Annotated in this window: 51 protein-coding genes; 22 read left to right on the top strand and 29 right to left on the bottom strand. The window is 62.8% G+C overall.

Going from position 1 to position 50042, the window contains the following annotated elements:
- Positions 1-384: 384 nt before the first annotated feature.
- Positions 385-825 carry a hypothetical protein gene (locus OZ411_RS34465; RefSeq protein WP_282531495.1) on the bottom strand — a complete coding sequence of 147 codons (441 nt, stop codon included), beginning with the start codon at positions 823-825 and terminating at the stop codon, positions 385-387.
- Positions 826-1109: 284 nt separating this feature from the next.
- Between OZ411_RS34465 and OZ411_RS34460 the strand changes: the two genes are divergently transcribed.
- Together OZ411_RS34460 and OZ411_RS34455 are read left to right on the top strand one after the other, a co-directional pair.
- Positions 1110-1877 carry an SDR family oxidoreductase gene (locus tag OZ411_RS34460; RefSeq protein ID WP_282531494.1) on the top strand — a complete coding sequence of 256 codons (768 nt, stop codon included), beginning with the start codon at positions 1110-1112 and terminating at the stop codon, positions 1875-1877.
- A gap of 161 nt (positions 1878-2038) precedes the next feature.
- Positions 2039-2290 (top strand): helix-turn-helix domain-containing protein, encoded by a 252-nt coding sequence (locus tag OZ411_RS34455; RefSeq protein ID WP_130584245.1) that lies wholly within the window; start codon positions 2039-2041, stop codon positions 2288-2290.
- A 4-nt stretch (positions 2291-2294) separates the two neighbouring features.
- Here the strand turns inward: OZ411_RS34455 and OZ411_RS34450 are convergent, their stop codons facing one another.
- On the bottom strand, positions 2295-2543 hold the full coding sequence (locus tag OZ411_RS34450) for a hypothetical protein (RefSeq protein ID WP_282531493.1): 249 nt from the start codon (positions 2541-2543) through the stop codon (positions 2295-2297).
- Between the two features lie 146 nt (positions 2544-2689).
- Here OZ411_RS34450 and OZ411_RS34445 point away from each other — a divergent pair, with 146 nt between their 5' ends.
- Positions 2690-3178 (top strand): collagen-like protein, encoded by a 489-nt coding sequence (locus tag OZ411_RS34445; protein ID WP_282531492.1) that lies wholly within the window; start codon positions 2690-2692, stop codon positions 3176-3178.
- An 18-nt stretch (positions 3179-3196) separates the two neighbouring features.
- Here the strand turns inward: OZ411_RS34445 and OZ411_RS34440 are convergent, their stop codons facing one another.
- Positions 3197-3463, bottom strand: coding sequence for a DUF2277 domain-containing protein (locus tag OZ411_RS34440; RefSeq protein WP_130582519.1), 267 nt, complete (start codon positions 3461-3463; stop codon positions 3197-3199).
- Positions 3464-3608: 145 nt separating this feature from the next.
- On the opposite strand from OZ411_RS34440, the gene OZ411_RS34435 reads away from it, so the two are divergent.
- The gene (locus OZ411_RS34435) at positions 3609-3854 is read left to right on the top strand and encodes a DUF2188 domain-containing protein (RefSeq protein ID WP_130582521.1); all 246 of its coding nucleotides are present in this window, start codon (positions 3609-3611) and stop codon (positions 3852-3854) included.
- A gap of 86 nt (positions 3855-3940) precedes the next feature.
- Positions 3941-4546, top strand: coding sequence for an MSMEG_1061 family FMN-dependent PPOX-type flavoprotein (locus OZ411_RS34430; protein WP_282531491.1), 606 nt, complete (start codon positions 3941-3943; stop codon positions 4544-4546).
- A gap of 53 nt (positions 4547-4599) precedes the next feature.
- Here OZ411_RS34430 and bfr read toward each other — a convergent pair whose 3' ends face one another.
- Both bfr and OZ411_RS34420 read right to left on the bottom strand, forming a co-directional pair.
- Positions 4600-5085 carry a bacterioferritin gene (gene bfr / locus OZ411_RS34425; protein WP_282531490.1) on the bottom strand — a complete coding sequence of 162 codons (486 nt, stop codon included), beginning with the start codon at positions 5083-5085 and terminating at the stop codon, positions 4600-4602.
- Between the two features lie 133 nt (positions 5086-5218).
- Positions 5219-5482 carry a (2Fe-2S)-binding protein gene (locus OZ411_RS34420; protein ID WP_282531489.1) on the bottom strand — a complete coding sequence of 88 codons (264 nt, stop codon included), beginning with the start codon at positions 5480-5482 and terminating at the stop codon, positions 5219-5221.
- 270 nt (positions 5483-5752) lie between these two features.
- Between OZ411_RS34420 and OZ411_RS34415 the strand changes: the two genes are divergently transcribed.
- Positions 5753-6073 (top strand): hypothetical protein, encoded by a 321-nt coding sequence (locus OZ411_RS34415; protein WP_282531488.1) that lies wholly within the window; start codon positions 5753-5755, stop codon positions 6071-6073.
- A 239-nt stretch (positions 6074-6312) separates the two neighbouring features.
- Positions 6313-6594, top strand: a complete 282-nt coding sequence (locus OZ411_RS34410; protein ID WP_130229897.1) for a hypothetical protein — start codon at positions 6313-6315, stop codon at positions 6592-6594.
- 81 nt (positions 6595-6675) lie between these two features.
- Here the strand turns inward: OZ411_RS34410 and OZ411_RS34405 are convergent, their stop codons facing one another.
- The 3 genes from OZ411_RS34405 to ettA all read right to left on the bottom strand — a co-directional run bounded on the left by OZ411_RS34405 (position 6676) and on the right by ettA (position 10354).
- On the bottom strand, positions 6676-7875 hold the full coding sequence (locus OZ411_RS34405; protein ID WP_282531498.1) for a lytic murein transglycosylase: 1200 nt from the start codon (positions 7873-7875) through the stop codon (positions 6676-6678).
- Positions 7876-8011: 136 nt separating this feature from the next.
- The gene (locus tag OZ411_RS34400; protein ID WP_130582514.1) at positions 8012-8596 is read right to left on the bottom strand and encodes a TIGR00645 family protein; all 585 of its coding nucleotides are present in this window, start codon (positions 8594-8596) and stop codon (positions 8012-8014) included.
- 108 nt (positions 8597-8704) lie between these two features.
- A complete protein-coding gene (gene ettA, locus OZ411_RS34395) occupies positions 8705-10354 on the bottom strand; it encodes an energy-dependent translational throttle protein EttA (RefSeq protein ID WP_282531487.1) in 1650 nt (549 codons plus the stop codon).
- A 254-nt stretch (positions 10355-10608) separates the two neighbouring features.
- On the opposite strand from ettA, the gene OZ411_RS34390 reads away from it, so the two are divergent.
- Together OZ411_RS34390 and OZ411_RS34385 are read left to right on the top strand one after the other, a co-directional pair.
- Complete coding sequence (locus OZ411_RS34390; RefSeq protein WP_282531486.1) at positions 10609-10797, top strand: hypothetical protein; 189 nt, start codon at positions 10609-10611, stop codon at positions 10795-10797.
- A 125-nt stretch (positions 10798-10922) separates the two neighbouring features.
- A complete protein-coding gene (locus OZ411_RS34385) occupies positions 10923-11885 on the top strand; it encodes a D-2-hydroxyacid dehydrogenase family protein (protein WP_282531485.1) in 963 nt (320 codons plus the stop codon).
- On the opposite strand, the gene OZ411_RS34380 is transcribed toward OZ411_RS34385, so the two are convergent.
- On the bottom strand, positions 11886-12863 hold the full coding sequence (locus OZ411_RS34380; RefSeq protein ID WP_282531484.1) for a sugar-binding transcriptional regulator: 978 nt from the start codon (positions 12861-12863) through the stop codon (positions 11886-11888).
- 113 nt (positions 12864-12976) lie between these two features.
- Between OZ411_RS34380 and OZ411_RS34375 the strand changes: the two genes are divergently transcribed.
- Positions 12977-14182, top strand: a complete 1206-nt coding sequence (locus OZ411_RS34375) for an ABC transporter substrate-binding protein (protein ID WP_282531483.1) — start codon at positions 12977-12979, stop codon at positions 14180-14182.
- An 11-nt stretch (positions 14183-14193) separates the two neighbouring features.
- Positions 14194-15492: an amidase gene (locus tag OZ411_RS34370; RefSeq protein WP_282531482.1), complete on the top strand. Its 1299-nt coding sequence runs from the start codon at positions 14194-14196 to the stop codon at positions 15490-15492.
- Between the two features lie 16 nt (positions 15493-15508).
- On the opposite strand, the gene OZ411_RS34365 is transcribed toward OZ411_RS34370, so the two are convergent.
- Both OZ411_RS34365 and OZ411_RS34360 read right to left on the bottom strand, forming a co-directional pair.
- Positions 15509-16477 carry an NAD-dependent epimerase/dehydratase family protein gene (locus OZ411_RS34365; protein ID WP_130584338.1) on the bottom strand — a complete coding sequence of 323 codons (969 nt, stop codon included), beginning with the start codon at positions 16475-16477 and terminating at the stop codon, positions 15509-15511.
- Between the two features lie 162 nt (positions 16478-16639).
- Positions 16640-17851, bottom strand: coding sequence for a L,D-transpeptidase (locus OZ411_RS34360; protein ID WP_282531497.1), 1212 nt, complete (start codon positions 17849-17851; stop codon positions 16640-16642).
- Positions 17852-18158: 307 nt separating this feature from the next.
- Here OZ411_RS34360 and OZ411_RS34355 point away from each other — a divergent pair, with 307 nt between their 5' ends.
- A complete protein-coding gene (locus OZ411_RS34355) occupies positions 18159-18923 on the top strand; it encodes a hypothetical protein (RefSeq protein WP_282531481.1) in 765 nt (254 codons plus the stop codon).
- 10 nt (positions 18924-18933) lie between these two features.
- On the opposite strand, the gene sseA is transcribed toward OZ411_RS34355, so the two are convergent.
- From sseA to OZ411_RS34340, 3 genes are all read right to left on the bottom strand, one after another.
- On the bottom strand, positions 18934-19791 hold the full coding sequence (sseA, locus tag OZ411_RS34350) for a 3-mercaptopyruvate sulfurtransferase (RefSeq protein ID WP_282531480.1): 858 nt from the start codon (positions 19789-19791) through the stop codon (positions 18934-18936).
- A gap of 121 nt (positions 19792-19912) precedes the next feature.
- Positions 19913-20323, bottom strand: coding sequence for a rhodanese-like domain-containing protein (locus tag OZ411_RS34345; RefSeq protein ID WP_130580355.1), 411 nt, complete (start codon positions 20321-20323; stop codon positions 19913-19915).
- 139 nt (positions 20324-20462) lie between these two features.
- On the bottom strand, positions 20463-21638 hold the full coding sequence (locus OZ411_RS34340; protein ID WP_130580356.1) for a VWA domain-containing protein: 1176 nt from the start codon (positions 21636-21638) through the stop codon (positions 20463-20465).
- Between the two features lie 228 nt (positions 21639-21866).
- Here OZ411_RS34340 and OZ411_RS34335 point away from each other — a divergent pair, with 228 nt between their 5' ends.
- Positions 21867-22709 carry a MoxR family ATPase gene (locus tag OZ411_RS34335; RefSeq protein WP_130580357.1) on the top strand — a complete coding sequence of 281 codons (843 nt, stop codon included), beginning with the start codon at positions 21867-21869 and terminating at the stop codon, positions 22707-22709.
- A 78-nt stretch (positions 22710-22787) separates the two neighbouring features.
- The gene (locus tag OZ411_RS34330) at positions 22788-24290 is read left to right on the top strand and encodes an NAD(P)/FAD-dependent oxidoreductase (protein WP_282531479.1); all 1503 of its coding nucleotides are present in this window, start codon (positions 22788-22790) and stop codon (positions 24288-24290) included.
- 148 nt (positions 24291-24438) lie between these two features.
- Here the strand turns inward: OZ411_RS34330 and OZ411_RS34325 are convergent, their stop codons facing one another.
- The 4 genes from OZ411_RS34325 to OZ411_RS34310 form a co-directional block, all read right to left on the bottom strand.
- A complete protein-coding gene (locus OZ411_RS34325; RefSeq protein ID WP_282531478.1) occupies positions 24439-26082 on the bottom strand; it encodes a GMC family oxidoreductase N-terminal domain-containing protein in 1644 nt (547 codons plus the stop codon).
- Between the two features lie 27 nt (positions 26083-26109).
- The gene (locus OZ411_RS34320; RefSeq protein ID WP_282531477.1) at positions 26110-26703 is read right to left on the bottom strand and encodes a GNAT family protein; all 594 of its coding nucleotides are present in this window, start codon (positions 26701-26703) and stop codon (positions 26110-26112) included.
- 105 nt (positions 26704-26808) lie between these two features.
- Entirely contained in the window at positions 26809-27735 is a 927-nt protein-coding gene (locus tag OZ411_RS34315) for an SMP-30/gluconolactonase/LRE family protein (protein WP_282531476.1), read from the bottom strand.
- A gap of 232 nt (positions 27736-27967) precedes the next feature.
- Positions 27968-28807: an AraC family transcriptional regulator gene (locus tag OZ411_RS34310; RefSeq protein WP_282531475.1), complete on the bottom strand. Its 840-nt coding sequence runs from the start codon at positions 28805-28807 to the stop codon at positions 27968-27970.
- Between the two features lie 240 nt (positions 28808-29047).
- On the opposite strand from OZ411_RS34310, the gene OZ411_RS34305 reads away from it, so the two are divergent.
- Entirely contained in the window at positions 29048-30280 is a 1233-nt protein-coding gene (locus OZ411_RS34305) for an ABC transporter substrate-binding protein (RefSeq protein WP_282531474.1), read from the top strand.
- Positions 30281-30350: 70 nt separating this feature from the next.
- Complete coding sequence (locus OZ411_RS34300; RefSeq protein ID WP_282531473.1) at positions 30351-31454, top strand: mandelate racemase/muconate lactonizing enzyme family protein; 1104 nt, start codon at positions 30351-30353, stop codon at positions 31452-31454.
- A gap of 113 nt (positions 31455-31567) precedes the next feature.
- Here OZ411_RS34300 and OZ411_RS34295 read toward each other — a convergent pair whose 3' ends face one another.
- On the bottom strand, positions 31568-31930 hold the full coding sequence (locus OZ411_RS34295; RefSeq protein ID WP_130580370.1) for a hypothetical protein: 363 nt from the start codon (positions 31928-31930) through the stop codon (positions 31568-31570).
- Positions 31931-32107: 177 nt separating this feature from the next.
- Here OZ411_RS34295 and OZ411_RS34290 point away from each other — a divergent pair, with 177 nt between their 5' ends.
- Entirely contained in the window at positions 32108-32332 is a 225-nt protein-coding gene (locus tag OZ411_RS34290) for a hypothetical protein (protein ID WP_130580365.1), read from the top strand.
- A gap of 323 nt (positions 32333-32655) precedes the next feature.
- On the opposite strand, the gene OZ411_RS34285 is transcribed toward OZ411_RS34290, so the two are convergent.
- Complete coding sequence (locus OZ411_RS34285) at positions 32656-33090, bottom strand: cupin domain-containing protein (protein ID WP_282531472.1); 435 nt, start codon at positions 33088-33090, stop codon at positions 32656-32658.
- 326 nt (positions 33091-33416) lie between these two features.
- Positions 33417-34070 carry a glutathione S-transferase gene (locus tag OZ411_RS34280; protein ID WP_130580367.1) on the bottom strand — a complete coding sequence of 218 codons (654 nt, stop codon included), beginning with the start codon at positions 34068-34070 and terminating at the stop codon, positions 33417-33419.
- A gap of 200 nt (positions 34071-34270) precedes the next feature.
- Between OZ411_RS34280 and phaZ the strand changes: the two genes are divergently transcribed.
- Positions 34271-35491, top strand: coding sequence for a polyhydroxyalkanoate depolymerase (gene phaZ, locus OZ411_RS34275; protein WP_130580371.1), 1221 nt, complete (start codon positions 34271-34273; stop codon positions 35489-35491).
- 211 nt (positions 35492-35702) lie between these two features.
- Complete coding sequence (locus tag OZ411_RS34270) at positions 35703-36497, top strand: substrate-binding domain-containing protein (RefSeq protein WP_282531471.1); 795 nt, start codon at positions 35703-35705, stop codon at positions 36495-36497.
- A gap of 69 nt (positions 36498-36566) precedes the next feature.
- Here OZ411_RS34270 and pstS read toward each other — a convergent pair whose 3' ends face one another.
- Together pstS and phnA are read right to left on the bottom strand one after the other, a co-directional pair.
- Complete coding sequence (gene pstS, locus OZ411_RS34265; protein WP_282531470.1) at positions 36567-37571, bottom strand: phosphate ABC transporter substrate-binding protein PstS; 1005 nt, start codon at positions 37569-37571, stop codon at positions 36567-36569.
- 44 nt (positions 37572-37615) lie between these two features.
- Positions 37616-38881, bottom strand: coding sequence for a phosphonoacetate hydrolase (gene phnA / locus OZ411_RS34260; protein WP_282531469.1), 1266 nt, complete (start codon positions 38879-38881; stop codon positions 37616-37618).
- Positions 38882-39050: 169 nt separating this feature from the next.
- Between phnA and OZ411_RS34255 the strand changes: the two genes are divergently transcribed.
- On the top strand, positions 39051-39938 hold the full coding sequence (locus OZ411_RS34255; protein WP_282531468.1) for a LysR substrate-binding domain-containing protein: 888 nt from the start codon (positions 39051-39053) through the stop codon (positions 39936-39938).
- A 14-nt stretch (positions 39939-39952) separates the two neighbouring features.
- On the opposite strand, the gene OZ411_RS34250 is transcribed toward OZ411_RS34255, so the two are convergent.
- The 6 genes from OZ411_RS34250 to OZ411_RS34225 form a co-directional block, all read right to left on the bottom strand.
- Positions 39953-41710: a bifunctional protein-serine/threonine kinase/phosphatase gene (locus OZ411_RS34250; RefSeq protein WP_282531496.1), complete on the bottom strand. Its 1758-nt coding sequence runs from the start codon at positions 41708-41710 to the stop codon at positions 39953-39955.
- Positions 41711-41768: 58 nt separating this feature from the next.
- Complete coding sequence (locus OZ411_RS34245) at positions 41769-42587, bottom strand: formate/nitrite transporter family protein (RefSeq protein ID WP_028166094.1); 819 nt, start codon at positions 42585-42587, stop codon at positions 41769-41771.
- A 434-nt stretch (positions 42588-43021) separates the two neighbouring features.
- The gene (locus OZ411_RS34240) at positions 43022-43819 is read right to left on the bottom strand and encodes an ABC transporter substrate-binding protein (RefSeq protein ID WP_282531467.1); all 798 of its coding nucleotides are present in this window, start codon (positions 43817-43819) and stop codon (positions 43022-43024) included.
- 47 nt (positions 43820-43866) lie between these two features.
- A complete protein-coding gene (locus OZ411_RS34235; RefSeq protein ID WP_130580369.1) occupies positions 43867-44292 on the bottom strand; it encodes a DUF4399 domain-containing protein in 426 nt (141 codons plus the stop codon).
- Between the two features lie 24 nt (positions 44293-44316).
- A complete protein-coding gene (locus tag OZ411_RS34230; RefSeq protein WP_282531466.1) occupies positions 44317-45876 on the bottom strand; it encodes an SUMF1/EgtB/PvdO family nonheme iron enzyme in 1560 nt (519 codons plus the stop codon).
- Between the two features lie 199 nt (positions 45877-46075).
- Positions 46076-47254 (bottom strand): MFS transporter, encoded by a 1179-nt coding sequence (locus tag OZ411_RS34225; RefSeq protein WP_282531465.1) that lies wholly within the window; start codon positions 47252-47254, stop codon positions 46076-46078.
- Positions 47255-47364: 110 nt separating this feature from the next.
- Between OZ411_RS34225 and OZ411_RS34220 the strand changes: the two genes are divergently transcribed.
- Together OZ411_RS34220 and OZ411_RS34215 are read left to right on the top strand one after the other, a co-directional pair.
- Positions 47365-48165: a helix-turn-helix transcriptional regulator gene (locus tag OZ411_RS34220; protein WP_282531464.1), complete on the top strand. Its 801-nt coding sequence runs from the start codon at positions 47365-47367 to the stop codon at positions 48163-48165.
- A 106-nt stretch (positions 48166-48271) separates the two neighbouring features.
- Complete coding sequence (locus OZ411_RS34215; protein WP_282531463.1) at positions 48272-49624, top strand: malonyl-CoA decarboxylase; 1353 nt, start codon at positions 48272-48274, stop codon at positions 49622-49624.
- Positions 49625-50042: the final 418 nt, after the last annotated feature.

Here is a 50042-nt window from a genome sequence, read left to right as displayed (position 1 = left end):
TTTGTTGCACGGGACCCATGGGTGCAACCGGCACCCGGCTTTCCCTGCGCCCTCTGATATCGAGGAGGGTGAAAAGTGAAGCAAAGCTCGGGCATCTCATGCCGCGAGAACGCAGACTCACATCCACTCCGCTGTTTGACAGTTGAATCAGAACTCTCCCCACGTCGTCCCGGGCTTGCCGCGCCGCGGCGAAGCCTCTTGGCGTAGCCGGGACCCGGGACCCATAACCACAGGCCGTTGTTGTATGCTCCGCTGCAACCGCTTGCTGCCGCCACAACTCCTCCCTGTGGTTATGGGTCCCCGCCCCCCGGGCGCAATTGCGCCCTAGGCGGGGACGACAACGGTGTGAGCGCGAGAGAAGCGCAGATGGAGCAGGTAGACGCGCTACTTCATCGTGATCGCGAGCCCGCTCAAATCGGCGTTCGCCATCAATCCGACATGGTGGCCGGCGAGTTCGAGCACGGCGCCCTTCTGGTTGGTGAGCACGATGGCGCGGGCGCCGCCGCCGATTGCAAGGCCCGCGCCGGCTGCGCCGTAGACGCCAGCGACATCAGAGGGGCGGTTGATGTTGCTGACGCGGCCGCGCAGCACCGTCTTCGAGCCGCCGAACACCAGGCCGTAGTCGAGGCCGCCGACCGAGAGCGGATATCTGCGTCCATGAAAATTCAGCACGCCGCCACCGCCGGAGCCGCCGATGATCCAGCCCGCCTTGTAGATCGTGAGCGAGACAGTGCCGCTGTCGGCATGGGCGATCGAGGAGAGAGTGGCGCCGGCGATAGCGGTGAGCGCGACCAGCACGGCACGAAGGGCGGATGGCATTTTCATATGAAAGTCTCCAGGATTTTCTTGAGTCATCAATGGCGGCGCGGATCGATTCGCACATTGCGAAGTGTAGCCCGGAAGCTGGATGGGCGAGAATGCGTAGCCAGGATGCGTAGATGCGTAGGGTGGGCGAAGCGCAGCGTGCCCACCATTCCGAGTCGAGTGCTTGACGGTGGGCACGCTGCGCTTTGCCCACCCTACAAATTCCCAGCAAGGGCTTTCCGTTTGCTCGCGTTTTGAATTAGCCTTCGCGGCGGCGTTCAAGAACCAGGAAAGAGGAAACATCCATGGCCCTTCTCGAAAATCATATCGCCGTCATCACCGGCGCGGGGTCCGGCATCGGCCGCGCGATCGCAGCCGGCTACGCACGCGAAGGCGCACGCGTGGTGCTGCTCGATGTCATCAAGAGCGCGGCGGCGGAAGCGGCGAAGGAGATCCGCGACGCCGGCGGCCAAGCCGACAGCTTTGCGCTCGACGTCACCAGGCGCGAGGATTGCGTCGCGCTTGCAAAGGAGATCGCCGGCAAGATCGGGCAAGTCTCGATCCTCGTCAACAATGCCGGGATTGCGCGACGTAACGGCATGCTCGGCGCAGACGAGGCCGTGATCAAGGATTGGGAAGACGTCATCGCGATCAACCTCACCGGCGTCTTCAACGTGACGCATGCCTTCCTGCCGCAGATCCGCGCCACGAAGGGACGCATCGTCAATATCGGATCGATCCAGTCCTTCGTGCATGTGCGCACGCCGAGCTCGCCCGCCTACACAGCCTCAAAGCACGGCGTGCTCGGCTTCACCCGCGCGCTCGCCGCCGAGCTCGGCAAGGAAGGCGTGCGCGTCAACGCAATCGGCCCCGGCTTCATCGAGACGCCGCTGAACGCGCAGACGCGCGCGAGCAATCCGGAACTCGCGAACACCTTCGTCGCGCACACTCCGCTCGGCCGCGCCGGCAAGGCGGAGGATATCGTGGGGCCTGCGATCTTCCTCGCCTCCGACCTGTCGGCCTATGTCACGGGATCGATCGTGATGGTGGATGGCGGCTACCGGGCGGTGTGAGCATGGCGCACGCGGGAACCCATGCGGAAATGTGGATGGCAGCGATCGCGTTAATCGTTTGTTAACCATCTGCGGCCACCGTCTCGCGCGGGCCAGGGGTTTGTTCGTTCTCGATGTTTCCGATTCGCGATGTTGCGAACGGGCGTTGCTCGGGAGGTGTCATGTCCTATGTGTCCACGCAGCCCCTGCCGGAGATTCCGGCGTCCTCACTGGCCCCAAACGAAATCGTGCCGCTCCTGATCGGAGCCACCGTCGGCGAGGTCGAGCGCGAATTGGTGCTGCAAACCCTGATCCGCTGCAATGGCAACCGCACGCGCGCCGCGCGCGTGCTCGGCGTTTCCGTACGCACATTGCGCAACAAGATCAGGAGCTATTCGGCTGACGGAATCGAAGTGCCCGCGCCGAGCGATTAGGCGCCTACGCGTGCGATCGCGTGCTGCGCGTCCTCACCCAGGCGCCGAGGGTGATGACGAGCGAGATCGCAGCGACGCTTCCGGCGATCAGTTCGATGGCGCGCAGCACGAACGCGGTCTGGACCGACAACAGCAATTGCGGCTCCTCGGCAAAGCCGATCGGCACGATGTCGGGGACAAGGAGCCGCTCGGCACCGAAGGCAATCGCGAACAGGGCCAGCGACAGCAAGAAGATCTTCCAGCCTGCGTTCATGGCTTCGCTCCCGTTCCACCATCACATCGTGACGATGCCATGGAGCGCGATTGCATCATTGATGTTGATCAATCCGCTCGCGGAATTGAAGCGGTCGCCAAACGCCGCTAAGAACGCGCGGGCGCAATTTCATTCGGAGTGCAGCAGTGGCCGATGATGCTTCCAGCCGGCGCGGAGCAGCGGGCGCACAGGGCCCACGCGGCCGGCCCGGCGAACAGGGACGGCCGGGACCGCAGGGACATCCCGGCCGGCGCGGCCCCGACGGGGCGCGCGGCAAGCCCGGCCCGCAAGGCAAGCCGGGAGCGCAGGGCAAGCCTGGTGCGCAAGGTAAGCGGGGCGAACCGGGCCCGCAGGGTGCGCCCGGTTCGCATGGTCCCGCCGGGCCGCAGGGTCCGGCCGGTCCGCGCGGCGAGCCGGGCCCGCCCGGGCAACTGCCTTCGATCGAACAGGTGATGCCGTGGCTGCACATGATCTTCGACGCCTGGGAAGACTATCGCCGCCAGCGCGAGCAGGAGGCGGCCGAGCGCGAAGCATTGGCTGCGGCCGTGGCCGAGCAACCCGCTGACCTCGACGATCCCGATGAAGACGAGGATCACAAGGACAAGAAAAAGAAGAAGCACAAGGACAAGAAATAGGCCGCCAGCCGGCGCGGCTCACCCGAACCGCAGCCGCGAGCGCTCCTTTGCCTTCTCCGCCTCCACTTCGCGGTCGCGCGCCGGTGCCGTGGTGTGTAGCGAAACGAGAAGCCGGTGCGCGGCGTCCGAGACCTCGGCGACCGCGCGATCGAAGGCAGCTTCATTGGCCTGCGACGGCTTGTTGAAACCGGACAGTTTGCGCACGAATTGCAGTGCGGAAGCGTGGATCTCGTCCTCGGTCGCGGGCGGCTCGAAATTGAACAGCGTCTTGATGTTGCGGCACATGCTTTACTCCTGTCACCGGCGGCCCGGGTCCGTTGCCTTAGCCCAAGGACGATTGGTCCATGGAAATTCCGACATCATCGCCTATTCTGTCATGAAAGCGCCGGTGGCTTCACCCCTCCCGGCCGCAACGCAAAGCGAGTTCCCGATGAGCCATGTGATCTACAAGATCGTCGAACATGACGGCGGATGGGCCTACACCGTGGACGGCGTGTTCTCCGAACCGTTCGCGACCCATGCCGCTGCGCTGGCCGCCGCCCGACGTGTGGCGGCCGAGCAGCGCGTGCCCGGCCGCACCGAGGCGATCGAGTATGAAACCCCTGACGGACAATGGCACACCGAGACCGCCGCCGGCAGCGACCGCCCCGAGACGGATGTCGAGGATCGCGGCTGAGGCTGAGCATGCCTCTTTCAGCGCGGGATGACGGCGGAATTTCGCGATGATACGCTTGTCGCAAATACGACATCCGGAGATCGCCCGTGACCGACCTTGCCGCTGCCGACCTCGCCTCGATCTATCAAAAGCCGACTGCGCGCGTAATCGCGAAGGCGCGGCCAGAGATCGATGTGCATGCGAGGAAGTTCATCGGCATGTCGCCGTTCTGCGTGCTGGCGACCTCCGGCTCCGACGGCAGCGTCGATGCCTCCCCGCGCGGCGGCAATCCGGGCTTCGTCAGCGTCGCCTCGCCGAACCTGTTGTTGATGCCGGACCGCTCCGGCAACAACCGCATCGACAGCTTCCGGAACATCGTCGAGGGTTCGGGCTTTCTGCAGCTCATCTTCTTCGTGCCGGGGATCGACGAGACATTGCGCGTCGGCGGCAAGGGACGTCTCTCGTCCGATCCGGAGCTCCTGGCTTCGATGGTGGAATTCGGCAAGCCGCCGCGCGCGGTGCTGCGCGTCGACGTGACGGAAGCCTATTTCCACTGCGGCAAGGCCTTGATGCGCTCGAAACTGTGGTCGGCGGACACGCGCGTCGAGCGCAAGGTATTCCCGAGCATCAGCGAAGTGATCCACGACCAGACCACGCTCGGCGAGCCGGAGAGCCAGGCGGTGGTGGAAGAGCGCTACAAGACGCAGCTCTGACGGCTGGCGCCCATGTCACCCTCTCTTGAAGGGAGGGTGAAAACGCCCAGCGCTCAGTGCTCGCTCTCGAGGTGGCCGACGTGCTTCTGGGTGTAGAGCTCAAGGCCGATGCGCTGGATCAGGTCGAGCTGGGTCTCGAGGAAATCGATGTGGTGCTCCTCGTCCTTCATCAGGTCCTCGAACAGATCGCGGCTCACATAGTCCTTCACGCCGTGGCAGTAGGTGGCGGCTTCCTGGTAGAGTGCGCGGGCGCCGATCTCGGCGGCGAGATCACACTCGATGATCTCCTGGACGTTCTGGCCGATCCGCAAGGGATCGAGCACCTGCATGTTGGGGAAGCCGTCGAGGAACAAAATGCGGTCGGTGAAGCGGTCGGCGTGGTGCATCTCCTCGATCGATTCCTTGCGCCAGACCTTCGCCATCTCCAGGAGGCCCCAGTTATTCAGGATGCGATAGTGCAGCCAGTACTGGTTGATCGCCGTGAGTTCGCTGCGCAGGCCCTTGTTGAGATATTCGATGACCTTAGGGTCGCCCTGCATAGTCCACTCCAAATGCTTAAAGGCCCAAAGCGGGCCCGATTCCAACTTTAGAACGCTTCTAAATCAGATTATGGACAAGAGCAACCCTCCTCTGGGAGGGCACCTGGGAAGAGATCTGGGGAAATCCGGCGGATCAGCAGGCCGCGAGCGCGAACTCAGTGTTCGCGGCTTCGTCGACTGTCTCGTGGCTGTGCGGGCAGCCGCTGCAGCAGGCCTTGGCGCACGGTCCGAGCGCCTCGTCAATGATCGTCTTGATGGTGCGGGCACAGCGGCCGCATTCTGCACTGCAGCCAAGGCAGCCATAGAGCTGCTTGGCATTTCGCGGCAAGGACCCGCCGACGCTCACGGCACTGCGGACGTCGTGGTCGCTGAGGACATTACAGGAACAAACGATCATCGAAGAGGCGGGTCCGGTCGGTGATGCTGACATAAGAAATATTGAAGGCGAGCAAGCGACGCAAAGGGAAAAACCGGAATTTGAAGCAATTCCAAACTGATGATGGAGGTAAATTGGAATGGCTCTAAGTGTGATCCGCGTCATCGCACGGCACGCCGGCTATCACTTGGCGGGCGATCCGCCGCGGCGTTGATTGATCGTCAAGGGGAAATGTGGAACTCTGGTCAGGACCAGTGCCCCAAAAGGGATGACTTGAAGAAAGGTGAGGCCATGAGGAAGACATTGCTCGGATTTGCCGCCATTGCATTGGCAGGCGCGCTCGTGGCAGCACCTCCGGCGCATGCGCAGCGCGGCGTTGCCGCGGGCGTCGCGGCCGGACTGATCGGTGGCGCCCTGATCGGCGGGGCGATCGCTTCGCAGAACGGGTACTACGGTCCCGGTTACTCCTACGGTCCCGGGTATTCCTACGGTCCTGGCCCCGGCTACTACGTCGCCGGCCCCTACGAGTACGGGCCGCCCTGCGCCTGGCAGCGCCAGCGCTTCTGGGACGGCTATGGCTGGCGGGTGCGCAACGTGCGCGTCTGCTATTAACGCGCATTCACCTTCATTAAATCTCGCACAGGATGCCGGAAAACCCCGCTTTTCCGGAAGCTGAACGGCTTATGGCCAGAAAAAACCGTTTTTTTCAGGCCATTAGCGCGCTGACGTTTACTTTCGATTGACTGTTGTGCGCTCTTTTTGCGACACGGGATTTCGAAACCAGCGTGCGAGTCATCGTTAAGCGTTAAACCCGGCGTCGGCTGAAGGCGCCATCCAGGAGAGCCCAAGACATGAAGAAGACATTAGCTGCCTTCGTCGCGGTCGCAACGATTGCCGGTTCGCTGGCTGTCGCGCCGGCTGCCAAGGCCGGAGACGGCCAGATCGCAGCCGGCGTGGCCGGCGGCCTGATTGGCGGCGCCCTGCTCGGTGGCGCGATTGCTGCGAGCCGTCCGGCTCCGGTCTATGTCGCACCGGCGCCGGTCTACGTTGAAGAAGCTCCGTGCCGCATGATTCGCGAGCGCTTCTGGGACGGCTACGGCTGGCGTTTCCGTCGCGTTCAGGTTTGCGACTAAGCTGACCCGGCTCATCGAGCCACTGAATCAAAACCCGGCCGACATCCAGGCCGGGTTTTTCTTTGCCCTTATCGCCGACGGCTACCTCGCCGCCGTCATCGCGCGCAGCACCGCTTCACTCGGCCAGCAATCAACCTTCAGGCCTGCCGATTTCTGGTAGGCGCCGAGCGCGGCGCGGGTCTGCATCCCGGCCTTGCCGTCGAGCTTGTCCTTGTAGAGACCGATCCGCGTGAGATGGCGCTGCATCGCCTCGACGTCGGCGGTGCGCAATTGCGTGGTCGCCGACCAGGGCGTCGCGAACGGCACCGGGCTCGTCATGCGGTCGGCGAGATGGCCGACAAACAGCACGTAGAGATCGGAAAAATTGTATTCCTTGATGACGAAGTAGTTCTTCGTGGTCAGGAATGCGGGGCCATAGATGCCCTCGGGCTGCAACAGCGAGGCCGGCTGCGCCTGTTCCGTCGCGCTGAGCTTCTGTCCGCGCACCGGCACAAAGCCTGCGCCCAGCCATTCGCCGACCGGCCTCGTCACCTCGGGTACGCCCATGGTGCAATCGACATTGGCCGGCGCCTTCACCTCGTAGGCCCAGCGCACGCCCTTCTGCCAACCCTTGTTGACGAGCTGCTGGGCGGCGGAGGCGAGCGCATCCGGCACCGAGTGCCAGATATCGATGCGGCCGTCGCCGTCGAGATCGACGCCATGCTTGTAGTATTCGGATGGCAGAAACTGCGTAAACCCGGTGGCGCCGGCCCAGGACGAGCGCATTTCCTGGCGCGTCACCGCGCCCTCGCCGAGGATCTTCAGCGCGAGGATGAACTCGGTGCGGTACTGGTCCTTGCGGCGGCCGACATAGGCCTGTGTCGCCACCACGCGCAGCGTGTCGTAGGGTAGCTTGTAGCGGCCGTAATCGGTCTCGCGGCCCCAGATCGCGAGCACCACGGTTGCCGGCACGCCGAAGCGATTTTCGATCTCGTTGAGATCAGCGCGGTGCTTCTGCATCAGCCGCTGCCCCTCGACGGCAAGCCGCGCGATCGATGCTTCCTTGACGTAATCCGCCGGCACCTGGACGAATTCAGCCTGGGACGGTGCGCCGGTCGCCGGGCGGCCCGGCAGGATCAGATCAGGCAGCTTGTAGTCAGGCTCGAGCCCACGCGTCTCACGATCAAACGTCGCGCGCGACACACCGGCGGCCTGCGCCTCCGGCCACAGTGAGGCGATGAATTGGGTGAAGGCGGCATCGGCGGCGTGGGCTGACGGCACCAAGGGCGACGTCGAGAACAGGAGGCCGAAGGCAAGCGCACGGAGGAATGACAAGACGGGCGGCCTGTTCACACAGCGGTCCAATCCAAGTGCTATCCTGTTCTTGAGGCAGACATTAATCACGCGATGCTAGCACGACACGACAGCCGCCGCACCCTCAATGTCCGGCCGACTGCTTGGCTCCTTCGATCGACGCATTCGAGAGCTTGTCGACGAGGGCAATGCCGATCGCGGAGAGGATGAAGACGGTGTGGATGATCGTCTGCCACATCACGCCGGTCTCAGTGTAGTTGGTCTTGCCCGACGTCAGTGCGCCGGCCTCGATGAAGGTCCGCAGCAGGTGGATCGAGGAGATGCCGATGATCGCCATCGCCAGCTTGATCTTGAGCACGCTGGCGTTGACGTGGCTCAGCCATTCCGGCTCGTCTGGATGTCCCCGCAGGTTGAGGCGCGAGACGAAGGTCTCGTAGCCGCCGACGATCACCATCACCAAAAGATTCGAGATCATGACGACGTCGATCAGGCCGAGCACCGCCAGCATGATCTGCTGCTCGCTGAAATCAAAGGCATGGGCGAACAGGTGCCACAGTTCCTTGATGAACAGCACGACATAGACGCCCTGAGCGATAATCAGCCCGACATAAAGCGGCAATTGCAGCCAGCGCGATCCGAAGATCAGCATAGGGACCGGGCGCAGCGGTATGTTCTTCGGCGGCACGGGTGCGTCGGAGGTGGCAGACATTATGAATTTGCTCGTGGCAGGATTTGGGATTGCGGAATGCTATATCTACGCAATCTCGTCGTGGTGGGAAGCGACAACTGGCCGCAGCAAATTGTCGCTAGACTGCCGTCACCTCGTCAGCTTCTTGTATTTCACCCGATGCGGGATGATCGAATCCTGGCCGAGACGCCGCATCTTGTCCTTTTCGTAATCCTGGAAGTTGCCTTCGAACCATTCGACATGGCTATCGCCTTCGAAGGCGAGGATGTGAGTGGCGATGCGGTCGAGGAACCAGCGGTCGTGGCTGATGATCACGGCGCAGCCGGCGAAATCCTCCAGCGCCTCTTCGAGCGCGCGCAGCGTGTCGACGTCGAGGTCGTTGGTGGGCTCGTCGAGCAGCAGCACGTTGGCGCCCGACTTCAGCATCTTGGCAAGATGCACGCGGTTGCGTTCGCCGCCTGAGAGCGCGCCAACCTTCTTCTGCTGGTCGGCGCCCTTGAAATTGAAGGCCGAGCAATAACCGCGCGAATTCACTTCGCGCTTGCCGAGCAGGATCAGCTCGTTGTTGCCGGAAATCTCCTCCCAAACGGTCTTGCTGCCGTCGAGCGCGTCGCGCGACTGATCGACATAGCCGAGATGGACGGACTCGCCGGTCGTGATCGTGCCCTGGTCGGGCTTCTCCTGCCCGGTGATCATGCGGAACAGCGTGGTCTTGCCGGCGCCGTTCGGACCGATCACGCCGACGATGCCGCCGGGCGGCAGCTTGAAGGTGAGATTGTCGATCAGCATGCGGTCGCCGAACGACTTGGTCAGGCCTTCGAAATCGACGACGTTCTGGCCGAGCCGCTCGGCGACGGGGATGATGATCTGCGCGGCCTGAGTCTGCTTCTCGCTCGCCTTCTTGAGCAGATCCTCGTAGCGCTGGTAACGCGCCTTGGACTTGGCTTGGCGAGCCTTGGGCGAGGATGCGATCCACTCCTGCTCGCGCGCCAGCGTCTTCTGATGCGCCGCGTCCTCGCGGCCCTCCTGCTCGAGCCGCTTCTGCTTCTGCACCAGCCAGGAGGAATAGTTGCCCTCATAGGGAATGCCGCGGCCGCGATCGAGCTCGAGAATCCAGCCCGTGACATTGTCGAGGAAGTAGCGGTCGTGGGTGACGATCAGGATCGCGCCGGGATACTGCCGCAGATGGCCTTCGAGCCAGGACACAGATTCGGCGTCGAGATGGTTGGTCGGTTCGTCCAGCAGCAGCAGTTCGGGCTGGTCGAGCAAGAGCCGACACAGCGCGACTCGGCGGCGCTCGCCGCCGGAGAGCTTTGTGACGTCGGCGTCGTCGGGCGGACAGCGCAACGCGTCCATCGCCTGGTCGACCTTGCTGTCGAGATCCCAGAGGCCCTGGGCCTCGATCTCGTCCTGCAGCTTGGTCATCTCATCGGCGGTCTCATCCGAGTAGTTCACCGCCAGCTCGTTATAGCGATCGAGGATCGCCTTCTGCTTGGCGACGCCCAGCATCACGTTCTCACGGACGGTCAGCTTGGGATCGAGGTGCGGTTCCTGCTCGAGATAGCCGACGCGGGCGCCCTCGGCGACCCAGGCTTCGCCGGTATAGTCCTTGTCGATGCCTGCCATGATCTTGAGCAGCGTCGATTTACCGGCGCCGTTGACGCCGAGCACGCCGATCTTGGCGTCCGGGTAGAAGCTCAGGTGGACGTTATCGAGCACCTTGCGGGTCGGGTAGCTCTTGGTCAGACCTTGCATGAAATAGACGAACTGGCGGGCCATTGAGTCCCCTGGAATCGGCAGGATTTGTGGAAATTTTGCTGCCGCCGATGTAGCCGCCGGGCCCTCAAAGCGCAACCGCACGCCGCGCGTTTTCCATCCGTTCACCCCGATGAATACGGGATTGAAACCATGTGTACGGAGGATGACGACAATTGAAACCATCTTTTAATAAATCGGGCGAAATCTCGTTTTCAGCGTCGAAAACGGCATTTTGCGCAGGCTAAGCCGCGCATGACCAACAGGAGGGCTGTGTCATGGCAACAAGCACGTCCCTGCCCGCCCCGGGGGCCAGCCGCACTGGCCTTGCGAAGATCATCGCCGAACTCCGCGTCTTCTGGCGCCAGTTCTTCACCAGGGCATTCAACCCCTACCGGCCGGAACTGCACTATATGCGCGGACCCGGGCCGGCCTGGCGCGCCAAGCACAGAAGCCGGTTGAGTTGAGCCTGTCGGATATTTGAAGCCGGCGTTTCCCGAACTCCGCTTGCGCGACCCGACGATTGCGCGCAACCATGACGATCTCCCCTGACGGTATTTTCGCCGTCCTTTCGCCACGAACGGGTTCATCGATGACGCGGCTGCGCTGTGCAATCCTCGACGACTATTTCAACCTGTCACTTTCGATCGCGGACTGGTCAGAGATCACGGACCGCGTCGACATCACCGTATTCAGGGAGCCGTTTGCGAGCGAGGCGGCGGCCGCGAGCGCGCTTGCCGATTTCGAGATCATCTGCGCGATGCGCGAACGCACCGCATTCCCGCGCACGCTGTTCGCGGCGCTGCCCGAGCTGAAACTCCTGCTGACCTCAGGCATGCGCAATGCCGCGATCGATGTGGACGCCGCCAAGGAGCGCAAGGTGGTGCTGTGCGGCACGCAATACAGCCGCGACCCGACCGCGGCGCTGACGCTCGGCCTGATCCTGGAACTCACCCGCGGCATCGGCCGGGAAAACGCGCGGATGCATGCAGGTGAGCCCTGGCAGACATTTGCCGGAGTCGAGATCGAGGGCCGCACGCTTGGCGTGGTCGGGCTCGGCAAGCTCGGCAGCCGGATGGCAAAGCTCGCACAGGCGTTCGGCATGAACGTGATCGCCTGGAGCCCCAACCTGACGGCCGAGAAATGCAAGGAGGCCGGCGTCGGCTATGCCAGCAAGGAGGAATTGTTTGCGACCGCCGACATCGTCACCATCCATGTGGTGCTGAGCGAGCGCTCGCGCGGCCTGGTGGGTGCCGCCGATCTCGCGCGGATGAAGCCGACGGCCTATCTCGTCAACACCGCGCGCGGGCCGATCGTCGACGAGAACGCGCTGCTGGAAGTCCTGACCGAGAAGAAGATCGCGGGCGCCGGCATCGACGTGTTCTCGGTGGAGCCGCTGCCGGCCGACCATCCCTTCCGCAGGCTCGACAACCTCGTGCTCACCCCGCATCTCGGCTACGCGACCCAGGAGAGCCTCGGGATCCACTACGGCCAGATGGTCGAGTGCATCGATGCCTGGACCAAGGGCAGCGAACCGCCGCGGCGACTGGCGTAGTCACCGATCTTCGCACAGGGCGGTCGCGACCCGTTCGTCCGTGATCAGGACGTCGGCGAGCCCCGCACGGATCGCCGCGCCGATGATCGGGAGCTTCTGAAGGCCACCGGCCGCAAGGATACGCTCGCGCGCCGCCTTCAGATCGCGCATGGGCGGATGGATCACGCGCTGGGTCAGGGGATGCGTCACCGCGTTGCCGTCCTTGTCGAGATAGTGGCCGCAGATATCGCCGACGGCGCCGGCGTCGCGCAGCGATTGCCACGTCTCGCGCGAAATCACGCCATATTCCAGCGCTTTCGATTGTTCGGACAGATCGATGGCGCTGAACAGGGCGATATCCAGCTCCGCGGCCATTGCGAGAACCGAGCGCACCGGCTCGCTGGAAACCAGCGCATCGCGAAGTTGCGCCGTTGCCGCGAACATCGGCGCGGTCACGTAGTAGCATGTCGCACCCAGCGCGCGTGCCATCATCGCCGCGTTGTCGTAAGGGTTGATCGCCGTGCTTTCGGCAAGCCCGCCGCACAACAGAACGACACGGCAGCCGTCGCCGGAACGGCGCCGCAGATTTTGCGCGGCCATGTTGATGGTGCCGCCCCAGGTGATGCCGAGAGTCCCGGCGGGCGGCAGGTGCTCGGAGATGTAGTGGCCGGCGGCGGCCCCGACGAGGTTGCGGACATCGGTGTCGCCAATGGGCGCAGGCACGACGATGGCGTTGCGCAGCTTGAAGCGTGCAGCGAGGCGGGCCTCAAGTTCGCTGCAAGGACCGAAGGGACTGGCAATAGAAATCTGGACGACGCCGCGCTCCCGCGCCTCTCCCAGGATCTGGTTGACCCGCTTCCGCGTGATTTTCAGGTGCTGTGCGATGACGTCCTGGGTCTGCCCCTCCTTGTAGTAGTGCCAGCAGATGCGGGCGACCAACGCGTCCCCGTTCTCCACTTCCGGCCCGAACGTTTCGATTTCCGTCGCCTGTCTGGTCACGCTGTTCCCCATCGAATCTTCGTCGCTTAGCCAAGTCACATATGTACCAATATTGTCACATATGTGTAGCAGCCGATTGTTAGGCTCCGCCGCACCTCACGCGGAGCAGCGAAATGTACCGAAAACTCCTGATTTCAATTGCACTTAGCTCGATACTCACGTCGCCAGCCTTCTCTCAATTCTCAGACAATAAGATCGTCATCGGGGTTATGGGCGATCAAAGCGGCGTGGTCTCCGATGTCGGCGGGCCGGGCTCGATCAAGGCCGCGCGAATGGCGGTTGCCGATTTTGGCGGCTCGATCGACGGGGTCCCGATCGAGATCATCACCGCAGATCATCAGAACAAGCCGGACGTCGCCTCAGCCATCGCACGCGAATGGTTCGACCGGCAAGGCGTCGACGCCATTGTCGACCTGCCGCATTCGGGCGCGGTGTTCGCGCTGATGACGATCGCGACCGAGAAGAAGCGGTCGCTCCTGGTATCGGGTGCCGCCAGCGTCGAGATCACCGGCGGACGTTGCTCGCCCTACGTGACCCATTGGACCGACGATACTTACGCGCTGGCGCGCGGCACGGCTGCGGCGCTGACCGAACAGGGGCAGAAGTCCTGGTTCTTCCTCACTGCCGACTATGCGTTCGGCCACGACCTGGAGAAAGACGCCAGTGCCGTGGTGCAGGAGCGCGGCGGCAAAGTGCTCGGCAGCGCGCGCCATCCGCTCAACACCGCCGATTTCGCCTCGCTGTTGCTGCGCGCCCAGAGCTCGAACGCGCAGGTCGTGGCGCTCGCGAGCGCCGGTGCCGACACCGTCAATGCGATCAAGCAGGCCGGCCAGTTCGACATCATGCGCACGCAGAAGATCGCAGCGCTCCACGCTTTCGTCACCGACGTCCACAGCCTCGGCCTCGAAGCGGCGCAGGGGCTTATCATCACCACGGGGTTCTATTGGGATGACAGCGACGGCACGCGCGACTTCGCGCTGCGTTTCCTGAAGGAACACGGCCGAATGCCGACGCGCGAACAGGCCGGCGTCTATTCCGGCGTGCTGCATTTCCTGAAGGCCGCGAGAAGCGCCAAGAGCGACGATGCCACGATCGTCAATGCCGAGATGCGCCAGCTTCCGGTCGATCGGTTCGGGCGGCAGGCAGTCGTGCAGCAGAACGGCCGCCTCGCCTATGATCTCGGCGTCTATCGCGTGAAATCGCCGGCGGCGAGCCGGCAGCCCTGGGACTATTACGAGCGGATCGCCACCGTTCCCGCCGCGACCGCCTTCCGCCCGGCGGCCGAATCCGGCTGCAGCATCACGGCCTCGGTTCGATGATGACCGACTCAATGCCTCCAAACCACCTGTCGGCCAGCAGGCTGGCCGACAGGCTCAAGCGGGGCGACATAGGCGCGCTCGATTTGATGAATGCCTGCCTCGACCGGATCGCCGCGCGTGAGCCCGAGGTCAAGGCGTGGGCTTTCCTCGATGCGGAACGGGCGCGCGAGCAGGCGCGGCGTGCGGACGAGCACCGCGCATCAGGTGGGCCGCTCGGCGCGCTGCACGGCCTGCCGATCGGGGTGAAAGACGTATTCGACACCGCCGACATGCCGTCCGAATATGGCAGCGAGACGCTTCGCGGCCGGCGGCCAAACGCCGATGCGGATGCCGTGGCGGCGCTGCGCCGCGCCGGCGCGATCATTGTCGGCAAGACCGCGACATCCGAATTCGGGATGTACCATCCGAGCCCGACCCGCAATCCCAAGGACCTGTCGCGCTCGCCGGGCGTGTCGTCGGCGGGCTCTGCGGCCGCAGTCGTCGACCACATGGTGCCGCTGGCGCTCGGCACGCAGCATACCGCTTCGACCACCCTGCCCGCGTCGTTTTGCGGGGCATTCGCGTTCAAGCCCTCGTTGGGATTCACGTCGATGGCGGGATCGAATGTGCTGGTGCCGCGGATGGCGCATGTCGGACTGTTGGCCCGCTCGATCCCGGATGCATGCCTTTTCGCCGGCGCGTTCGATCCCGCGTTGGCTGCTGTCCAGCCTGCGGCAACAGCGCCCCGTCTTGCCCTGGTGAAGGGGCCGGGCTGGAAGCTGATCGATGACGACGCGGGCCAGGCGTTCGAGACATTCATCCAGTCACTGCCGACCGCCATCGTCGAGGTCGAACTCCCACTTGAATTCGATCAGGCGCTTGATGTCACCTTCGGGCTGCTCAACCCGCATCTCGCTTATCGTTTCGGCTCGGAGCCGACTGAGACCATCCGCCGCTATTGCGCGCCGCTGCAGCAGGGAATCGAAGCCGGCCGCACCATCAGCGCGGCACGCTACCTCACGCTCGATGCGCAGGCCGATCGTCTCCTTGAACTGGCCTCGCTTCTGTTCATCGAACAAGATGCGTTGATCACCCTGTCGGCGCCGGGCGAGGCGACCCGGCTGGAAGATGGGCCGGGCTCCGGCGTGATGTCGATGCCATGGAGCCTCTGCGGCCTGCCTACCGTCTCGCTGCCGCTGCTCAGAGGCCGTCAGGGGCTTCCAATCGGCGTCCAGCTCATAGGCGCCCACGGGCGCGATGGCGACTTGTTGCGCGCCGCCGGTTGGCTCGAGAATGCAACCCGCGAAAGCACGGGCGAGGCGGAGGTCTGAGCGTCGCATCACCTGCTCAGGCGGCGGCGCTGTGGCCGCCGGAGTGCCCGACGATTTCGGCACAGCCGGTGCGCCAGGATGGATGCGACGGCTGCCAGCCGAGCTCGCGCCTGGCTTTGACATTCGAGCCCGCCCGCACCTCGGTCATCATCGCCACCATATGTTCGCCGGCGAGCAGGCGGCCGAGCCAGACCGGCACATGGAACGGCGGCTTGGCGCCCACGATCGCCGCGAGCGCCGGCAGCCATTCGCTGACTTCCGCGGGCTCGTCGTCGACGATGTTGTAGATGTTGCCGGCTCTGCCGCGCTCGATCGCGGCAACGGTGGCGGATGCCGCGTCGGCGACATGGATGAACGACCACCAGCCGCCGCCATCGCCGATCATCGGCACGCGCCGGCGCCGCAATTGATCGATCATCGCCCGCGACAGTATGCCGGTATCGGGGCCGTAGAACGATCCGTATCGGAGCACGATTCCTTCCGGCTGCTCAGAGCCGGTAACCGCCCGCTCCAGATGCTGGATCGCCTCCAGCGTGCGGCGCAATTCCTGCGGCGGATCGGGATCGAGCGGATCGGCCTCCGTTTTGACCGGTGCGCCGCTTCGGCCATAAGTCCAGCCGCAGAAGCTCTGGGCGACGAAACGCCTGACACCGGCTTCGCGCGCGGCGGCCAGCAGGCAATCGGTGCCGAGGGTGCGCAGCCGGTTAGTGACCGCGAAGGCACGATCGAAATGGCGGAGATCGGTGACATTAGCGAGGTCGGTCATCTGATGGACGATCACCTCGGGCTGCTTCGCAATGACCGCCGCGCGGACGGCCTGTGCATCGAGCCCATCGACGATGACAGGCTCGACGCCCATCTGCCCGATCGCCTCGGCTTTGGCTGATGTTCGCGTGGTGCCGATCACCGAATGGCCGGCCCGGATCAGGGCGGGAACGAGTTGTCGGCCGATAGCGCCGGTGGCGCCTGCAACAAGGATGCGCATGGCATTATCCCCACGTCGGTTGCAGCCCTCTGGCACGTAATCCAGCCGAACACGAATTCAAGCGCGGGAATTTGACAGAAGTGCAAAGCCTGCCGATCACGGTCGCACCAAACAAAAAAGGCGCGCTGTTCGCGCGCCTTTTGATGTTGAATTGTAATCGCCCTAGCGGATCGTGACCGGGGCCGGCAGCGGCGGCACTGTCGTCGGCTGCGTGCCCGGCAGCGGCGCGGCGGCTTGCGCCTGGGTCGGCGCTGGGGCCGCCGCAACGGGCCCGCCGGGCGGCGGCGCAGCGGAGGCGGTAGCGGTTCCAGGCGGCGGACCGCCCGGCATCACCACCACGCGGGTGCCGACCTTCACGCGATCGAAGAGGTCGGAGACGTCCTCATTCAGCATGCCGATGCAGCCCGACGAGACGAACTTGCCGATCGTCGACGGCTGGTTGGTGCCGTGGATACGGTACACGGTCGAGCCGAGATACATCGCGCGCGCGCCGAGCGGATTGCCGGGGCCGCCGGCCATGAAGCGCGGCAGATAGGGCTGACGCTCGATCATCTCGGTCGGCGGATACCAGTCCGGCCACTCCGCCTTGCGGCTGATCTTCTGCACGCCGGTCCAGGTGAAGCCGTCGCGGCCGACGCGAACGCCGTAGCGGACTGCGCGGCCGCCGCCCAGGATGTAGTAGAGGTAGGTGTTCGACGTATCGACCACGATGGTGCCGGCCGGCTCCTTGGTCGCGAACGACACCTCCTGGCGACGCAGGTTCGGCGGCAGTTGCACGGGAGCGGCTTCCGGCTGCTCTTCCGGCGGCAGCGCCGCGACCGTCATCGGCCTGCCGTCGCTGCCGACCTGGGGCTGCTGCGGCACGGCGCCGGTGACGGCAGGCGCACCACCCGCGGCGCCCACGGACTCCGGCGGGCGCATGGCGCGATCATCGGGATAATTATAATTCTGCGCCGGCCCCTGGGGACGATCGGCGTAGATCACCGGCGGCGGGCCTGCCGGACGGCCGTAGCGCGGATCATCGGGCGACATGACCGGGCCGGTCGGCATGTTACGATCCGAATAGGCCGGCGGCGGCGCGCCCATCGGGCGGCCATAGCGGGGATCGTTGGGCGAAAGCACCGGTCCGGGCGGCGACAGCGACGCCGAACTCTGGCCGTTCGGCGCCTCGTCGTCCTCTTCAAAGACATCAAAATCCGACGGGCGGCGGTCGTCGCGCACGTAGCCAGGGGGCGGCGGCGGATAGGAGCCCTGAGGAGCGGAATAGACCGGACCTGGCCCTGCGGGGTAGCCCTGCTGCGCCTGCGCAACCGAAGTTCCTGCCGCGCCGAGCGCTGCGGCAGCACAAATCGTCAGAATGCGGTTGATCATCATCGCTCTTGTATAGTCCCCAAGCCACACCGGACCGTTAACGGCACTTGAAGGAAGATAGCGGCGCATTCAAGACAATTCCGCGAAATCCGGCCCGAATCGGTCATTTTGTGATTGGGCAGTGATCGCTGCGGCAAAGATGCCTCACCGTCGGGAAAAGTTATTCCGTTGGACTACGGGCGTCATTCCCCGACATTGGTTGCGATATCCTCGAATCGGCTTGATTCGCTGCCTGCGAGCGGCCTTCCCCTGTGGTCACCGCGTTTCCTCTGGCTCAAAAGAACACTTCGGCAAAGACGGAACCGCACCCATGCTTCCCGGTCTTCGTTTCCTGTTCGCGGCGATCGTGCTGTCGACGTCGGTCCTGATCTTCGGACTTGGCGCCGCGGCGCTTCTGCGGGCTGCCCATGAGGAAGTCGCGAGCATCCCGTCGCGACGCAGCCCACCGGAGCCCGTCTTCGCGCAAGCCCAAACACAAGTTCAAGAGAAGCCGCCGACGCTCGCCATGCTGCGCGTCGACGCGTCCGCAGCAGAGACAACAGAAAAGGCGCCGGACAGCGCCGAGACGTCCCCTGCTCCGACCACACCAATCGCCGATGCTCCCGCGCCGGCGGAGCCCGAGCAGGTGGCGGCCGTGAAGCCCGATGAGCCTGCCTCGACCGAGACGCCGCCGCCTGTGGCAGATGCTCCGGAACCACAGGCACCGACGACGGCAGCCCAGACGGAAACTCCTGCTCCCGCCGAAGAGACCAAGCCTGCGGCGGTCGCAGAGGTCCCGCCCGCGAACGACGCCACGCCCTCCGCACCCGAGGCGCCTGCCGCAGCGGAAGAGAGTCCGGCGGCGGCCAAGATCGCCACGCTGGGCGGCCCCGCGGTTACCGTCGAGGAAACGACGTCCGCAAAGAGCGCGGACGCGAAGCCGGATCAAAGCGCCGCCAAGAAGCGTGCGCGGGCGGAGCGTGCCAGGGAGCGTCGGCGCGTGGCGGCGCAGCAGCAACGCCTGATGCGGCAGGCCCCGCCACAGCAGGTGCTCGATCCGTTCGGCCAGCCGATGCTCGCGCGCCCGACGCGCTGATCGTCTGGAATCAGGCGGGTCCCGTCGCGATCGGCGGCCCGTCCGGCAATCCCCATTCGGCCCAGGAACCGTCGTAGAGCGCACTGCCGCGCACGCCGAGGCGATAGAGCGCGAGCGTCAACACCAGCGCCGAGACGCCGGAGCCGCAACTGGTGACGATCGGCTTTGCCGTGTCGACGCCGGCGGACGCAAATGCCTTGCGCAATTCATCGAGCGGCTTCATCGCCCCGGTCTTCGGGTCGAACAGATCGGCATAAGGAACGTTGCGGCTGCCTGGGATGTGGCCGGAGCGACGGCCGGGCCAGGGCTCGACCACGGTGCCCTCGAACCGCGGACGCGGCCGTGCATCGATCACCTGTTCCTTCTTGGTCTCGATATTGCCGAGCAATTGCTCCTTGCTGCGGACGAAGCTTGGATCGAACTTGGCCTGGAATTTTCCAGGCTTCGCTGTCACGGGACCGGATTCTGTCGGATGTCCCTCGGCCTTCCACTTCTGCAAACCGCCGTCGAGCACCTTCACGTTCGGATGGCCGAACGAAAGGAACATCCACCACGCCCGCGGCGCTGCGACCCAGCCGCCGGCATCATAGGCGACCACGGTGTCGTCGGAGGAGATGCCGAGCGCGGAGACGTTCTGCGCGAACTGCTCGGCGGTCGGATACATGTGCGGGCGCGGGTCGTTCTTGTCGGCGATCGCATTGACGTCGAAGAACACCGCACCGGGAATGTGGGCGGCGATGAAATCGTCTGCCGGCAACGGCAACACGCCCGGCATCTTGTAGGAGGCGTCGATGACCTTGACCTTGGGATCGCCGAGATGGGCGGCAAGCCAGTCGGTGGAGACGAGCGGGTCTTCAGTGGTGGTCATGGATGGATCTCCGGCACTTCGCAAATCGTCATTGCCGGGCTTGGCCCGGCAATCCATCCTCTTCGAGAGGATGGCCCTTTTGTCGGGATAGACACGCGGGTCAAGCTCGCGTGTGACGAGCTTATTTCTTCTTCGGCTCCCACTTCTCGATCGGGCCGCCGGCGTCGCGCCAGGCGGCAAAACCGCCGCCCATATGGGCGACCGGCTTCAGCCCCATGTCCTGCGCGGTCTTCGCAGCCAGGGCCGAGCGCATGCCGCCGGCGCAATGGAAGATGAACTTCTTGTCCTCTTGGAAGATCGGCTTGGCGTAGGGGCTCGCCGGATCGATCCAGAATTCGAGCATGCCGCGGGTGCACGAGAAGGCGCCGGGGATCTTGCCATCGCGCTCGATCTCGCGGGGATCGCGGATGTCGACGATCACGACGTCACCGTTCGGGAGCAGCTTGATGGCGTCGGCCGCACTGACGGTCTCGATCTCGGCATTGGCTTCATCCATCATCTGCTTGATGCCGCGGTGAATGGTCTGGGGCATGGGGCTCTCCCTTGGCTGTTTCCTGTCATTCCGGGGCGATGCGTAAGCATCGCCCCGGAATCCATTCGGCCACATGCGCCGGCGGAGAAATGGATTCCGGGTTCGCGCTGCGCGCGCCCCGGAATGACGACGGTTGAACTTACCGTACCAGTTCCTTCATCGCATTCTCCAGACCTTCGATCGTGATCGGGTACATGCGTTCGGAGAAGATGCGGCGGATGATGGTGGTCGATTCCGAATAGTCCCAGTGCTTCTGCGCCACCGGGTTGAGCCACACCGCGTGCGGATAGGTGCGGATGATGCGATCGAGCCAGATCGAACCGGCCTCCTCGTTGACATGCTCAACCGAGCCGCCAGGGACCATGATCTCGTAAGGCGACATCGAGGCGTCGCCGACGAACACCACCTTATAGTCGTGCGGATATTTGTGCAGCACGTCCCAGGTCGGCGTGCGATCGGTGAAGCGCCGCTTGTTCTGCTTCCAGACGCCCTCATAGAGGCAGTTGTGGAAGTAGAAATACTCCATGTGCTTGAATTCGCTCTTCGCGGCCGAGAACAATTCCTCGACCTGCTCGATATGCGAATCCATCGAGCCGCCGATATCGAAGAACACCAGGACCTTCACCGCGTTGCGCCGCTCGGGGCGCATGTGCACGTCGAGATAGCCGTGATTGGCGGTTTCCTTGATCGTGGTGTCGAGATCGAGCTCGTCGGGCGCGCCGGTGCGGGCGAACTTGCGCAGCCGCCGCAGCGCGACCTTGATGTTGCGGATGCCGAGCTCGACATTGCCGTCGAGATCCTTGAACTCGCGCTTGTCCCACACCTTCACGGCGCGGTTGTTGCGGTTCTTCTCCTGGCCGATGCGGATGCCTTCGGGATTGTAGCCATGGGCGCCGAAGGGCGATGTGCCGGCGGTGCCGATCCACTTGTTGCCGCCCTGGTGCCGACCTTTCTGTTCCTCGAGCCGCTTGCGGAGCGTCTCCATGAGCTTGTCCCAGCCCATGGCTTCGATCTGCTTCTTCTCTTCCTCGGTGAGGTATTTTTCCGCGAGCTTCTTCAGCCACTCCTCAGGGATTTCGGCCTTGTCCATGGCATCGAGCAGGCTCTCCAGCCCCTTGAACACGGTGCCGAAGACACGGTCGAATTTGTCGAGGTTGCGCTCGTCCTTCACCAGCGCCGAGCGCGACAAATAGTAGAAATTCTCGACACTCTGCTCCGCCAGGTCGGCGTCGAGCGCCTCCATCAGCGTGAGATATTCGCGCAAGGTCACAGGGACCTGGGCCTCGCGCAGCGATGTGAAGAACTGCAAGAACATGTTCCATAGATCGCCCGCCGGGGTCGCGCCGTCAAGGGCACCCGGGTCTTTAGGGCAGCATCACGGGGTCGGCACCGAGGTGCGCGGATCATTCCGCAAGGCGGAAAGGGCCCGCCTAATTTCAAGGCGGTAGCGGTTAGCTCAGTTGCGTTCAGGCGCTGGAATCCACGCTAGACCTGCTTGGTTTTTCCATTAGTATCAAATTGAAACTCATCATGACGGGGTAGTATGAAATTCACCGGTACCAAGGATTATGTCGCCACCGATGACCTTAAAGTCGCTGTCAACGCCGCCATCGTGCTGGAGCGCCCGCTTCTGGTGAAGGGCGAGCCCGGCACCGGAAAGACGGTGCTGGCCGAGGAAGTCGCTAAGGCGCTCGATGCACCGCTTCTGACCTGGCACATCAAGTCCACCACCAAGGCACAACAGGGCCTCTACGAATATGATGCGGTGTCGCGGTTGCGCGACAGCCAACTCGGCGACGCCCGCGTCTCGGACATCAAGAACTACATCAAGCGCGGCAAGCTGTGGGAAGCCTTCACCAACGAGAAGCGCCCGGTGCTCTTGATCGACGAGATCGACAAGGCCGATATCGAATTCCCCAACGATCTCCTGCTCGAGCTCGATCGCATGGAGTTTTTCGTCTACGAGACCGGCGAGAACATCAAGGCCAAGCTGCGCCCGATCGTGATGATCACCTCCAACAACGAGAAGGAGTTGCCGGACGCCTTCCTGCGGCGCTGCTTCTTCCACTACATCAAGTTCCCCGATGCGGACACGATGGAAAAGATCGTCGACGTGCATTTCCCCGGCATCAAGAGACGTCTGGTGGAAGAGGCCTTGCGCATCTTCTTCGAGGTGCGGGAAGTGCCGGGCCTGAAGAAGAAGCCCTCGACCTCCGAATTGCTCGACTGGCTGAAGCTGCTCCTGAACGAGGACATCACGCCAGAGATGCTGCGGGAGCGCGATCCGCGCAAGCTGATCCCGCCGCTGCACGGCGCACTGCTCAAGAACGAACAGGACGTGCACCTGTTCGAGCGGCTGGCCTTCCTGAGCCGCCGCGAAGTCTGACTTGACGATCTACGAAGCGCCGGGAGCACCCCGGCGCTTCGCGCGTACTGCCAATAAAACAACAAAAGAGCGGGGAAGATGAACGTCCAAACACAGATCCGTGCTGCCGAACCCATCACCTCTGAGCATTTCGACGTCCTGATCGTGGGCGCCGGCATTTCAGGTATTGGCGCCGCCTACCACCTCACCACGCAGTGCCCCGGGACCAGCTTCGTCGTGCTGGAGACGCAGAAGACGTTCGGCGGCACCTGGAGCACGCACCGCTATCCCGGTATCCGATCCGACAGCGACCTCCACACCTTCGGCTATCGCTTCAAGCCGTGGACCAGCGCGCCGATCGCAACCGCCGCCGAGATCCTGAAATATATGGGCGACGTGATCGAGGAGAACGACCTCGCGCGCCACATCCGCTATCGCCACACCATCACGTCGGCAAAATGGTCGAGCGAGACCAATCTCTGGACCATCGACGCCACGCGTATCGACACCGGCGAACACTTCCGCTTCACCACCAACTTCTTCTGGATGTGCCAGGGCTACTATCGCCATGCCGAGGGCTATACGCCCGAATGGAAGGACATGGCCAAGTTCAAGGGCCCGATCGTGCATCCGCAGAAATGGCCCGAGGACCTCGACTACAAGGGCAAGCGCGTCGTCGTGATCGGCTCCGGCGCCACCGCCGCGACGCTGATCCCGGCGATGGCCAACGAGGCCGGCCATGTGACCATGCTGCAGCGCTCGCCGACCTATTTCCGCACCGGCCGCAACGCGATTGAGATCGCCGAGCAACTGCGGCAGTTGCAGGTCGACGAGAAATGGATCCACGAGATCACCCGCCGCAAGATCCTGTTCGACCAGGACGCCTTCACCCGCAAGACCTTCGAGAAACCTGAAGAGGCCAAGAAGGACTTGCTGTCCGCGGTCGAAGCCTATCTCGGCAAAGATTATGACATCGCGACCCACTTCACGCCGCGCTATCGCCCGTGGCGGCAGCGCATCGCCTTCATTCCCGACGGCGACCTGTTCCAGGGCATCAAGGCCGGCAAGGCTTCTGTCGTCACCGACGAGATCGAACGCTTCACCGAGAAGGGCATCCTGCTGAAATCCGGCAAGGAGCTCGAAGCCGACATCATCGTCACCGCGACCGGCTTCAATCTGTGCGCCACTGGCGATATCGAATTCGAGCTCGACGGCAAGCCGCTCGATTTCGCCGATACCGTGACCTATCGCGGCATGATGTTCACGGGCGTGCCAAATCTCGTCTGGGTGTTCGGCTATTTCCGCGCGAGCTGGACCCTGCGCGTCGACCTCGTCGCCGACTTCGTCTGCCGCCTGCTCACACACATGAAGGAAACGGGCGCGAAGAAGGTCACGCCGGCGTTGCGACCGGAGGACCACAACATGCCGATCCTGCAGTGGATCGACGAGGAAAACTTCAACCCCGGCTACATGCTGCGCGGCATGCACCTGTTGCCGAAGCGCGGCGCCAAGCCGGAATGGCAGCACAACCAGGACTACTGGGCCGAGAAGGACGAGTTTCCGACGATCGACCTCGCGGACAAGGCGTTCGTGTACAGCTAGACCCTCGTCCCAGCGGACGCTCTCAACGTCATTGCGAGGAGCGACAGCGACGAAGCAATCCATCTCTCCACACGTGGCGCGATGGATTGCTTCGCGGAGCCCGTCATCGGGCGCGCGTTCGCGCGACCCGTTGGCTCGCAATGACAGCTCAGGCCATTTCGGGAAACCTTACCGCCTCCGGCGCGGTCCGCCCGCGGATCATGTCGGAGGCCTTGTCGGCGATCATCATCGTCGAGGCGTTGAGATTGGCGGAGATCATGCGCGGCATGACGGACGCGTCGACCACGCGCAGGCCCTGCAATCCGTGGACGCGGAGCTGGTCGTCGACCACGGCCCATCTGGCATCTGCCGGACCCATCCGGCAGGTGCAACCGGGATGGAATGTGGTGGTGCCGCGCTCTGTCGCCGCCGCCAGGAGTTCGTCGTCGCTCTGCACGTTCGGTCCGGGGAAATCCTCGTAGTCATAGTAGGGCGCAAGCGGCGCTGACTTCAGAAGCCGGCGCGCCAGCTTCATGCCGGCGACGACGACGCGGCGGTCGAGTTCTTCGACGAGATAGTTGGTCTGGATGATCGGCGGTGCGAACGGGTCTGACGAGCGGATGCGGACATAGCCGCGGCTCTCCGGCCGCTGCTGCCAGGAGGCGACCGTCATGCCGGGCTCGTCCTCGAGCTGGCCCTGCACGCCTTCCTTGTAGCTCGCCGGCGTGAAGGTGAGCTGGAGGTCCGAGCTTTCCGTGGTCTCGCCGGAATGCCAGAAGCAATAGACCATGGTCGGCGACAGCGACAGCAGGCCGCGCCGCGTCGTCGCCCATTTCAAGGCCTCGACCCACAGGCTCAGTCCGCGCCGGAGCTCGTTGATGGTCTTGATGTTCTTGACGCGCGCGACCGAGCGCGGCGCGTAATGGTCCTGCAATCCCTCGCCGACACCGGGCAATGCATGGCGCACCTCGATGCCGTGCGACTGCAACAGTTCGGGCGAGCCGACGCCGGATAATTGCAGGACCTGCGGCGAGTTGTAGGCGCCGCCGGAGAGGATGACTTCCTTGTTGGCGCGCACCTCGACCGGCTCGCCGCCCCGCCCTCCCCGAAGATAGCGCACGCCGACCGCGCGCTTGCCTTCGAAGATGATGTTGATGACATGCGCATGCGTGCGCACGTTGACGTTCGGCCGCTTGCGCGCCGGATGCAGGAACGCTTTCGCCGCGCTCATGCGCAGGCCGTTCTGGATCGTGCGCTGGCAGTAGGACACGCCCTCCTGGATCGCGCCGTTGTAGTCGGGGTTGCGCGGAATGCCGAGGCTGACGGCCCCCGCCATGAAGGCTTCGCAGAGCGGGTCCTGCCAGTCCATGGTGGTGACGGTGAGGCTGCCGTCGCGGCCGCGATAGGTCTCGTCGCACTCGCCGACGCGGCGTTCCATCCGCTTGAAATAGGGCAGCACGTCCGGATAGCCCCAGCCGCGGTTGCCGAGCTGCGCCCAGGTGTCGAAGTCCTGGCGCTGGCCGCGGTTGTAGATATGGCCGTTGATCGAGGACGAGCCGCCGAGCGTCTTGCCGCGCGGCGCATAGATGCTGCGGCCGCCGGTCCAGGGGCCCGGCTCCTGCTGGTAGGCCCAGTTGACGCTCTTCATGTGGAACGTCTTGATGAATCCCGCCGGCAGATGGATATAGGGGTGCCAATCTTTCGGGCCGGCTTCGAGCACGCAAACCGTGGTGCCGGCATCCTCGCTCAAGCGGTTGGTCAGAACGCTACCAGCGGAGCCCGCGCCGATAATCACATAATCGAACGTTTCCATCGTCTCGTTTCTGGCGCGGCAGAGCGGCTACCGCGGCTTTTCGTTGAGTTGATAGTTGAGATGCGCCTTCACCGTCGGCCATTCACTGGCGATAATGCTGTAGACGACGGTGTCGCGCAACGTGCCATTCGCTGCGATCTGGTGGCTGCGCAGGACGCCGTCCAGCTTGGCGCCGAGCCGCTCGATGCCGCGGCGGCTCTGGTGGTTGAAGAAATGCGTGCGGAACTCTACCGCAATGCAATCGAGTGCCTCAAAGGCGTGCGTCAGTAACAGCAATTTGCACTGCGTATTGACCGCGCTGCGCTGCACACGCTTCGCGTACCAGGTCGAACCAATCTCGACGCGCCGGTTGGGCGCATCGACATTCATATAGGTCGTCATGCCCGAGATGGTGCCGCCGGCATCGAACACCGTGAACGGCAGCATCGATCCGGCCGCCTGCAGACCAAGCCTGCGGTCGATCTCTTTGCGCATGTCTTCCGGGCGCGGAATGGACGTGTACCAGAGCTTCCAGAGCTCGCCATCCTTCACGGCCTCGACGAGTCCGTCGATGTGATCCTGCGACAGCGGCTCCAGCCGCGCCTGCGCGCCGCGAAGGGTGATCGGTTCAAGCCAGGGCATGCAACATCCTCTCCGTCATTGCGAGCGAAGCGAAGCAATCCATAGCGCCACTTGCGGGGACAGTGGATTGCTTCGTCGCTTCGCTCCTCGCAATGACGTACTACATCACTTATTCAAAAAATTCAGCGGCAACCCAGGCCGCGACCAGTCCATCGCGATCAGCTCGCCCTTGCCTGACAGCGTGATGTAGGCGGTCTTCAGCTCAGGTCCGCCAAAGGCGATGTTGGTGGTGACGCGGTCGCCGGTCGGCACCTGCTCGACCAGGGTACCATCAGGCGCGATCACGGAGATGCAGCCCGAAACCAGCGTCGCCACGCAGACATTGCCGCTCGCCTCCACCGCAAGCGAATCGAACATCTGGTAGCCGCCGAGCCCGGCAATCGGCTTGCCGCGTTCGCCGCGATAAATCACGTCGCGCGGCTTGACGGTTCCGGGCGCAGAAAGATCATAGGCCCAGAGCCGCGCGGTCGGCGTCTCCGCGATGTAAACCGTGTTCTCGTCCGGCGACAGGCCGATGCCGTTGGCGGGCAGCAGGCCGTGCACGCCTTCGACAATCTCCTTCATGCCGGGCTTGATGTAATAGAATGCGCCGACATCCATCTCGCGGGCGCGACGCTTGCCGAGATCGGAGAACCAGAGCCCGCCATGCTTGTCGAAGACAAGGTCGTTCGGTCCCCTCAGGGCATGCTCGCCGCATTTGTCGACGACGGTCTCGACGTTGCCCGACTGCAGGTCGACGCGCTGGATCGAGCCGCCGATATAATCGTCCGGCTGCGGCCCCGGCATGATCATGTTGCGCGTCGGGATCCAACTGAAGCCGCCATTGTTGCAGATGTACATCTTGCCGTCGGGACCGAGCGCGGCGCCATTGGGGCCGCCCGGAATCTGCGCCACCACTTCCTTGCGCCCGTCCGGATAGACCCGCGTTAGCCGCTTCCCGCGGATTTCGACCAGCACCACCGATCCATCCGGCATCACCACCGGCCCTTCCGGAAATTCGAGATCGGTGGCAAGAACGCGGATATTGGCCATGAAATCCTCCCGGCTGCTTATGGCTGCAAGGGGATTTTTCGACCGCCCCACGCAACGTATTGTTGGCGCGGAGTTATGGCAAAGACGCCGTTGCTTGCCAAGCAAGCGCGAAGCAGGGCAGCTTTGCGAGCTGCCGTAGGATGGGTAGAGCGCCAGCGAAACCCATCGTCTCGCCCCATCCGAGCCGGCGCATTGATGGGTTTCGCTGCGCTCTACCCATCCTACACGTCCATCACTCCTTGACCGGCACCCAGATCTCGAGGCCGCCATTGCCGGTCATAGGATCGAACGTCTCGTCATAGCGCTCGAAGTTCGGCGCATCGGCCGCCTTCATGCCGGATTGCGGCAGCCAGTGATTCCAGATCGTGTTCACAGTCCGCCGGATCGTGGAGATGTGCTCGCTGTGGGTGAAGACCGCATATTTCTGCTCGGGGATTCGCACCCGGCTGAACTCGCGCGGCAGATCGGAGAAGTCGGCGACCTCGACGCCGGCGATGTAATCGAAATTGCCGGCGTCATCTCCGTTGCAGCAGACGCCATAGGCGACGTTGCCGATGCGGCCGGGAATATTGCCGACCGTCTGGTGAAAGCGTTGCCACTGGTTCGGAATGCCGGCGCCATCGCAATTGGCGTGATTGTAGCGTTCGCCGACGCCGGCGACGAGGAACGCCTTTCCGGTCGCAATACGCGGCGGACTGAGATGATCGAGCGCGGTTGAATCCATCATGATCGGCTCCTGTAGTTTAAGCTTGCTGAGGCACGTCGTGGCGCGAACCGTTTCGGGCGTGACGCCGAAATGGTCGCGGAACGCGCGGGTGAACGCTTCGTGAGAGCCGTAGTCCGCATCCAGCGCCAGGCTGAGAATATCCGGCGCGCCGCTCGCGAGCGCGCGAGCCGCCTCGCTGAGACGGCGGGCGCGCACGTATCGCATCACCGAAAACCCCGTCGCCGCCGCAAACGCGCGCACCAGATGGAAGCGCGAGACGCCGGCGATGCCGGCGATCTCGTCGAGCGTCAGCGGCTGACCAAGATGGCTCTCGATGTACCAGAGCGCCTTCTGGGCTGGATTCATGGCTGTCGGCCTTCCCTCAAAGCGCGTCCATCATGCGCGATCGCGCCGAGCACCGTTTGACAGTCCTTGCTGTCCGGCAGCAATCAGAGCGTCGTTCCGTCCCACGGAAATTGCAACCCACCCCTTCGCTGGCAAGGCCAAGCCAATCGTGCATACTCGCTGACGCATCGATCCGACGGCTCACCCAAAGCTGCCCATAATCAAGACTGCAAGAGCCGCGGCGAACTGTCAGGGAGGACAATGATGCATTACCGGCTCTTGAACTATGCCCAATCCACGCTGCTTGCGACACTTCTGGCTGTCGCGCTCGCGGGAACCGCCAGCGCACAAAAGAAATACGACCCCGGTGCCACCGACACCGAAATCAAGATCGGCAACATCATGCCCTACTCCGGCCCGGCTTCGGCTTATGCCACCATCGGCAAGACCGAAGCGGCCTATTTCAACAAGCTCAACGCGGAAGGCGGCATCAACGGCCGCAAGATCAACTTCATCAGCTATGACGACGCCTATAGCCCGCCGAAGACGGTCGAACAGGCACGCAAGCTCGTCGAGAACGACGAGGTGCTGCTGATCTTCAACCCGCTGGGCACGCCGGGCAATACCGCGATCCAGAAATACATGAACTCGAAGAAGGTGCCGCAGCTTTTCGTCTCCACCGGCGCCGCCAAGTGGAACGATCCGAAGAATTTTCCGTGGACCATGGGCTGGCAGCCCAGCTATCAGGTCGAAGCGCGGATCTACGGCAAGTACATCCTGCAGAACTATCCCGGCAAGACGATCGGCGTGCTCTACCAGAACGACGATTTCGGAAAGGACTATGTGATCGGCCTGCGCGACGGCCTCGGCGATCAGGCTGGCAAGCTGATCATCGTGGAGACCTCCTACGAGACCAGTTCGCCCACGGTGGATTCCCAGGTGGTGCAGATCAAGGGCGCCAATCCCGATATCTTCGTCAACATCGCGACGCCGAAATTCGCGGCGCAGGCGATCAAGAAGATCGCCGAGCTGGATTGGCACCCGGTGCAGTTCCTGACCAACGTGTCCGTCTCGATCGGCGGCGTCATGAAGCCGGCCGGCTATGAGGCCAGCCAAGGCGTGCTTTCCACCAACTATCTGAAGGATCCCAAGGACGCCGAATGGAAGAACGATCCCGCCATGAACGAGTGGCGGGCATTCATGGGCAAATGGTATCCTGAAGGCGATCTCGACGACGCCGCGACCGTGTTCGGCTATGGCGTCGCCAAGGGGCTCGAGCAGGTGCTGCGCCAATGCGGCGACAACCTCACCCGCGAGAATGTCATGAAGCAGGCGGCCAATCTCGATTTCCAGATCGGCATCTACCTGCCGGGCACGCGCATCAAGACCGGCCCGAACGACTTTGCGCCGATCGAGCAGCTCCAGATGACGCGCTTCAAAGGCGAGAGCTGGGAACGGTTCGGCCCCGTCATGAGCGGCGAGAAGAACTCTTAAAAGTAGCCGTCGCTTCAAATCGACGTATCCCGCTCGTGCGGGATACGCCATTCCGCCTTGGAGAAACACCATGAAAATCACTGATGTCCGCGCACACCACATCCGCATCCCCTATGACGCCGGCCCCGCGAGCTTCCGGCAGGGCGCGTCGGCGATCGCTGCGCTCGACATGGTGCTGGTCGAAGTTTCGACCGATAGCGGCCTCACCAGTTGGGGCGATGCCTTCGCCTATGTCTGTCCGCGCACGACCTGCACCGCGATCGAGGAAATGATCGTGCCGCAGGCGCGTGGCCTCGACGTGCCTGATGCCTCCGGCATTCCCGCCGTCATGGAGCAGATCCAGCGCAACCTGCATCTGTTCGGCCGCTACGGCATCACGATGTTCGCGATCTCGGGACTCGACATCGCGCTGTGGGACCTTGCCGGCAAGATCAAGGGCGTGCCGCTGCATCGGCTGATCGGCGAGGCCAGACGCGCAAAGATCCCGGCCTATGCGAGCCTGATGCGGATCGGCACGCCGGAACATATCGCCGGCGAATGCGAGGCCGCGCTCCGTCGCGGCTATGGCGCGATCAAGCTGCACGAGACCACGACTCCTGCGGTGTTCGCGGCACGCAACGCGATCGGCAGCGACGTCCCGCTGATGGTCGACATGAACTGCCCGCTGGATGGCCCGAACGCGATTGCTTTCGCTCAGGCCTGCCAGGCGGCAAGTCCGATGTTCCTCGAGGAGCCGGTCTGGCCACCGGAGGATTTTGCCGCGCTCGCCGACGTGCGCGCCAAGGGCGGCCTCGACATCGCGGCGGGCGAGAATGCCTGCACCGTGCACCAATTTCGCCAGATGATGACGGCGGACGCCGTCAGCCATGCGCAACCCTCGGTGACCAAGGTCGGCGGCATCACCGAGTTCCTGAGAGTTGCGGCGCTCGCCGACGAACTCGGCGTCAAGATCGTTCCGCACTCGCCCTATTTCGGACCGGGCTTCCTGGCGACGCTGCACCTGATGTCGATACGGGACGACGGCTTCATCGAAGTCTTCTACATGAAACGGCCCGCCTGCCTCTGGCGCGGCCGCGCCGATGTCGATGCAAGCGGGAGTGCCGAAGTGCCGCAAGGGCCCGGACTCGGCTATGAGCCCGACAGAGACGTGATGGAGCAGTACCGCGTGTCGTGAGGAGGCTTGGCAACTCAGGCGTCATTGCGAGGAGCGATAGCGACGAAGCAATCCACGTCTCAGCAAGCCGTGAGATGGATTGCTTCGCTGGCGCTCGCAATGACGGACACTCACTATTTGCCGCCTTCCTTCGCCACTGGCGCAGCGTCCTTTGCCGGCGGCATATCGGCTTTCTTCTTCAAGTCCTCGTCCATCTTCTTCTGCGCAGCCAGCAGATCATCCACGCGCTTCTGCAAGGTCGCGGATGCACTCTTGAGGCTTTCAATCTGGCGATTGGCGGCATCGAGCTTCTGCTGATGATCGGTCACAAGCTTCGTGATCGTCTTCTGCAGGAAGTCGACGTTGCTCTGCAGGCAGCTCGTGCGCCGCTCCCAGGTCTTCTCGACGGTACAGATCTCGATGCCCGGAACATCCTGAGCTTTAACTTTGGTGAATGCCAGTGTGCTGGATACAAGCATCACGAACACGGCGATCATCATCTTAACGTTCATTAAATCCTCCACGCGCTCACGGCAATGTGCGCAAAGCGCGGCGACATCGTCAGAGATACCACACTGTAACCGCATTCCGGCGTTGTCCTCCACTCATTGCGGGGTGCGGGGGGCATTTGGGAACTCAAACGTTTCCACGCATCGAAAGTGGAGAATAATCAGATGGCAACGCGCGAAAAGCGACTGGCGCAATTCGATGGCAACGGCGAACCTCCGCCGAACGAGATCGTCGAAGTGCTTTGCGAAGATCAGAGCGGCACATATCAGTTGCCGTTCGCCTGTCGCTTTATCGACGGTCATTGGCTCAATGACCAATCCGGCGGAACAGTCGAGGCGACCGTGATTGCCTGGCGCTTTCCTCGCGTAAAGCAAACAGGCGCAGCTTAGGAGACCACAGAAGAGTTGTTATCGGCTTCTGCTCCGCGAGAGACGCGGCGCTCACACCGAAGCAAAGCTTGCGAGAGGGACGAAGGCTCATCCCTCTCGCACCCGCTCTGTCCCAAAATGCAACGGGAGAGTTCACCGCCTTAAGGTTCGGAACGCCGGTGGAACGAAGCGCGTCCGAATCAGTGATGAAGCGCCGTACGCTGTTGTTCACGGCTAGATGTCGGTGCCAGTCCGAGCCGGCGCACCACATGCAGGAGAACAATCAGCGGCCGCAGCCAACGGCCAACCACAAAAGTTAATTCCTCCGGAGACGACATGATCGGTCACTTCCAAGGCGTCACCGACGGCACCTTCTCGGTGGCCGGCGGCATATCGACGGTCTTGAAGTCCGCCGGGCTCACGATCTCCAGATATTCCATGTCCGGTGAGTAATCGAAGAGGTAGTGCACGATACCCGGCCGCTGATGCACGACATCGCCGGCCTGCACCAGCGTCGGGTTGTCTTCGTACATGAAGCGCGCCCAGCCCTTCATCATGATCACGATCTGAAAATCGCAATCATGGCGATGCCAGCCGGTGCCATCCTCGGGCGGGCAGTCGGGATTGGCCTTGACCAGATGGCAGATCACCTGGCCGCCGGTGGCATCGGCTATGCCGAGATCGCGGTAGAGGAAGAAATCGCGCAGGCCCCCGCCTTTGAATACGGTATCGCCTGGTTTGACATGAGAGAACTTGCTGACAACGGCATGCTGGTTCATTTGAAGCCTCCAACGTTCTCGATCGCGAGAGCGCGGCTACGCAAGGCGTCCAAATTTTCGGCAGCGTCGCATCGTCGCGTTCACAGCTTGATTGGTGCCATGCGAAATCCGCGCCAGTCGCGCTGCGGTGCGGCGATTTCTGCAGATATCGCTGGCTAGGCGGACGAAGCGTTTGGAACCAAGCCTGAATTTGAGTCGAGTGATTTTTTGCGACGCAACCACCGCTCCCCTGCCGCTACGCGCGCGCGGCTTCCGTGGCACGAGCTTTAGGCAGTACCTGCACCCTACCTGAGCCCGCTGAACGCGCAGCCGGCAGGCAGTACTGCCTAATATTCGACCTCCAGCTCCTCGACATCGGCGGGCTCGGCCTTGGCCGCCTCGACCCACTCCCGCACCTCCGGCATCGACATAATGGTCTCGGCATAGGCCGCAAGCGTCGGCTCGAGCTTGACGTCGTAGGTGATGAAGCGGGTGACGACCGGCGCATACATCGCGTCCGCCATGGTGCGGCGCTCACCGAACAGGAATGGCCCGCCGGACGCTGCGAGGCAGTCGCGCCAGATGGTGCAGACCCGGTCGATATCGGCCTGCGCGCGCGACCAAATCTTGAAGCCGGGAAAATGGCCTTTCAGATTGACCGGTAGCGAGGCCCGCAGCGTCGTGAATCCGGAGTGGACTTCACCGCAGATCGAGCGGCAATGTGCTCGCTTTATGCGGTCTTCCGGCAACAGACCCGCATGCGGCATGATCTCGTTGAGATACTCGCCGATCGCCAGCGTGTCCCAGACGGTAGCGCCCTCGTGGCGCAGGCAGGGCACCAGGATCGACGACGATAGCAGCAGGAGTTCCGCGCGCGCCGACGCGTCATCTGGAGCGGTGATCACCTCCTCGAATTCCAGCCCCGCGAACTTCGCCAGCAACCAGCCGCGCAGCGACCATGACGAATAGTTCTTGCTGCTGATGGTCAGTGTCGTTGCCATAGAGCCTTCCCTCACGCCTCAACGTCGACCGCACGGACTCAAAGCCTCCAGCCTATCCTTGCGGATATCGCCCCTGCTCATTGCCTGAGCGCCGAGTACCCAAGCAGCAAGCCACGTGCCAATTTCGAGGGCGGTTCGACTCCGCTTTGGCTTCGATATTGCATAGCAACACCGGGCAAGGGCGGTCGCGTATGATGTCAATGTCAATGATGTACCAAGCCTACCAGAATCACATGGACCTGACGGCACCATGGCGCACGGGGGCGGCGGCGGCACTTAGATATATTAATCTGGTACCGCAGGGGGTCTCGGACCGGTTGTTTGGCCGGCTTGCGGCCGCACTCGAACTGATCTCGCGCTCGACCCTGACCTACACCCGCCCCGACTACGGCATCGGCAGCGTGAAGGTGGGCAATCGGGAATTGGAGGTGCGGGAGGAAGTCAGCTACGCCACGCCGTTCGGATCGCTCCTGCACTTCAAGAAGGTCGATGGGCCCGAGCACCCGCGCCTGTTGCTGGTGGCGCCGATGTCCGGTCACTTCGCGACGCTATTGCGCAGCACGGTCACGACGCTGCTGCAGGATCACGACGTCTACATCACCGACTGGCACAATCCGCGCGACATTCCGCTCGACCAAGGCCGTTTCGGGCTCGAGGATTACACCGACCATCTCATCACCTTCCTCGACAAGCTCGGCCCGCGCGCGCACATGGTCGCGATCTGCCAGCCCTCGGTATCGGCACTGGCGGCAGCGGCGATCATGTCGGAGGACAATCACCCCGCGCGTCCCGCATCGCTGACCTTGATGGCCGGGCCGATCGACACGCGCATCCAACCGACCAAGGTCAACGAATTTGCGAAGAGCAAGCCGATAAAGTGGTTCGAGGACAACCTCATCAACTATGTCCCGATCCAGTGCCGGGGCGCGTTCCGAAAGGTCTATCCGGGCTTCGTGCAGCTCACCGCCTTCGTGTCCATGAACCTCGAGCGCCACATCAAGCAGCACATGGACCTCGCCAATCATCTCGCCAAGGGCGAGAAGGAGAAGGCAAACGTCATCAAGACTTTCTACGATGAATATTTCGCGGTGATGGATCTGCCGGCCGAATTCTACATCGAGACCGTGCGCGACGTGTTCCAGGAGCATCTGCTGCCCCAGGGCAAACTGATGCACCGGGGGCGGCCGGTGAATCCCGCTGCGATCAGGCGCATGGGCCTGATGACGGTCGAAGGCGAGCGCGACGACATCTGCTCGATCGGGCAGACGCTGGCGGCACAAGACCTCTGCACCGGCGTGCGCGGCTATCGCAAGGTGCATCACATGCAGGCCGGCGTCGGCCATTACGGCGTGTTCAGCGGCAAGCGCTGGAACAACGAGATCTATCCGCTGTTGCGCGACTTCGTGCACGTGAATTCGTGAGCTGTTCGTCATTGCGAGCCAACGGGTCGCGCGAACGCGCGCCCGATGACAGGCTCCGCGAAGCAATCCATTTCTCCACGCGCGGAGGCATGGATTGCTTCGTCGCTATGCTCCTCGCAATGACGGCTGGAGACCCTAGCCACTCAACTCCGCACGCAATAGTCTACCGGGCACGACGACCCCCCAGAGAATCGTCCCGGGAGAAACAACCATGCGGCCCTCCGCGACTTTCCGCAGCTTCGCCCTTGCCTTCATCGGCGTACTCTTCCTCACCGCCTCTGCCTCCGCCGCCGAAATCCGCGTGATGATCTCGGGCGGGCTGACCGCCGCCTACAAGGCCCTGGTGCCCGAATTCGAGCGCAGGACCGGCCACAAGGTGTCGACCGCCTATGGACCGTCGATGGGAACCACCGTCAACGCAATTCCGGTGCGGCTCGCGCGCGGCGAGCCCGCTGACGTACTCATCATGGTCGGCTACGCCCTCAATGACCTCGCCGCGCAAGGCAAGGTGATAGCCGACAGCCGCGTCGAACTCGTCAAATCGCCGATCGGGATCGCGGTGAAATCAGGCGCGCCAAAGCCGGACATCAGCTCGGCGGATGCCGTGAAGCGCGCGCTGCTCGCGGCAAAGTCGATCGCCTATTCCGACAGCGCAAGCGGCGTCTATGTGTCGACCGAAATGTTCCAGAAGCTGGGCATTGCCGAGGCGATGAAGGATAAAGCAAGGAAGATTCCGGCCACGCCGGTCGGCGAGATCGTGGCCAAGGGCGAAGCCGAGATCGGCCTCCAGCAGATCAGCGAGCTGAAACCGGTCGCCGGCATCGATATCGTCGGGCCGCTGCCGGATGAGCTGCAGAAGATCACGGTGTTTTCCGCCGGGATCGCCAGCACCTCCAAGGAACCCGACGCCGGACGGGCGCTGATCCAATTCCTCGCATCGCCCGACGCCCGCGCTGAACTGATCAAGAGCGGACTGGAGCCAATCTCTTCCAGCACCACGCACTAGGGCGCAAGTGCATCACCTGCTAGGGTGCCGCAGCCTGAGTGCATGGCCCTGCTCTACGCACGCCGGTCATCAGTTGCGCCAGTTTCTGCTGATGTCGGCTTTGACTTTTTCGGGCAGGGGTACGAATTGCAAGGACCGGGCCGCATCGTCACCATGCGCAAACGCCCACTTGAAGAACTGGAGGGTGGCGTTTGACGTTGCGGTTTTGCTCGAACTTCTCGGTACCAGGACGAACGTGGCGGTGACGATGGGCCAACTCTGTTCTCCGGGCATGTCGGTCAGATCCACTGCATAGTTCGGCACGGTCCAATCCGCGTTTTCGGCGGCGGCGGCGAACGTATCTCCGTTCGGTACCACGAATCGGCCAGCCTTGTTCTGGATCTGGACGGTCGAGAGGTGATTGGCGACCACATAGGAGAGTTCGGCATAACCGATGCCACCAACCGTCATTGGTATCGTCGAAGCCGCACCGTAGCTGCCTTTGACGCCGGCGCCGACCGGCCAGCTGAGTGTCATGCCAACCCCCATTTTGTCCCGCCATGCGTCGCTGTTCTTTGCGAGATATCGGGATATTGCGTAAGTGCCTCCTGATCCTCCCGCATGATAAAGAAGCGAGATGGCAAGCTTGGGCAGAGCGACGCCCGGGTTGAGCTTCGCGACACGTACATCATCCCAAGACTTGATGTTGCCCATGAAGATGTCGGCGAGAACGGGAGCACTGAGCCGGAGTTGGCCGGGCGCAACACCGGGGATATTGACGACCACTGCATACCCGCCGACAACTGTGGGAAATTGCAGGATATCAGCCTCCCTAAGCTTGCTGTCCTCCATGGGAACATCGGAGGCGCCGAAGTCCGTCAGCCCTTTCAGCACCTGGAGCTGCCCAACGGAAGATCCCGACGGCTGGTAGTTGATCGCGATGCCGGTGCTCGGCTTTTCCTGCTCGGCCCATTTGGTGTAGATCGGAGCTGCGAAAGCCGAGCCGGTTCCAACGACCGCAATCTCAGCATGACCGGCCCCACACAATGACGTCGTCATCGCGAGCGCCATCAAGCCAATTCGCAGTGTGCGCATGTGCAGTCTCCTATGACTGAATTCGTTCGGATGAAGATTGAGGCTCATTCGACACCGTTTAGGGCGAAGTCGAAGATGTCATAGTTGCGCAGCACGCCCCTTTCCGCTCGCTCCCAGTAATCGCGCTTGAGTGGACGAGAGAGGAGGAACGGCACGCGCTGCTCCCCGAGACCACCATGGGAGCGCAAGCGATGATTGCCGAGCGCCGACAAGTCATGGTCCTGGCGGCGCGCGCCTATCGCTGTGCCGCGGTCCGAAAACACGGCGAAGTCACCTTCGCGATCCGGCGGCAATTGGTATCGCTCGCACACGGTCGCCCGATTCAGGACGAGCTCTACGCCGGGCAATGACCGCGCATAAGTCATCATGGCCTTGATGTCGCCAGCCCTAAGCAGGTGAACGCGCACGAAGCCGCCCAGCGCCCCGTGGTGGCGAACGAATGGATCGGCGATCGGGCAGATCACCCTGACGGTTCCCGCACCGAACTTCTCGTTCAGCGCGTCTTCGAGGTAGACGACATTCGGCTGTCCATCTTCACCCGACTTATCAGCCATGCCGTGATCGGCCGTCAGCGCGACAGTTGCACCGAGTTCGATCATGCGAGCAAGTCGCCGATCCACCTCAGAGTGGAAGACATTGGATTCGTCGTCACCGGGCCCGTATTTGTGCTGAACGTAATCGGAGGTCGAAAGATACATGAGCCCGGGCCTTGCCGTTTCCAACAGTTTGAGCCCGGCGTCCAGCGCGAAAAGCGAAAGGTCGGCGGAGTACTGATCCGGCTTGCCGCGCCCGACCATTTCTTCGCCGCTCTTGAACCCGAGAGCCGTGAGGTCGGCGGTGTTCGGGTGCTCGGACGAGAATGCGATCCCTTCCATCTCGTAGGCGAGCACTTTGAGGAGCTTATCCTTGGCGGTAAACACCGCAGTTTGCACGCCGGCTTTGCTCATGGCACCGAGAATGGTGCCGCATCGCAGTCTCCTGGCGTCCGTCACCATGATTTCTTCGCCGGTTTCGGCGTTGAGATAATAGTTGCCGTTGATGCCATGTATCGCGGGCGGCACGCCAGTGACGATGGACGTGTTGTTGGTGTTCGTCGTCGTTGGCACCGTGGCCAGCGCCGTGCCTACGTAACCTGCAGACCTGAGCACGCGGATTGTCGGCAAGGTGCCGTCCGCGATTCCCTTTTCCATATATTCAGGGTCGAATCCGTCAAGGCAGATCACGACAACGGGCCGCTTTGGCATGACATAGCTGCGCCCGTTTGCCTCGATCAGGCACTGAGAAGAGTTGGCTGTTGACGTCTGTGCCATGCTTGAAATCCCGGTTGCTGTCGTTGACGACTGTAATTTCAGCTTTTGACCCGCTCGATATGCCGAAAATATGTGAGAATCCATCGAATAAGCCGCACCAAAATGTGAGAAAAAGTCGTAGGTTATCGGTGTGGACAAACGGATGAAACCGGAGAGAGGGGAGATCGGAGTGAAGGAAAGAGAATTGCCACTCGTCGCCCTTCGGGCTTTTGCGGTTGCGGCGCGCAGCGATAACTTGAGCGCGGCGGCCGAAGAACTGGGTGTCACCCATGGGGCCGTCAGCAAGCAGGTGCGATCGCTCGAAGATTGGCTTGGACAGCAGGTCTTCACACGCGAGGGCCGCGGACTCGCACTCACGCCTTATGGAAAAGTCCTCGCTGAGCGCCTCAGCCAATCATTCCGGGACATCGATGCGGCCTGCCAATACGTCAGACGTCATCGCAGTAAAGCCGTGCTCGCTGTCGAAGCGCCCTCGACGTTCGCGATGTACTTCCTGATGCCGAGATTGAAACGCTTCGAGACCAGATATCCTAACGTGGCAGTCTGGATATCTACACGGATGACGGGACAAACGCCGGACGTCTCGTCTAACGATCTGCTGATAACGAGGGGAAATACCGATCGGGTCGGCTCTCATTCGAAAGGGACGACGGCGCTTTTTGAGGAAAACCTCACGCCGGTTTGCAGCACGGAGTTGTTAAAAAAGCGCCCCGTGAGGAAGCCGGCAGACATTCTCAAGCATCCGTTGATCACTTCGGCGACGCGCCCCGGCCATTGGGAGGCGTGGCTGCAAGAAGCAGGCATCCGCGATTACCTTTTCGAAGGCGGTCACCGCTTCGACCACATGTTCGTGGCAATGCACGCGGTCCGCGAAGGTTTTGGATCCATTGTCGCCCCCAGAGAGTTCTTTCCAGGCCAGGCACAGTGGAAACTTCGATGCCCTCTTCCTGGTCTCGCCGTGAGGGGCGAAACGTATTTTGCAAACCCGACTTTGAGGGCGGATCCACGACATGTTGACCGCTTTGTCGATTGGCTAAAGGAAGAGATGAAAAGGTGATGACAGATCGGTCCTTACTTGGGCAAGTGTGGAACCTGAAAACGATGCGCACCATAGGCGAGCAGCAGAACCAGGGCGAGCGCCAGCACGAGCGTCGTGCATTTCCAGAACAACAGCGGATTGCGCTCGATCAGCGGGGTCGATGACGTCGCAAGATATTTTGCGTTGGGATTGCGGAGGTCGAACAGGAACTCCGACAGGCTGTCGTATCGCTTATATGGATTGGGATGCACGGCCCTCTCCATCGTTCGATCGACCCAGACAGGGATATCCGGACAGATGTGCGTGGCTGGGCCGTAGCTGAGCTTGTTGAAGTCCGATCGCGTTCTTGCGCGGGCAACCTGCGCGCCATAGGGCAGTCTTCCCGTCAGCATGTGATAGGTGACAGCGCCGAGCGAGAACAAGTCCGAGCGCGGTGTGCCCGGCTCGCCCAGGAAATATTCCGGGGCAGTGTATTGCTGGGTGCCGAGAATGTCGTTGCGGTCGTCCGACGGCGCCGCCTCGACCACGCCGGCGATCCTGGTCGAGCCGAAATCGATGATCTTCACCGTGCCGGTCTTGTCGATCATGATGTTGTCGGGCCTGATGTCCTGGTGCAGCACCTCCTTCCTGTGGAAGGCGCGGATGCCCTTGGCGATCTGCTCGACGATGCCGCGCACCGTCTCGAGCGGCGGCTTGGGATTGTCGATCATCCATTGCCGAAGCGTCTGTCCATCGATGAACTCGGTCGCAATGTAGAGGTAGTTGCGCTTGCGTGGTGGCGACCAGGGTTTCAGCACATGCGGGCTGTCGATGCGGTTGGCGACCCATTCCTCCATCATAAACCGCTTCAGATAAGCGGGATCGTCGCGCAGATCGATCGACGGAATCTTGATTGTCACGGTGGTGCCGGCGTCGTTATCGACGGCGAGATAGATGTGGCTGCGGCTGCTGCCATGCAGTTCGCGCACGATGGTGTAACCGTCGAACGCCATTCTGGCTTCCAACAGCGGCGGCAACGGCAACTCGCTCGGTTGGCCGAACGCCTCGCTGGCGCTGCTCTCCGGCAGTTCGTCGATACGCACGATCTGGACGGTGAGATTGTCCTGACTACCGCGCTCATAGGCCTGCTCGACGATCGTTTTGGCCGTCTTGTCGAGATCATCGGCGCCGTCGACGATCGCCTTTGCCAACTGGCGCGGCGCGACATGCTCATAGATGCCGTCGGTCGCCAGCAGGAACGTGTCGCCGCGCTCGAGCTTGAACGACTGGTAGTCGATCTCGACCTGCGGATTTACGCCCAAGGCACGGCCGAGATAGCTCTGCACCGAGGACAGGACCACGCGGTGGTCGGTGGTCAGTTGCTCAAGACCGTTGCCGGCGAGGCGATAGATCCGGCAGTCGCCGACATGAAAGATGTGCGCGGTGGTCGACTTGATCACCATGGCGCTCAGCGTGCAGACATAGCCCTTGTCCTTTTCGTAAGGATTTTGGCTGCGCCTGGTCTGCGCATGCAGCCAGGAATTGGTCGCTTCCAGCACGCGCTGCGCCGAGGTCTTCACCGACCAGGATTCCAAGGTGCAGTAATAGTCGGTCAAGAACCCCTTGACGGCCGACTCGCTCGCGATGCGGCTGACGCTGCTGGAGCTGATCCCGTCGGCGAGCACGATCGCGATGCCCTTCAGGCCGAGCAGCGGCTCGCTCGGCATCAGGACGCCATGGAAATCCTGATTGGTTTCCTTGCGGCCCTTATCGGAACACTGCCCGACCGATATTTTCAAATGGCGCGACATCGCGAGGTGAGGAGGCAATGGGTCTCTCCGCAAGGAGAGACCCATATGCGCGATCAGATCAAGCCGCGAGGCGCTCGCGCCTCGGCGCTGTCTTCACGTGAGTGGCGTAGAGCGTCAGCCCGGTGAAGGCGAGACCGCCGACGAGGTTACCGAGCACGGTCGGAATCTCGTTCCAGATCAGATAGTCCATGATCGTGAACTTGCCGCCGAGCAATAGCCCCGAGGGGAACAGGAACATGTTCACGACCGAATGCTCGAAGGTCATGAAGAAGAACAGCATGATCGGCATCCACATCGCAATCACCTTGCCGCTGACGGTGGTCGAGATCATGGCGCCGACCACGCCGGCCGAGACCATCCAGTTGCAGAGCATGCCGCGGACGAACAACGTCAGCATGCCCGCCGCGCCGTGCGCGGCATAACCGACCGTGCGGCTTTCGCCGATGGTGCCGATGATCTGGCCGACCTTGTCGGGCGGCGAAGAGAAGCCGAAGGTCGAGACGATCGCCATCATCACAGCCACGGTGAAGGCGCCGGCAAAATTGCCGATGAACACCAGGCCCCAGTTGCGCAGTACGCCGCCGAGCGTCACGCCCGGCCGCCTGTCGATCCAGGCCAGCGGCGACAGCACGAATACGCCGGTCAGAAGATCGAAGCCGAACAGATAGAGCATGCAGAAACCGACCGGAAACAGCGCCGCGCCGACGATCGGCACACCGGTCGATACGTTGACGCTCACCGCAAAGGCCGCGGCGAGCGCCAGGATCGCACCTGCCATATAGGCACGGATCACCGTGTCGCGCGTCGACATGAAGATCTTCGACTCACCCGCGTCCACCATCTTGGTGACAAATTCCGAAGGCACGAGATAGGCCATTCAAGTTCCCCTTATTCGCAAAACCAAGGGCACCACGGTTTGGCCGCGGCGCTGATACGAAGGATGAGTGGCCGTCCTGGACGCGCGCCGAACCTGCGGCGCGACAGGAATGAGATTCCTGCTGCGACGCTGCGGTTGGCGGAGCCCGGTTGGAACAGGGATGTGGGTGGCGTCTTTAACGACTGCTCGCCGCGCCCTAAGAAGGTCGCTTTGATCCCTGCGCCTGCAGCCAACGCTGGCCTAGGCGATCCGGAGGACGGCAGTCGTCATTGACTGGGGCATCCAAAAGCAATCGATGTGCCAACAGCGGTCTTCGCCGATTGGTGCCTGGAATTACAGGGACTTTGGCCGTTGTCGCTGCGCCGGCTTGGCGAACGCCATGCCGCCAATTTGGGCAAATTGCCCATATGGCACGCACGCTGAGGACTGGATGCTTATTTGGTCTGCGTCCGGATCGGCGTGTCCTTGAGCCCGTTGTTGTCATAGGCCTTGCGCAGCGTGCCGTCGGCAGTCGCTTCCGTCATGAACTTGCTCGCGAAGGCCGCGGACAGCGGATGATTTAGCGGGACCGCAACCGCAGTCACCGTCTGCTTGAAGGTCTCGTCCAGCACCCGCGTGCCCGGAATTTTCTTCGCCATCGCATTGAGCTGGTCGCGTGAGAGTGCGAACGCGTCGACCTCGCCGCTCTTCAGGAGACTGAAGATCTCGTCATAGGTCTGATAGCCCGTCACCTTGGCGTTCTTCAGGTGCGCAATAGCGCCGCGCATGGTTGTGGTGTTGTTGACGGCAGCGACCTTGACGCCCGGCTGGTCGAGGCTTGCGAAATTCGTGACCGTCGAGCCCGGCCTGACGATGTAGGTTGCATCCGCGACTTCATAGATCGGGCCGAACGTCATCCTGGTTTCGCGCTCGGGATCCTTGGGCAGCAAGGTGACGTCCCAGGTGCCCTTCGATGCCGCATCGGCGATCTGTCCGGAATTCTGGTGCACGACATATTCGATGGGCACGCCGAGCTGCGCGGCCATTGCCTTACCGAGATCGACCGGCACCCCGGCATAGCCGGTTTCGGTCTTGGTGCACCAGAACGCGCCGCCCGCCGGGCTGATCGCAATCGCGACGCGGAGCTTGCCGGTCGGCGCGATCTCGTCTTTCAGCGCGTCGGCACTGGCCGGGGCGGCCATCATGGCGACCGCGACAACAAGGCCTGTGATAAGCGGCAACTGGCTGGGCATTGGCTTCCTCCACGCCAGATCTGTGCGCCGAGTCTGTCGCTACAAATTCATCTGACGCGGATCGTGATCTTCTCGGAGACGACCGGCGGCTTGAAGGGATAGTGCTTGGCATCGCCGAGCACGAGCTGCAAGGTATGTTTGCCGGGCGGCAGCTCGATGCGCGCTTCGGTCTGGCCGGCACCGAAATGCAGGTGGGACTTGTCCGATGGGATCGGCTCGTTCGGATTGAGCGGCTCGTTTACGTCGATCAGCAGATGGTGATGACCGGCGTTCGCATAGTCATCGCCGGCATGGGTCACGCCCATGTTGCGCAGGCCGAAGCGGGCCCAGAATGCGCCCTTGATCGTAGCGCCATTCTGCGGCCAGACAAAATACAGGACCGCATCCTTCGGTGCAGGCTTGTCCTGCGCGTGCACAACGTTCGCAAGCGACGACAGGACAGCCGAAATCAGAAGTGTACGTGCAATTCTCATTGCCCCCTCACCGATCCAAATACTTTAAGGCGACAGCGCGACCCGGAACCCATGGGTCGGATATCGAACATTGGTGTCGTAATTATCGCGGTTGGCCGGTCGTACATAACGCGTGTCATTCTTCCAGGAGCCGGAGCGGAGCACATGGGACGTGCAGTCTCCGCCAAGCCAGGGTGAACCGTCGGCCGGGGCCCCCTGATAGTTCTTGTGCCAGCAATCCTCCACCCACTGGTCGACCCCGCCGCCCATGTCATGCAGCCCGAATGGGTTGGGCTTGAAGTTGCCGACCTTGGTCGGCTGCTCGGCGGCTGCGCTGTCGCCGCAATCCTTGCAACTGGCCACACCCGGCTGCATCTGCTCGCCCCACCAATATCTGGTCTGCGTTCCGCCGCGGGCAGCAAACTCCCATTCGGCTTCGCTCGGAAGCCGATAGGCCTTCTTCGTGACGTCCGCGAGCCAGGCAACGTATTGCTTGGCATCGCTCCAGCTCACATTGGTGACCGGCGCCTCGTCCTTTCCGGTCGCCGTGAAGCCGCACACCTTGGCGGCAGCGCACGCGTTCCATTCGCGGACCGTGACCGGATATTTGGCGATGGCGAATGGCTTGATCGTCACCCTTCGGATCGGCCGCTCCGACGCATCGTCATTGCTGCCCATCGAGAAGCTGCCGCCCTGAAGCGCGACCATCTCGGGCTCCCGCGCGGAAGGCGTGGGAGGCGTCGGGGGCGTGACCGCGGTGACGGCCGGGCTCGCGGAAGGCTGCAGTTGCGGTTGCGCCGTGGGACTGGCAGCGGGAGCTGCCGCCTGTTTCGTGGCGGGTGCCGGCTCAGTCGCCTTCGGCGATGCCACGGGCGCCGGCGATGCCGCTGGCGCCGGCGTCCGCAGCGCCAGCTTTTCGCTCCGCGGTATCAGCAAGGACCAGAGGATGCCGCCGGCGATGATCGCGAGCGTGATGCTGAGCAGGAAGATCAAGATGTTCTCGCGCCGCCGGCGCGTCCGCTGGAAGGCCGCCGCATCCGGCAGCACGCGATAGACCCGCACCGGATCGGTGATGTTCTTGACCTTGCGGTCGCCGAGCGACTCGTAGCCGCACACCAGCTTGTGCTTGATCTGCTCGTAGATGCCACCGGAGATGAAGACCTGCCCCGGCTCGGCGATCCCTTCAAGGCGCGACGCAACGTTGACGCCGTCGCCATAGATATCGTCGGGCTCGATGATGACGTCGCCGAGATTGACGCCGATCCGGTACTCAATCCAGTAGTCCCTCGGTACCGCCGCGTTGCGGCCGACCAGGTTCTGCTGGATCACGATGCTGCACCTGACGGCTTCGACCGGACTGTCGAACATCGCAATGAAGCCGTCGCCGGTCGTCTTCACCAGCTTGCCGTGATGCTCCACGATGGTCGGCTCGATCAGGTCGCGCTCGATCCGCTTGACGCGGTTGTGCGTGCCCTCCTCATCGAGCTGCATCAGGCGGCTGTAGCCGGCGATGTCGCCTGCGACGATCGCGGCAAGGCGCCGCGGCGTCGGATCACCCGGCGGCCGCTCGTGCCTACCCGACTTGAAGTCGCGAATCTCACCCATGGATCGGTTGGGCTCCAAAAACCGCAAATACAGCGTTGAGGCGCAATTAGCCTCAGCCCCCGAAACCTAAAGATCTACCCATAAAGAGCCTATCACACTCCTCACCCGGAACAAGTTTGCCAGATATTGTGCGACGCATGAAGTGATGCAGTTCACACAGCGATCAACCTTGCGTGTCCGCGACCAAATATCCCCAGCCTCAATTCACCTGCGGTGCCGGCGTCCTGATCTCGCGGGGCAGGATAATGGCCGCCGCAATCGCCAATAGACAGAGCGCGGCGAACGCACGCAGCATGGTGACGAACCCGCCCTGCTCATAGAGCCAGGCGACCAGCCCGACCGAGGCGCCGGCCGCGGTGAAGCCGACGAAATAGCGCACCGCATAGGCGCGCGAGCGCCATTCCTCGCTGGTGTACTTGCCGACCATGGCGTCGTTGACCGTAACCTGGCCGAAGGCGCCCATCACGATGCCGATCGACACCAGGATCAGCGGCAGGTCCGACAGCGTCGCTGCCAGATAGAGGAACGGCGCCAGCATGAAGGACAGTGGCAGCGCCACCGTCTTGAGCGAATGGTGGTCGAGCAATTTGCCGATCGTATACTGCGTCATCGCGCCGAACACATAGACGCTGGCTGCGATCACGCCGAGCAGCGCCGGGCTCCTGGTCAGGTCGGCGAGCCGTTCGGCGAACAGTTTCGGCAGCGCCACCGTCACCGCGTTGAAGGTGGTCGAGATCGCGATCACCACGATCAGGAGCGCCAGGATCACCCGCCACATGTCCTTCTTCGCGACGCGCGCCTGGGCTGCGGCCTGCTTGGTGCCCTTGCGATCCTCATGCACCACGCTGAGCGCGAAGACGATGCCGAGCAGCACGGTGAGGACGCCGGGAATGATGAAGGCAAAGCGCCAGCCGAGATACTGGCCGATCACACCGGTGGCCAGCGCCGAGGAGGCGACGCCGAGATTGCCCCAGACCCCGTTCAGCCCCATCTCGCGACCGAGCTTGTCGGCATAGGACACGATCATGGCGGTGCCGACCGGATGGTAGATCGAGGCGAACACGCCGATCGCGAACAGCGCCGCGCCAAGCTGCAGAGGTGTCTGCACGAAGCCGACTGAGATCATGGACAGGCCGATGCCGATGAAGAAGATCACCATCATATGACGGCGGCTCCAGCGGTCGCCGAGCCAGCCTGTGAGCAGCGAGCCGGCGCCGAAGGCAATGAAGCCCGGGGTGGCGTAAGGCAGCAATTCCGAATAGGCCATGCCAAGCGCCGGCCCCATCACGATGACGGCGGCGGCGAAGATCAGCATCGAATAATGGTCAATGAAATGGGCGGCGTTGACGTAGGTGATCACCCGGCCGGGGCTGTTCATGCGTTGATCCTGTTTCGATCCCTTTAGAAGTCCTCTTGAGATGTTCCCTTGGGGAATCCTCTTGCTTTCCGAACTAGGTTATAGGGAGTTGTCCTGACGGGATGTCGCCAATGACTGTCGCCGAAACGCCAATTGCCGCGATCTTGCGGGGCCAGCGCGCCACCGGCGACGGCGTGCATCTGGTCGCGCGCCACTACCGGCGGGGCGTGCGGCTCGACACCCACATGCACCGCGAATCGCAACTGGTCTACGCCGCCGAGGGCACCATGCAGGTGACGACGCCCAAGGGCCGCTGGCTGGTGCCGCCGGATCGCGCGGTGTGGGTGCCAGCCCTGCTGGAGCATTCGATCGACGTGCTCGCCGACATCCAGATGCGGACGCTGTATTTCGAATTGCCGTGGCTGAAGCGCAACGCGCGCGGCAACAGCCTCGGCTCCGAATTCGTGGTGCGGATATCGCCGCTCTTGCACCAGACCATCCTGGCGCTGTTCGACAGACGGGATGATCACGAGCGAACCGCGCTTCTGCTGCAACTCCTCATGCTGGAACTGGACCAGGCCGAGGATTCCGCGACCTTCATTCCGCTGCCGCAGGAACCGCGCTGCCGGCGCGCCGCCAACATCGTCCTCGCCAATCCGACCGCCCCATATGAAATCGAGACGCTAGCGCGCGAGGTCGGCACGTCGGCGCGAACCTTGTCGCGTCTGTTCTCGTCGGAGACGCAGCTCAGTTTCAAGAGCTGGTACCAGCGCGCCCGCATCGCAGCCGCAATCGAACGATTGTCGACAGAATCTAATGTGTCGATCAAGCAGATCGCCTCCGACCTTGGTTATGCCAGCGTTCCAGCGTTCTCTCACGCCTTCCGTCAGGTGACCGGCAAGACGCCGACAGAATTTGCGGGCAAGGAATGAACGCGAGACTTCATTGGCAAGTCATGACAAAATGGTGTTCTTGATTATAGTCGGCAGGAACCTAAATCCTATGTAAGGTTCGGTGTAACCGGATTCGATCCCTCCCATGGCCAGTGCCTTTTTCTCCGACCTGCTTGCAACGATTTCCGAGCGCGGCCGCACGCTGCTCCGGCGAGGCAATTCGTTGGACGCGAAGCAGGACGCTTCCGAGCTTCTTGAATTGTGCGAAGCGCTGTTGTCGGGCCGCGGCGAAGCCTCCGGCACCGCCTTGGCGCGCGAGGTACTCGACCGCTATCACCATCTCGACGCTGCGGAGCGGCTGGCGTTCTTCCAGACGTTGTCCCGGGATTTCGGCCCTGACCGCGCCAAGCTGATGCAGGCGATCGAGGCCTGGCGCAAGGGTTCCGACGACGGCGAAGCCAGCGAGTTGCATTTTGCCTCCGAGCCGCGCCGGCAGGAACTGATCCGCCGGCTCAACCGCGCGCCGGGCGGCACCAGCGAACTGGTGGCGATGCGTGCGGATCTGCTCAACCTGATGAAAGGCAACAAGGACCTCGAGTCGCTCGATCGCGACGTCACCCATCTGCTCTCTTCTTGGTTCAACAGGGGATTTCTCGTGCTGCGCAGGATAGACTGGTCGACGCCGGCCAATATTCTGGAGAAGATCATTCGCTACGAGGCGGTGCATGAGATCCGCGACTGGAACGACCTGCGCCGCCGCATCGATCCCATCGACCGCCGTTGCTACGCGTTCTTCCATCCCGCGCTGAACGACGAACCGCTGATCTTCGTCGAGGTCGCGCTGACCGAGACGATCCCCGGCGCGATCGCACCTCTGCTTGCCGAGCAGCGCGAGCCGGTAGCGATCGAGCGCGCCCGCACCGCCGTGTTCTATTCGATCTCGAACACCCAGCGCGGGCTCGGCGGGATCTCCTTCGGCAGTTTCCTGATCAAGCAAGTGGTCGAGGAGTTGCGCCGCGAATTGCCGAAGCTCGACACCTTCGTGACGCTGTCGCCGGTGCCGGGCTTCATGCAATGGCTGAGGCAGGCGACCGACGCGCCGCTCTCCGACGAGGACCGGGTGCTGCTCGAAGGCCTCGGCAAGCCCGACTGGTTCGAGAATGCCGAGCTGGCCGTGCAGCTCCGCACCGTGCTGGAGCCGCTCGCCGCCTATTATTTCCTGAAGGCGCGGACGCCGAAGGGACGGCTGATCGATTCCGTGGCGCGGTTCCACCTCGGCAACGGCGCGCGACTCGAGCGCATCAACTGGCTCGGCGACCTCGCGCCGAAAGGCTTGCGCGAATCCGCCGGCATCATGGTCAACTATCTCTATCGCCTCGACGATATCGAGAAGAACCACGAAGCCTACGCCAACAATGGCGAGGTGATCGCCTCCAGCGCCGTGAAGAAATTGCTCAAGGGCGAAGGCCGCCGGCTGCTCGAGATGCGGCTGTCGTGACGGGCGCGGCGTGAGCGTCCGCTCCGTAGGGTGGGCAAAGGCGCTCTTCGCGCCGTGCCCACCTTCCAGCACTCCGCTCGTGATGGTGGGCACGCTTACGCCTGTGTTTGTTTGAACAACGGTGCAAGTATGCGCTTTGCCCACCCTACGGCAGTTGCGCGCTTGGCTTGTTCTCTCCCCGTCATTGCGAGCGCAGCGAAGCAATCCATTGCTCCACTTGCCGAGACATGGATTGCTTCGCTGCGCTCGCAATGACGGGGTCAGGTCCTGATTCAAATGTCAAACAGCGGAGAGGATATGAGTTCGCGTTCTCGCGGCACGAGATGCCCGAGCTTTGCGTCACTTTCCACCCTCTCATCGAACAGAGGGCGCAGGGAAAGCCGGGTGCCGGTTGCACCCATGGGTCCCGTGCAACAAA

Source organism: Bradyrhizobium sp. Arg237L (assembly GCF_029990105.1).
In the GTDB taxonomy this organism is placed as follows: domain Bacteria; phylum Pseudomonadota; class Alphaproteobacteria; order Rhizobiales; family Xanthobacteraceae; genus Bradyrhizobium.
Note: the sequence above shows the minus strand (reverse complement) of the source record. Positions and strands in the feature narration are given on the sequence as shown.

Excerpts from the sequence above, each read along its gene's own strand:
- OZ411_RS34360 (WP_282531497.1), bottom strand. The coding sequence starts at position 17,851 with ATGATGATCAACCGCATTCTGACGATTTGTGCTGCCGCAGCGCTCGGC.
- OZ411_RS34325 (WP_282531478.1), bottom strand. The coding sequence starts at position 26,082 with ATGGAAACGTTCGATTATGTGATTATCGGCGCGGGCTCCGCTGGTAGC.
- OZ411_RS34340 (WP_130580356.1), bottom strand. The coding sequence starts at position 21,638 with ATGTTCTTGCAGTTCTTCACATCGCTGCGCGAGGCCCAGGTCCCTGTG.
- OZ411_RS34220 (WP_282531464.1), top strand. The coding sequence starts at position 47,365 with ATGACTGTCGCCGAAACGCCAATTGCCGCGATCTTGCGGGGCCAGCGC.
- OZ411_RS34285 (WP_282531472.1), bottom strand. The coding sequence starts at position 33,090 with ATGAACCAGCATGCCGTTGTCAGCAAGTTCTCTCATGTCAAACCAGGC.
- OZ411_RS34305 (WP_282531474.1), top strand. The coding sequence starts at position 29,048 with ATGATGCATTACCGGCTCTTGAACTATGCCCAATCCACGCTGCTTGCG.
- OZ411_RS34335 (WP_130580357.1), top strand. The coding sequence starts at position 21,867 with ATGAAATTCACCGGTACCAAGGATTATGTCGCCACCGATGACCTTAAA.
- OZ411_RS34375 (WP_282531483.1), top strand. The coding sequence starts at position 12,977 with ATGTACCGAAAACTCCTGATTTCAATTGCACTTAGCTCGATACTCACG.
- OZ411_RS34250 (WP_282531496.1), bottom strand. The coding sequence starts at position 41,710 with ATGTCGCGCCATTTGAAAATATCGGTCGGGCAGTGTTCCGATAAGGGC.
- OZ411_RS34465 (WP_282531495.1), bottom strand. The coding sequence starts at position 825 with ATGAAAATGCCATCCGCCCTTCGTGCCGTGCTGGTCGCGCTCACCGCT.
- OZ411_RS34235 (WP_130580369.1), bottom strand. The coding sequence starts at position 44,292 with ATGAGAATTGCACGTACACTTCTGATTTCGGCTGTCCTGTCGTCGCTT.
- OZ411_RS34240 (WP_282531467.1), bottom strand. The coding sequence starts at position 43,819 with ATGCCCAGCCAGTTGCCGCTTATCACAGGCCTTGTTGTCGCGGTCGCC.
- OZ411_RS34455 (WP_130584245.1), top strand. The coding sequence starts at position 2,039 with ATGTCCTATGTGTCCACGCAGCCCCTGCCGGAGATTCCGGCGTCCTCA.
- OZ411_RS34295 (WP_130580370.1), bottom strand. The coding sequence starts at position 31,930 with ATGATCGCCGTGTTCGTGATGCTTGTATCCAGCACACTGGCATTCACC.
- ettA (WP_282531487.1), bottom strand. The coding sequence starts at position 10,354 with ATGGCCCGCCAGTTCGTCTATTTCATGCAAGGTCTGACCAAGAGCTAC.
- OZ411_RS34385 (WP_282531485.1), top strand. The coding sequence starts at position 10,923 with ATGACGCGGCTGCGCTGTGCAATCCTCGACGACTATTTCAACCTGTCA.
- OZ411_RS34245 (WP_028166094.1), bottom strand. The coding sequence starts at position 42,587 with ATGGCCTATCTCGTGCCTTCGGAATTTGTCACCAAGATGGTGGACGCG.
- sseA (WP_282531480.1), bottom strand. The coding sequence starts at position 19,791 with ATGACCACCACTGAAGACCCGCTCGTCTCCACCGACTGGCTTGCCGCC.
- OZ411_RS34300 (WP_282531473.1), top strand. The coding sequence starts at position 30,351 with ATGAAAATCACTGATGTCCGCGCACACCACATCCGCATCCCCTATGAC.
- OZ411_RS34270 (WP_282531471.1), top strand. The coding sequence starts at position 35,703 with ATGCGGCCCTCCGCGACTTTCCGCAGCTTCGCCCTTGCCTTCATCGGC.
- bfr (WP_282531490.1), bottom strand. The coding sequence starts at position 5,085 with ATGCAGGGCGACCCTAAGGTCATCGAATATCTCAACAAGGGCCTGCGC.
- OZ411_RS34230 (WP_282531466.1), bottom strand. The coding sequence starts at position 45,876 with ATGGGTGAGATTCGCGACTTCAAGTCGGGTAGGCACGAGCGGCCGCCG.
- OZ411_RS34355 (WP_282531481.1), top strand. The coding sequence starts at position 18,159 with ATGCTTCCCGGTCTTCGTTTCCTGTTCGCGGCGATCGTGCTGTCGACG.
- OZ411_RS34290 (WP_130580365.1), top strand. The coding sequence starts at position 32,108 with ATGGCAACGCGCGAAAAGCGACTGGCGCAATTCGATGGCAACGGCGAA.
- OZ411_RS34410 (WP_130229897.1), top strand. The coding sequence starts at position 6,313 with ATGAAGAAGACATTAGCTGCCTTCGTCGCGGTCGCAACGATTGCCGGT.
- OZ411_RS34365 (WP_130584338.1), bottom strand. The coding sequence starts at position 16,477 with ATGCGCATCCTTGTTGCAGGCGCCACCGGCGCTATCGGCCGACAACTC.
- phaZ (WP_130580371.1), top strand. The coding sequence starts at position 34,271 with ATGTCAATGATGTACCAAGCCTACCAGAATCACATGGACCTGACGGCA.
- OZ411_RS34225 (WP_282531465.1), bottom strand. The coding sequence starts at position 47,254 with ATGAACAGCCCCGGCCGGGTGATCACCTACGTCAACGCCGCCCATTTC.
- OZ411_RS34330 (WP_282531479.1), top strand. The coding sequence starts at position 22,788 with ATGAACGTCCAAACACAGATCCGTGCTGCCGAACCCATCACCTCTGAG.
- OZ411_RS34390 (WP_282531486.1), top strand. The coding sequence starts at position 10,609 with ATGGCAACAAGCACGTCCCTGCCCGCCCCGGGGGCCAGCCGCACTGGC.
- OZ411_RS34450 (WP_282531493.1), bottom strand. The coding sequence starts at position 2,543 with ATGAACGCAGGCTGGAAGATCTTCTTGCTGTCGCTGGCCCTGTTCGCG.
- OZ411_RS34440 (WP_130582519.1), bottom strand. The coding sequence starts at position 3,463 with ATGTGCCGCAACATCAAGACGCTGTTCAATTTCGAGCCGCCCGCGACC.
- OZ411_RS34370 (WP_282531482.1), top strand. The coding sequence starts at position 14,194 with ATGCCTCCAAACCACCTGTCGGCCAGCAGGCTGGCCGACAGGCTCAAG.
- phnA (WP_282531469.1), bottom strand. The coding sequence starts at position 38,881 with ATGGCACAGACGTCAACAGCCAACTCTTCTCAGTGCCTGATCGAGGCA.
- OZ411_RS34415 (WP_282531488.1), top strand. The coding sequence starts at position 5,753 with ATGAGGAAGACATTGCTCGGATTTGCCGCCATTGCATTGGCAGGCGCG.
- OZ411_RS34435 (WP_130582521.1), top strand. The coding sequence starts at position 3,609 with ATGAGCCATGTGATCTACAAGATCGTCGAACATGACGGCGGATGGGCC.
- OZ411_RS34400 (WP_130582514.1), bottom strand. The coding sequence starts at position 8,596 with ATGTCTGCCACCTCCGACGCACCCGTGCCGCCGAAGAACATACCGCTG.
- OZ411_RS34320 (WP_282531477.1), bottom strand. The coding sequence starts at position 26,703 with ATGCCCTGGCTTGAACCGATCACCCTTCGCGGCGCGCAGGCGCGGCTG.
- OZ411_RS34215 (WP_282531463.1), top strand. The coding sequence starts at position 48,272 with ATGGCCAGTGCCTTTTTCTCCGACCTGCTTGCAACGATTTCCGAGCGC.
- OZ411_RS34280 (WP_130580367.1), bottom strand. The coding sequence starts at position 34,070 with ATGGCAACGACACTGACCATCAGCAGCAAGAACTATTCGTCATGGTCG.
- OZ411_RS34310 (WP_282531475.1), bottom strand. The coding sequence starts at position 28,807 with ATGAATCCAGCCCAGAAGGCGCTCTGGTACATCGAGAGCCATCTTGGT.
- OZ411_RS34315 (WP_282531476.1), bottom strand. The coding sequence starts at position 27,735 with ATGGCCAATATCCGCGTTCTTGCCACCGATCTCGAATTTCCGGAAGGG.
- pstS (WP_282531470.1), bottom strand. The coding sequence starts at position 37,571 with ATGCGCACACTGCGAATTGGCTTGATGGCGCTCGCGATGACGACGTCA.
- OZ411_RS34460 (WP_282531494.1), top strand. The coding sequence starts at position 1,110 with ATGGCCCTTCTCGAAAATCATATCGCCGTCATCACCGGCGCGGGGTCC.
- OZ411_RS34345 (WP_130580355.1), bottom strand. The coding sequence starts at position 20,323 with ATGCCCCAGACCATTCACCGCGGCATCAAGCAGATGATGGATGAAGCC.
- OZ411_RS34420 (WP_282531489.1), bottom strand. The coding sequence starts at position 5,482 with ATGATCGTTTGTTCCTGTAATGTCCTCAGCGACCACGACGTCCGCAGT.